Source organism: Pyxidicoccus trucidator (assembly GCF_010894435.1).
In the GTDB taxonomy this organism is placed as follows: domain Bacteria; phylum Myxococcota; class Myxococcia; order Myxococcales; family Myxococcaceae; genus Myxococcus; species Myxococcus trucidator.
In genome coordinates this window covers 743,067-800,737 of sequence record NZ_JAAIXZ010000002.1, presented here as the reverse complement: position 1 = coordinate 800,737, position 57,671 = coordinate 743,067, and the positions used below count along the sequence as shown (strand labels likewise).

48 protein-coding genes (2 of these 48 cut by a window edge) are annotated in these 57,671 nt (G+C 70.3%); 22 read left to right on the top strand and 26 right to left on the bottom strand.

What is annotated here, in order from left to right; all coding sequences use genetic code 11:
• The 17 genes from agmC to mraZ form a co-directional block, all read right to left on the bottom strand.
• Positions 1–3,416, bottom strand: the 5' end (the start) of a protein-coding gene (gene agmC, locus G4D85_RS09810) for an adventurous gliding motility protein AgmC (RefSeq protein WP_240359172.1). Its footprint begins 5,158 nt before the window's first position; the window shows 3,416 of its 8,574 coding nt (coding positions 1–3,416); the start codon lies at positions 3,414–3,416; its stop codon lies off the left edge, out of view.
• Between the two features lie 361 nt (positions 3,417–3,777).
• Positions 3,778–5,010 carry a cell division protein FtsA gene (gene ftsA / locus G4D85_RS09805; RefSeq protein WP_164010333.1) on the bottom strand — a complete coding sequence of 411 codons (1,233 nt, stop codon included), beginning with the start codon at positions 5,008–5,010 and terminating at the stop codon, positions 3,778–3,780.
• Between the two features lie 44 nt (positions 5,011–5,054).
• Positions 5,055–5,909, bottom strand: coding sequence for a cell division protein FtsQ/DivIB (locus G4D85_RS09800; RefSeq protein ID WP_164010331.1), 855 nt, complete (start codon positions 5,907–5,909; stop codon positions 5,055–5,057).
• Positions 5,910–6,069: 160 nt separating this feature from the next.
• Entirely contained in the window at positions 6,070–7,026 is a 957-nt protein-coding gene (locus G4D85_RS09795; RefSeq protein WP_164010330.1) for a D-alanine--D-alanine ligase, read from the bottom strand.
• Positions 7,023–7,958 (bottom strand): UDP-N-acetylmuramate dehydrogenase, encoded by a 936-nt coding sequence (gene murB / locus G4D85_RS09790; RefSeq protein ID WP_164010328.1) that lies wholly within the window; start codon positions 7,956–7,958, stop codon positions 7,023–7,025. The genes G4D85_RS09795 and murB overlap by 4 nt, the downstream gene beginning before the upstream one ends.
• A 7-nt stretch (positions 7,959–7,965) precedes the next feature.
• Positions 7,966–9,384, bottom strand: coding sequence for a UDP-N-acetylmuramate--L-alanine ligase (murC, locus tag G4D85_RS09785; RefSeq protein ID WP_164010326.1), 1,419 nt, complete (start codon positions 9,382–9,384; stop codon positions 7,966–7,968).
• Positions 9,381–10,541: an undecaprenyldiphospho-muramoylpentapeptide beta-N-acetylglucosaminyltransferase gene (murG, locus tag G4D85_RS09780; protein ID WP_164010317.1), complete on the bottom strand. Its 1,161-nt coding sequence runs from the start codon at positions 10,539–10,541 to the stop codon at positions 9,381–9,383. Before murG ends, murC begins: the two co-directional genes overlap by 4 nt.
• Positions 10,538–11,701, bottom strand: a complete 1,164-nt coding sequence (gene ftsW / locus G4D85_RS09775; protein ID WP_164010315.1) for a putative lipid II flippase FtsW — start codon at positions 11,699–11,701, stop codon at positions 10,538–10,540. Before ftsW ends, murG begins: the two co-directional genes overlap by 4 nt.
• A 5-nt stretch (positions 11,702–11,706) precedes the next feature.
• On the bottom strand, positions 11,707–13,104 hold the full coding sequence (gene murD / locus G4D85_RS09770) for a UDP-N-acetylmuramoyl-L-alanine--D-glutamate ligase (protein WP_164010313.1): 1,398 nt from the start codon (positions 13,102–13,104) through the stop codon (positions 11,707–11,709).
• Between the two features lie 24 nt (positions 13,105–13,128).
• Positions 13,129–14,307 (bottom strand): phospho-N-acetylmuramoyl-pentapeptide-transferase, encoded by a 1,179-nt coding sequence (gene mraY, locus G4D85_RS09765; RefSeq protein ID WP_164010311.1) that lies wholly within the window; start codon positions 14,305–14,307, stop codon positions 13,129–13,131.
• The gene (locus G4D85_RS09760; RefSeq protein WP_164010309.1) at positions 14,307–15,707 is read right to left on the bottom strand and encodes a UDP-N-acetylmuramoyl-tripeptide--D-alanyl-D-alanine ligase; all 1,401 of its coding nucleotides are present in this window, start codon (positions 15,705–15,707) and stop codon (positions 14,307–14,309) included. The genes mraY and G4D85_RS09760 overlap by 1 nt, the downstream gene beginning before the upstream one ends.
• 54 nt (positions 15,708–15,761) lie before the next feature.
• Positions 15,762–17,285, bottom strand: a complete 1,524-nt coding sequence (locus G4D85_RS09755; protein ID WP_164010306.1) for a UDP-N-acetylmuramoyl-L-alanyl-D-glutamate--2,6-diaminopimelate ligase — start codon at positions 17,283–17,285, stop codon at positions 15,762–15,764.
• A gap of 51 nt (positions 17,286–17,336) precedes the next feature.
• Positions 17,337–19,358 (bottom strand): penicillin-binding protein, encoded by a 2,022-nt coding sequence (locus tag G4D85_RS09750; RefSeq protein WP_164010304.1) that lies wholly within the window; start codon positions 19,356–19,358, stop codon positions 17,337–17,339.
• The gene (gene ftsL / locus G4D85_RS09745; RefSeq protein ID WP_164010302.1) at positions 19,355–19,780 is read right to left on the bottom strand and encodes a cell division protein FtsL; all 426 of its coding nucleotides are present in this window, start codon (positions 19,778–19,780) and stop codon (positions 19,355–19,357) included. The genes G4D85_RS09750 and ftsL overlap by 4 nt, the downstream gene beginning before the upstream one ends.
• Positions 19,777–20,691, bottom strand: a complete 915-nt coding sequence (rsmH, locus tag G4D85_RS09740; RefSeq protein ID WP_164010300.1) for a 16S rRNA (cytosine(1402)-N(4))-methyltransferase RsmH — start codon at positions 20,689–20,691, stop codon at positions 19,777–19,779. Before rsmH ends, ftsL begins: the two co-directional genes overlap by 4 nt.
• Positions 20,692–20,697: 6 nt before the next feature.
• Positions 20,698–21,081, bottom strand: coding sequence for an STAS domain-containing protein (locus G4D85_RS09735; protein WP_164010298.1), 384 nt, complete (start codon positions 21,079–21,081; stop codon positions 20,698–20,700).
• 46 nt (positions 21,082–21,127) lie between these two features.
• Positions 21,128–21,580, bottom strand: a complete 453-nt coding sequence (gene mraZ, locus G4D85_RS09730) for a division/cell wall cluster transcriptional repressor MraZ (RefSeq protein ID WP_164010296.1) — start codon at positions 21,578–21,580, stop codon at positions 21,128–21,130.
• 333 nt (positions 21,581–21,913) lie between these two features.
• On the opposite strand from mraZ, the gene G4D85_RS09725 reads away from it, so the two are divergent.
• Positions 21,914–22,621 (top strand): PilZ domain-containing protein, encoded by a 708-nt coding sequence (locus G4D85_RS09725; protein ID WP_205525485.1) that lies wholly within the window; start codon positions 21,914–21,916, stop codon positions 22,619–22,621.
• A gap of 46 nt (positions 22,622–22,667) precedes the next feature.
• Here the strand turns inward: G4D85_RS09725 and G4D85_RS09720 are convergent, their stop codons facing one another.
• From G4D85_RS09720 to G4D85_RS09710, 3 genes are all read right to left on the bottom strand, one after another.
• Positions 22,668–24,473 (bottom strand): acyl-CoA dehydrogenase family protein, encoded by a 1,806-nt coding sequence (locus G4D85_RS09720; RefSeq protein ID WP_164010294.1) that lies wholly within the window; start codon positions 24,471–24,473, stop codon positions 22,668–22,670.
• A 145-nt stretch (positions 24,474–24,618) separates the two neighbouring features.
• Positions 24,619–25,509, bottom strand: coding sequence for a type VI immunity family protein (locus tag G4D85_RS09715; protein WP_164010292.1), 891 nt, complete (start codon positions 25,507–25,509; stop codon positions 24,619–24,621).
• A gap of 11 nt (positions 25,510–25,520) precedes the next feature.
• The gene (locus G4D85_RS09710) at positions 25,521–26,123 is read right to left on the bottom strand and encodes a hypothetical protein (protein ID WP_164010290.1); all 603 of its coding nucleotides are present in this window, start codon (positions 26,121–26,123) and stop codon (positions 25,521–25,523) included.
• Between the two features lie 345 nt (positions 26,124–26,468).
• On the opposite strand from G4D85_RS09710, the gene G4D85_RS09705 reads away from it, so the two are divergent.
• Positions 26,469–27,839 carry a hypothetical protein gene (locus G4D85_RS09705; protein ID WP_164010289.1) on the top strand — a complete coding sequence of 457 codons (1,371 nt, stop codon included), beginning with the start codon at positions 26,469–26,471 and terminating at the stop codon, positions 27,837–27,839.
• A gap of 12 nt (positions 27,840–27,851) precedes the next feature.
• Here the strand turns inward: G4D85_RS09705 and G4D85_RS09700 are convergent, their stop codons facing one another.
• Together G4D85_RS09700 and G4D85_RS50220 are read right to left on the bottom strand one after the other, a co-directional pair.
• Positions 27,852–28,679, bottom strand: a complete 828-nt coding sequence (locus tag G4D85_RS09700) for a hypothetical protein (RefSeq protein WP_240359171.1) — start codon at positions 28,677–28,679, stop codon at positions 27,852–27,854.
• Between the two features lie 152 nt (positions 28,680–28,831).
• Complete coding sequence (locus tag G4D85_RS50220) at positions 28,832–29,848, bottom strand: phosphatase domain-containing protein (RefSeq protein ID WP_275900275.1); 1,017 nt, start codon at positions 29,846–29,848, stop codon at positions 28,832–28,834.
• Positions 29,849–29,964: 116 nt separating this feature from the next.
• Here G4D85_RS50220 and G4D85_RS09690 point away from each other — a divergent pair, with 116 nt between their 5' ends.
• The 7 genes from G4D85_RS09690 (at position 29,965) to G4D85_RS09660 (ending at position 38,071) form a co-directional block, all read left to right on the top strand.
• Positions 29,965–32,352, top strand: a complete 2,388-nt coding sequence (locus G4D85_RS09690) for a serine/threonine-protein kinase (protein WP_164010283.1) — start codon at positions 29,965–29,967, stop codon at positions 32,350–32,352.
• Positions 32,353–32,440: 88 nt separating this feature from the next.
• The gene (locus G4D85_RS09685) at positions 32,441–32,653 is read left to right on the top strand and encodes a hypothetical protein (protein WP_164010281.1); all 213 of its coding nucleotides are present in this window, start codon (positions 32,441–32,443) and stop codon (positions 32,651–32,653) included.
• Positions 32,654–32,726: 73 nt separating this feature from the next.
• A complete protein-coding gene (locus G4D85_RS09680) occupies positions 32,727–33,692 on the top strand; it encodes a CarD family transcriptional regulator (RefSeq protein WP_164010279.1) in 966 nt (321 codons plus the stop codon).
• An 87-nt stretch (positions 33,693–33,779) separates the two neighbouring features.
• The gene (locus G4D85_RS09675; RefSeq protein ID WP_164010278.1) at positions 33,780–34,292 is read left to right on the top strand and encodes a zinc metalloprotease; all 513 of its coding nucleotides are present in this window, start codon (positions 33,780–33,782) and stop codon (positions 34,290–34,292) included.
• Complete coding sequence (locus G4D85_RS09670) at positions 34,279–35,229, top strand: hypothetical protein (protein WP_164010276.1); 951 nt, start codon at positions 34,279–34,281, stop codon at positions 35,227–35,229. Before G4D85_RS09675 ends, G4D85_RS09670 begins: the two co-directional genes overlap by 14 nt.
• Positions 35,226–37,073 carry an ArnT family glycosyltransferase gene (locus tag G4D85_RS09665; RefSeq protein WP_164010274.1) on the top strand — a complete coding sequence of 616 codons (1,848 nt, stop codon included), beginning with the start codon at positions 35,226–35,228 and terminating at the stop codon, positions 37,071–37,073. The genes G4D85_RS09670 and G4D85_RS09665 overlap by 4 nt, the downstream gene beginning before the upstream one ends.
• Before the next feature lie 17 nt (positions 37,074–37,090).
• Entirely contained in the window at positions 37,091–38,071 is a 981-nt protein-coding gene (locus G4D85_RS09660) for a phosphodiester glycosidase family protein (protein WP_164010272.1), read from the top strand.
• 356 nt (positions 38,072–38,427) lie between these two features.
• On the opposite strand, the gene G4D85_RS09655 is transcribed toward G4D85_RS09660, so the two are convergent.
• Entirely contained in the window at positions 38,428–39,093 is a 666-nt protein-coding gene (locus G4D85_RS09655; protein WP_164010270.1) for a DUF2239 family protein, read from the bottom strand.
• A gap of 382 nt (positions 39,094–39,475) precedes the next feature.
• Between G4D85_RS09655 and G4D85_RS09650 the strand changes: the two genes are divergently transcribed.
• The 4 genes from G4D85_RS09650 (at position 39,476) to G4D85_RS09635 (ending at position 43,516) form a co-directional block, all read left to right on the top strand.
• Entirely contained in the window at positions 39,476–40,636 is a 1,161-nt protein-coding gene (locus tag G4D85_RS09650) for a winged helix DNA-binding domain-containing protein (protein WP_240359170.1), read from the top strand.
• 128 nt (positions 40,637–40,764) lie between these two features.
• Positions 40,765–41,280 (top strand): ankyrin repeat domain-containing protein, encoded by a 516-nt coding sequence (locus tag G4D85_RS09645; RefSeq protein WP_164010266.1) that lies wholly within the window; start codon positions 40,765–40,767, stop codon positions 41,278–41,280.
• Between the two features lie 97 nt (positions 41,281–41,377).
• The gene (locus G4D85_RS09640) at positions 41,378–42,256 is read left to right on the top strand and encodes a hypothetical protein (RefSeq protein ID WP_164010264.1); all 879 of its coding nucleotides are present in this window, start codon (positions 41,378–41,380) and stop codon (positions 42,254–42,256) included.
• A 666-nt stretch (positions 42,257–42,922) separates the two neighbouring features.
• A complete protein-coding gene (locus G4D85_RS09635) occupies positions 42,923–43,516 on the top strand; it encodes a hypothetical protein (protein WP_205525484.1) in 594 nt (197 codons plus the stop codon).
• A 55-nt stretch (positions 43,517–43,571) separates the two neighbouring features.
• On the opposite strand, the gene G4D85_RS09630 is transcribed toward G4D85_RS09635, so the two are convergent.
• Positions 43,572–44,756 carry an iron-containing alcohol dehydrogenase gene (locus G4D85_RS09630; RefSeq protein ID WP_164010260.1) on the bottom strand — a complete coding sequence of 395 codons (1,185 nt, stop codon included), beginning with the start codon at positions 44,754–44,756 and terminating at the stop codon, positions 43,572–43,574.
• 23 nt (positions 44,757–44,779) lie between these two features.
• Positions 44,780–46,246: a glutamine synthetase family protein gene (locus tag G4D85_RS09625; RefSeq protein ID WP_164010258.1), complete on the bottom strand. Its 1,467-nt coding sequence runs from the start codon at positions 46,244–46,246 to the stop codon at positions 44,780–44,782.
• A 193-nt stretch (positions 46,247–46,439) separates the two neighbouring features.
• On the opposite strand from G4D85_RS09625, the gene G4D85_RS09620 reads away from it, so the two are divergent.
• From G4D85_RS09620 to G4D85_RS09600, 5 genes are all read left to right on the top strand, one after another.
• Positions 46,440–47,195, top strand: coding sequence for a glutamine amidotransferase (locus tag G4D85_RS09620; protein ID WP_164010256.1), 756 nt, complete (start codon positions 46,440–46,442; stop codon positions 47,193–47,195).
• An 18-nt stretch (positions 47,196–47,213) separates the two neighbouring features.
• Positions 47,214–47,726, top strand: a complete 513-nt coding sequence (locus G4D85_RS09615) for a hypothetical protein (RefSeq protein WP_240359169.1) — start codon at positions 47,214–47,216, stop codon at positions 47,724–47,726.
• Positions 47,727–47,827: 101 nt separating this feature from the next.
• Positions 47,828–48,625, top strand: a complete 798-nt coding sequence (locus G4D85_RS09610) for an esterase/lipase family protein (RefSeq protein WP_164010254.1) — start codon at positions 47,828–47,830, stop codon at positions 48,623–48,625.
• 15 nt (positions 48,626–48,640) lie between these two features.
• Positions 48,641–49,099 (top strand): hypothetical protein, encoded by a 459-nt coding sequence (locus G4D85_RS09605; protein WP_164010252.1) that lies wholly within the window; start codon positions 48,641–48,643, stop codon positions 49,097–49,099.
• 147 nt (positions 49,100–49,246) lie between these two features.
• Entirely contained in the window at positions 49,247–50,473 is a 1,227-nt protein-coding gene (locus G4D85_RS09600) for an AI-2E family transporter (protein WP_164010251.1), read from the top strand.
• Positions 50,474–50,930: 457 nt separating this feature from the next.
• Here the strand turns inward: G4D85_RS09600 and rho are convergent, their stop codons facing one another.
• Positions 50,931–52,556 (bottom strand): transcription termination factor Rho, encoded by a 1,626-nt coding sequence (rho, locus tag G4D85_RS09595; protein ID WP_205525483.1) that lies wholly within the window; start codon positions 52,554–52,556, stop codon positions 50,931–50,933.
• A gap of 644 nt (positions 52,557–53,200) precedes the next feature.
• Here rho and ligA point away from each other — a divergent pair.
• The 4 genes from ligA to G4D85_RS09575 form a co-directional block, all read left to right on the top strand.
• Positions 53,201–55,225 (top strand): NAD-dependent DNA ligase LigA, encoded by a 2,025-nt coding sequence (gene ligA, locus G4D85_RS09590; protein ID WP_164010249.1) that lies wholly within the window; start codon positions 53,201–53,203, stop codon positions 55,223–55,225.
• 12 nt (positions 55,226–55,237) lie between these two features.
• Positions 55,238–55,525, top strand: coding sequence for an acylphosphatase (locus G4D85_RS09585; protein WP_164010247.1), 288 nt, complete (start codon positions 55,238–55,240; stop codon positions 55,523–55,525).
• On the top strand, positions 55,522–55,965 hold the full coding sequence (locus G4D85_RS09580; protein WP_164010245.1) for a DUF3052 family protein: 444 nt from the start codon (positions 55,522–55,524) through the stop codon (positions 55,963–55,965). Before G4D85_RS09585 ends, G4D85_RS09580 begins: the two co-directional genes overlap by 4 nt.
• Before the next feature lie 549 nt (positions 55,966–56,514).
• Positions 56,515–57,671, top strand: partial view of an Rne/Rng family ribonuclease gene (locus G4D85_RS09575; protein WP_164010243.1) — the 5' portion only. 1,678 nt of this gene lie beyond the right edge of the window; 1,157 of the gene's 2,835 nt are visible here — the first part of the coding sequence; its start codon is at positions 56,515–56,517; the stop codon falls past the right edge of the window.

Here is a 57,671-nt window from a genome sequence, read left to right as displayed (position 1 = left end):
AGCGTGTGGTTGCCATTCGCCAGGCCCGTGAAGGTGCGCGGGTCGGTGCAGGCCACGAAGGCCGCGCCGTCCAGCGAGCACTGGTACGTCACCGGGCTCTCGTTCGAGGAGAAGTCGAACGTCGCGGTGGTGCTGTTCGTCAGCGCGGGCGGGCCACTGACAATCGTCGTGTCCGGCACCGTCGTGTCCACCGTCCAGGCGTGGGTGGCCGGGGTCGGGTCCACGTTGCCCGCCGCGTCACGCGCGCGCACCGCCAGGGTGTGGTTGCCGTTCGCCAGGCCGCTGAAGGTCACCGGGTCCGTGCAGGCCACGAAGGCCGCGCCATCCAGCGAGCACTCGTACGTCACCGGGCTCTCGTTGGAGGAGAAGTCGAACGTCGCCGTCGTGGCGCTCGTCACCGCCGCGGGGCCGCTCACGATGGTGGTGTCCGGAGCGGAGGTGTCCACCGTCCAGGAGCGGGTGGCGGGCGTCGGGTCCACGTTGCCCGCGGCATCCACCGCGCGCACCGACAGGGTGTGGTTGCCGTTCGCCAGGCCGGTGAAGGTCACCGGGTCCGTGCAGGCCGCAAAGGCCGCGCCGTCCAGCGAGCACTGGTACGTCACCGGGCTGTCGGGCGAGCTGAAGTCGAACGTCGCGCTGGTGGAGGTCGTCGTCCCCGAGGGGCCGGCATCGATGTTGGTGTCCGGAGGCACCGTGTCGACCGTCCACGTATAGACGGCCGGCGTCGGGTCCACGTTACCGGCCGCATCCACCGCGCGGACCTGGAGCGTGTGGCTGCCGTTCGTCAGGCCCGTGAAGGACGCCGGGTCCGTGCACGCGGTGAACAGCACCGCGCCGTCCAGGCGGCACTCGTAGGTGACGGGGCTCTCGTTCGAGCTGAAGTCGAAGTTGGCCACCGCCGAGTTCGACACGGCGGGCGGCGTGCTGGTGAACGTGGTGTCCGGAGCAACGGTGTCCACCGTCCAGGAGCGGGTGGCGGGCGTCGGGTCCACGTTGCCGGCGGCGTCACGGGCGCGCACGGCCAGCGTGTGGTTGCCCTGCGCCAGGCCGGTGAAGGTCACCGGGTCCGCGCAGGCCACGAAGGCCGCGCCGTCCAGCGAGCACTCGTACGTCACCGGGCTCTCATTGGAGGTGAAGTCGAAGGTGGCCGTCGTGGAGACAGTCACCCCGGACGGGCCGCTCACGATGGTGGTGTCCGGCAGGGCGGTGTCGACGGTCCAGGCATAGGTGGCCGGCGTCGGGTCCACGTTGCCCGCGGCATCCACCGCGCGAACCGCCAGGGTGTGGTTGCCGTTCGCCAGCCCCGTGAAGGTGCGCGGGTCGGCACAGGCCACGAAGGCCGCGCCGTCCAGCGAGCACTCGAAGGTGGCGGCCGCGTCATTGGAGCTGAAGTCGAAGGTGGCCGTCGTGGCGTTCGTCACCACCGCCGGGCCACTGACAATCGTGGTGTCCGGAGCCGTGGTGTCCACCGTCCACGCGTAGGTCGCGGGCGTCGGGTCCACGTTGTTGGCCGCATCCACCGCGCGCACCGCCAGCGTGTGATTGCCCTGCGCCAGACCGGTGAAGGTGCGCGGGTTGGTGCAGGCCACGAAGGCCGCGCCGTCCAGCGAGCACTGATACGTCACCGGGCTCTCGTTGGAGCTGAAGTTGAAGGTGGCCGTCGTGGCGTTCGTCACCGCCGCCGGGCCGCTCACAATCGTCGTGTCCGGCGGAGTGGTGTCCGTGGCCACCGTGAAGGTGTTGGTGTTGCTGCGGACGCTCGACACGCCCTGCACCTCGGCGATGGCGCTGACGGTGTGGGCACCTGCAGTCAGGTTGGTCGTCGGCGTGAACGTGAAGTTGCCCACCGCGTCGGCCGTCACGCGGGCCACCTCGACCCCGTCGATGTAGATGACCACCGTCGAGTTCGCCGGGGCCGTGCCGGTGATGGGCGGGCGAACACCCGTCGTGGAACCGTTGGCCGGCGTCACCACCACCGGAGCGGCGAGGGACGCAGGGAACGCGCCGGGCAGCACGGTGACCACACCTGGGTTGCCCGGGCGAGCACCATAGTTGATGCCATCCGGAGCACCGGCCGAGGGCTGGGTGCCCGCCGCGCCGCCTGTGACGACGGGAGTACAGCCGACCGCCGCCCCCTGCACCAGGATACGGCCACCGCCACCACCACCGCCCGTCCCGTGAGGTGTCGCGAAGGTGGTGCTACCACCATTGCCACCGCGAGCACTGACGGTATTCGCGCTGCAGGTCAGGTTGCCCGTGAAGCGCATGTAGAGGGTACCGCCCGCGCCACCACCGCCGGCCGCGTCGTTGCCTAAGCCTCGCGCGTTCTCACCCGCCACGCCGTCCGCGGTCACCGCACCAGCGCCCGCCAGCGACGCGGCGCGCATGAACACGATGCCACCACCGACATTGCCCGCGCCTCCCTCGTCGTCGTTGCTATGGCCAGCACCACCGCCACCGCCGAAGAGGCCACGTGACACGGCGTCATAGTTCATCTGCACACCGCCACGCCCGCCCACGTCCCGTGACGCCGGCAGGTCACCACTCCAGGTACGTCCGCCCTGGCCACCCGCACCCGCGCCGCCACCACCACCACCGCCCGAGTTGTGGCAGATGCCGCCACCACCGCCATTGGCGATGTTGCCGTAGCCCGTCGTGCCGGCCACAGGAGGGAACGGATCGATTTCCGGCTGGTAGGCGCCGGGCACCACGCCTTCGCCCTTCATGGCACCGGCCGGCCACACAGCGTCGACGCCGGTACACCCATCCCCCTCACCGTTGAGGAAGATACCGCCGCGGAAGCCCCGGCCCGTGGCGGAGATGGTGCCCTGGTTGTTCACGGCCCCCGTCGCCAGGAAGGCCAGCACACCGCCCGAGGTCCCATCCCAGGGCCCGGCGACGAGGCTGGCGCCAGCGTTGATGGTCACCGTCGTGTATTCGCGGACCAACACCGCCTGCGCACCAGTGGCCAGGAACGGCACCGTGAGCGGCTGGGTGAAGTTGAGCCGGGTGGCAGTCAGGGACTGGATGCGCGCCAGCTGCCAGCGGCCCATCGTGTTGCCCGACACGTCGATGGGCGTCTGGCTGCCCGACGCGGGCCTCGGGGTGAGGCCGGTGCTCTGAATCACCATCACCAGGTTGCCCACCGCGAAGCCCGTCGTGGACGTCACCGTGACGAAGCTCTGCCCTGCCGGCACCGCCGCGGACACCCGCGTGTAGGTGTTGATGACGGTGTTGGCGGCATTGACGGTCAGCGGAGTGGTACCGGTGCCAAGGCCGAAGGAGTCCGGCTCGGCGTGGGCGGCGGGAGCCACCAGCGCGACGCACAGGAGCGCCAGCAGGCTAGCGGCAGGCAGGCGAGCGCGGATGCGCCGCGCCAGTACCAGCGGAGTGGGGGTGTGGGTGTTGTCGTTCATGTGGGCAGGGCCGCGCGAGGTGGGATGGGGTCCCGGCGGCAATGGCCGCACATAGCAATCTCGAAGCCATCCCCCGTCCACTTCCCGACCCTCACAGTTCCGAGGGCTTCCAGGACCCACCACCCCTCTCGCCCAGAGGGCAATCCGAATCACGGATCCAGATTCCGGAAACCGGACAGCTTGGCGCCCCAATAACGCGCCCCGTCACGTCGGCTTCTGACGCGTCAGCGCCGCACGCGTGAGGGAGCGTGACGCGTCCACGCCGGACGCGCCCAGGCATGACGCGCCAGGCCAGAACGCAAGAAGGGGCCCCCCTTCCGGAGAGCCCCTTCGCGTGTGGCGGGCGAGGTGCGTCAGCCCGTCAGAAGATTTCCTCGAGCCACTCGCGCATGCGGCCCTTCACCTTCTTGTACACGTTCTCCTCGCGGATGCGGAACATGCGCCGGTCCAGGTGCTTGGCACCGTAGACGACCAGGCCCACGCCCGTGGCGTACATGGGGCTCTTCACCACGTCCACCAGCCCGCCGATGCCGCGCGGCATGCCCCGGCGCACCGGCAGCCCCAGCACTTCCTCGGCCAGCTCCGGCATGCCCGCGAGCAGCGTGGAGCCGCCCGTAATCACCACGCCCGAGGCCAGCAGGTCCTCGTAGCCGCACTTCTGGATTTCGCGGTGCACGAGCTGGAAGATCTCCTCCACGCGCGGCTCCAGGATTTCGCAGAGAATCTGCCGCCCCAGGACGCGCGGCTGCCGGCCGCCCACGCTGGGCACCTCAATCGTGTCGTCCTTGTTGATGAGGGACGCCAGCGCGCAGCCGTACTTCTGCTTGATGCGCTCGGCCTCGTGCGCGGGCGTGCGCAGGCCGATGGCGATGTCGCTGGTGAGGTTGTTGCCGCCCAGCGCAATCACCGCTGTGTGGACGATGGAGCCGCCGGAGAAGATGGCGATGTCCGTGGTGCCGCCGCCGATGTCGACGAGGCACACGCCCAGCTCCTTCTCGTCCTCGCCCAGCACCGCCTCGGCGCTCGCCAGCGGCTGGAGGACGATGTCGGAGACATTCAGCCCCGTGCGGTTGGCGCACTTGACGATGTTCTGCGCGCTCGAGACGGCCCCGGTGACGATGTGCACCTTGGCCTCCAGGCGCACGCCCGCCATGCCCAGCGGCTCCTTGATGCCGCCCTGGTCGTCGATGATGAACTCCTGCGGCAGGACGTGGATGACCTCCCGGTCCAGGGGGATGGCCACCGCCTTCGCCGCGTCGATGACACGGGCGATGTCCGCGTCGCGGACCTCCTTGTCCTTCACCGCGACGATGCCCTGGGAGTTGAAGCCCTTGATGTGGCCACCGGCGATGCCCGTGTAGACGTGGGAGATTTCGGCTCCCGCCATCAGCTCGGCCTCTTCCACCGCGCGGCGGATGGAGGACACCGTGGCCTCGATGTTGACCACCACGCCCTTGCGCAGCCCCTTCGACGGGTGCGTACCAATGCCGATGATGTCAATCCCGCTGTCGGTCAGCTCCCCGACGATGGCGCAGATCTTCGTCGTGCCGATGTCGAGGCCGACGATGATCTCCCCCGACTTCTGCTTCGCCATGACAACCCTCCCAGGCCCCCCACTCTCGTGAAAGGGGCATCCGCTTACCGCGTCGAGACCCCGTTCCTCTCGGAGACAGGGCTCGAAAGCTTCACCGCCACCCAACCGGGTCGGGCACGGTTATCCAGGTGAATGATCTCCGCTGCAAGCCCTCTCGCACCCAGCTCTCGCCGGACGCGGGCCAGCCGCTGCAGCTTGACCTCGGAATCTCCTTGCCCCAGGCGCACTTCCTGGCCGGACGCCGTCACCAGCGCCAGGCCCTGCGCCTCCATGCGGACCTCGGACAGCCGCTCGGCCTTGTCGGGTGACAGCCGCGCATAGGCGCTCGCCACCTCCAGGGCCATGCGCAGGCGCTCGCGCGCCACCGCCGGGTCCGTCACGTACCCCTCCCTGTCCAACCCCGTGACGAGCGGCAAATCCAGCCCGTCCCCCGGCGTCACCCGCTTGAAGGGCTCGCCCTCCTCGTCCAGGACGTACAGCTCGCTCAGCACCGCCAGGGCCACCGGCACGTGCTCGGTCACCTCCACCGACACGCGGTTGGGGAAGCGCCGCGTCACCTCGACTGTCTTCACCCAGGGGTGCTGCGACATGGTGCGCTCCAGGGCGCCCACGTCCAGGGTCCACAGGTTCTGCCCCTTCGTCAGGACGGCCAGCCGCAGCAACTCCACGCGAGAGGCGCGCTGGAGGCCGGAGAAGGACACCGCCGCCAGGTCGAAGCGGGGCGACGTCAGCGCCCAGCGCCGCAATTCCACCCCACCCCACACCAGCAGGCCCGTGGCCAGCGTCAGCGCGAGCACCTTCAGGACGCCCGGCCCGTGCGAGCGCACGGCGCCCTTCACCGCCTCCTTCTGCTGGGCGGTGTCCTGACGGCGGCGATTTCGCGTTCTGCCAAAGGCCATGGGTCGGGGACGGTCGCACGCATGCTGCGCGCGGATGGATCTCCACGCCAGTTTTTGGCTACAGCCACGTCGCTGTAGCGCTGGCGCTCGGGTGATGGACCAGGGGGCTTCCGGAAGTTTTCGACGGGGCCAGACGCGAAGTTGCGTCCGGCCCCTGACTTCAGGCCTTGAGGGAGGCGCCCAGCAGGAGGCGCTCGCAGAGGGCCGGGAAGTCGATGCCCCGTCCGGCGGCAATCTTCGGCAGGAGGCTGGAGGCCGTCATGCCAGGCAGGGTGTTGATCTCCAGCAGGAACACTTCGCCTCCCTCGGTGAGGATGACGTCGGACCGGGAGCCCCCGCTGCAGCCGAGGGCCTTGTGCGCGGCCAGACTCACCTCGTTCACCCGGGCATACTGATCCGGAGGCAGGGGTGCGGGGAAGAGGTACTGCGTGCCGGAGTCCGCCTTGTACTTGGCGTCGTAGTCGTAGAACTCATGCGCCGCGCGCACCTCGATGACGCCGAGGGCCTCATCGTCCAGCACGCCACCCTGCACTTCGCGTCCCTTGACGAACTGCTCCACCAGCAGGGTGCCTGCGTACTTCGCGGCGTCCTGCACCGCGGCGTCATAGTCCGCGCGCGCCTTGACGATGTGCACCCCCACGCTGCTGCCCTCGCGGCTGGGCTTCACCACCACCGGGAAGGGGAAGCCCAGCGAGTCCGCCGCCGCCAGCGCCGACGCCGCGTCGTGGAAGGCGCGGTACGCGGGGGTGGGGATGCCGTGGGTGACGAAGACCTGCTTGGCGTACACCTTGTCCATGCCCAGCGCGGAGGCCAGCACGCCGCTGCCGGTGTAGGGGATGAACATGGACTCCAGCAGCCCCTGGAGGCACCCGTCCTCGCCGTAGCGCCCGTGCACCGCGAGCCACGCCACGTCCACCTTCTCCGCCACCAGGCGCGCGGGCAGGTCCCTGCCCACGTCCACGTCCACCACCGTGTAGCCCAGCGAGCGCAGCGCGCCGGCCACCGCCGCGCCGGTGTTCAGGGACACCGCGCGCTCCGAGGACAGGCCGCCGTACAACACGCCCACGCGCTTCGTCTTGAGCTCGTCCTTCGTGAAGGCGCCGCGATTCGGGGTCATGGCAGGAACTCTCCCAAGCGCTTGACTTCGGGTTTCATGTCGACGCCGGTCTCCTCGCGCACCCGCTGCTGCATGAGGGTGACGAGGCCCAGTACGTCGCGGGCGGTGGCTCCGCCCAGGTTGACTATCCAATTGGCGTGCAGGGTGGACACCTGCGCGCGGCCCAGCGTATGGCCCTTGAGGCCCACGACTTCAATCAATCGCCCGGCATGGTCGCCCGGCGGGTTGGTGAAGACACTGCCGAAGTTGGGCTGGCTCAGCGGCTGCGTGCGCTTGCGGTACCCCAGGTCCGCGTCCATGGCGGCCTTGGACGCCACCACGTCCCCCTTGCGCAGGAGGAAGCGCACCCGCGTGACGACGCCGCCCGGCGGCAGCTCGGAGTGGCGATAGGCGTGCGGCACCTGCGCCTTCGTGAGCCACCCCACCCCGTCCGCCGTGGCCACCTCCACCGCTTCAATCGCCCGGAAGGCCTCGCCGTTCTTGGTGCCGGCGTTCATCGCCACCGCACCGCCCAGCGTGCCGGGAATGCCGGCGAGGAACTCCGCGCCCACCAGCCCATTCGTCCGCATCAGGTTGACGAGGCGGACGATGGCCGCGCCACAGCCCAGCGTGAGGCGCCCCTCCTCGGGGCCCACGTCGGCCACCTCGGGGAACAGGTCCCCCGGGAGCTTCAGGGTGAGGCCCGGCACGCCGCCATCGCCCACCAGCGTGTTCGCGCCGCCACCGAGGACGGAGAAGGGCACGCCCTCCTCGCGCGCCAGCCGCAGCAGCGCCACCACCGCGTCGGGCGAGCGCGGGCGCACCAGGGCCTCCGCGGCGCCGCCCACCCGGACGCTGGTGAGCGGAGCCAGGGGCTCGCCCGCCTTCAGCTCGCAGTCGGGCAGCCGCTCCACGCGGGCCACCAGCGCCGTCCTCACGCCCGCTTCCACCATGGCGGCCTCAGCCCTTCGACAGCGGAGAGGTGCCCAGCAGGGAGAGCAGGTCCGGCCCCACCTGGGTGATGTCGCCCGCGCCCAGCGTGAGCACCAGGTCGCCCTCGCGCAGCCGGGGCAGCAGCGCCGCCGGCAGGTCCAGGCGTTTCTCCACGAAGGTGACGTCGCGGTGGCCGTGCGCGCGGATGGCCTCCGCCAGCGCGTCGCCCGTGGCGCCCGGAATCCTCTCCTCGCCCGCCGCGTACACGCTGGTGACGAAGAGCACGTCCGAGTCGTTGAAGGCGGTGGTGAACTCCTTCATCAAGTCGTGGGTGCGCGTGTAGCGGTGCGGCTGGAAGGCCACCACCAGGCGCCGGCCGAAGGCCCGCCGGGCGCCGGCCAGCGTGGCGAGGACTTCGGTGGGGTGGTGCCCGTAGTCGTCCACCACGGTGATGCCCTGCGCCTCACCGCGCACGGTGAAGCGCCGCTGCACGCCGCCGAACTCGGCCAGCGCGCCGCGCACCGTCTCCAGGGGGATGTCCATCTCCTCCGCCACGGCGATGACGGCCAGCGCGTTGAAGGCGTTGTGCGCGCCCACCATGCGCACGCGGAACTCGCCCAGCGGCTCGTCCCGGCGGAAGGCCTGGAAGGTGGTGGTGAAGCCGTCCAACTGGATGTTCTCCAGCCGGTAGTCCGCCATGTGCGAGCTGCCGTAGGTGACGAAGCGCTTCTCGATTCGCGGCAGCAGCGCCTGGACGTTGGGGTTGTCCAGGCAGAGGACGTTGAGGCCGTAGAAGGGCACCCGGTTGCAGAACTCCACGAAGGCCGTCTGGAGGTGCTCCAGCGTGCCGTAGTGGTCCATGTGCTCCGGGTCGATGTTGGTGACGATGGCGATGGACGGGTGCAGCTTGAGGAAGCTGCCGTCGCTCTCGTCCGCCTCCACCACCATCAGCTCGCTCTTGCCCAGCTTGGCGTTGGAGTCGAGCACGTTCACCTTGCCGCCCACCACCGCCGTGGGGTCCAGCCCCGCCGCGCTCAGCACGGTGGCCACCATGGACGTCGTCGTCGTCTTCCCATGGCTGCCCGCCACCGCGACGGCGTACTTCAGGCGCATCAACTCCGCGAGCATCTCCGCGCGGGGGATGACGGGAATCTTCCGCTGGCGCGCGGTGACGACCTCCGGGTTGTCCTTGCGCACCGCGGAGGAGATGACCACCACGTCCGCCTGGACGAGGTTCTGCGCGCGGTGGCCCTCGAAGAAGGTGGCGCCCATGCGCGTCAGGCGCCGGGTGATGTCGCTCTCCTTCAAGTCGCTGCCGGACACGCGGTAGCCCAGGTTGAGGAGCACCTCGGCGATGCCGCTCATGCCGATGCCGCCGATGCCCACGAAGTGCACCTGCGCGGCATGGCGCGTCTTGAAGAGGCTGGGCGGCTTGTTCTTCGTCACGACTCGCTCCTCGGCAGCTTCTTCTTCGGCTCGGCCTTCGACTCGCTGGGAGCGCGCTCCCGGCCATTCGGGCCCCACGCCTGCACCATCAGGTCCACGCAGACGTCCGCCAGCTCCTTGGCTGCCTCCGGGCGGCCCAGCAGCGCGGCCTTCTTCTCCATGCTCTTGAGCTTCGCGGGCTCGCTCTTCAGCATGCGGAGGGTCTCCGCCAGCTTCGCCCCGGTGAGCTCCGACTCGCGGAACATCAGCGCCGCCCCCGCGTCCACCAGCGCCTTCGCGTTGACCGCCTGGTGGTCATCCGTGGCGTGCGGGAAGGGCACGAGGATGCTGGCCTTCTTGCACACCGTCAGCTCCGCCAGCGTGGTGGCGCCGGCGCGACAGACGACCAGGTCCGCCTTCGCGTACGCGTTCGACATGTCGTCGATGAACTCCACCACGTCCGCCTGGAAGCCCTTCTCCGCGTAGCCCTTGCGCACCTGCTCCAGGTCGTTCTTCCCCGTCTGGTGGACGAAGTGCAGCCCGTCCTTCAAGTCACCGAGGGAGTCCAGCGCTTCAATCATCCGCTGGTTGATGCCGCGCGCGCCCAGGCTGCCGCCGAAGACGAGCAGGGAGAACTTCTCGTGCGCCACGTGGCTGCGCAGGTAGTTGTCCATCAGCTTGCGGCGGATGGGGTTGCCGATGAGCTGCACCTTCTTCTCCGGGAAGAACTGGCGCGCGCCCTCGAAGGCGGTGAAGACGACGCGGACCACCTTGCCCAGCAGCTTGTTGGTGAGGCCCGGCAGCGCGTTCTGCTCCTGGATGGCGGTGGGGATGCCCATCAGCCACGCGGCCAGCACCACCGGCCCGCTGGCGTAGCCGCCCACGCCCACCACCACGTCCGGCTTCTGCCGGGCGAGGATGCGGAACGACTCGATGAAGGCCAGCGGCAGCGCGAACAGCGCCTTGAGGAAGGCGATGGGGCTCTTGCCCTTGAGGCCCTGCACCTTCACCAGCTCCAGCGGGTAGCCCTCCTTCGGCACCACGCGCGCCTCCAGGCCCCGCTCGGTGCCCACGAAGACCACCTGGTTGCCGTGGTGGCGCGTCGTCACCTCCTCGGCCAGGGCGATGCCCGGAAAGAGGTGGCCACCGGTGCCGCCGCCCGCGATGAGGACCTTCACGCCGTCACCTCCCGCATGTCCGTACCCGTCCGCGTGGGACGCGTGGCCGGCTGGGCATTCGCGCTCAGCGACAGCAGCACCCCCGCCGAGCCCATCATCACCACCAGCGACGTGCCGCCGTACGAGACGAACGGCAGCGTCAGTCCCTTGGTCGGCAGCAGCCCCATGGCCACGCACATATTCACAGTCGCCTGGAAGGCGATGATGGAGGTGATGCCCAGCCCCAGGTAGGTGCCGAACGTCTCCCCCGCAGCCAGGCTGGCGCGCACCCCGCGCCACAGCACCACCCCGTACAGCGCCACCAGCAGCCCCACGCCCACCAGCCCTGTCTCCTCACCGAGGATGGAGAAGATGAAGTCCGTATGCGCCTCCGGCAGGAAGAAGAGCTTCTGCCGCCCGTCCCCCAGCCCCAGGCCCGACACGCCGCCCGAGCCGATGGACATCAGCGACTCGGCGACCTGGTAGCCGATGTCGTGCCGGTGCGCCCACGGGTCCAGGAAGGCGAGGATGCGCTTCATGCGGTACGGGCTGGAGGCGACGGCCACGTACGCCATGGGCAGCGCCATCAGAATCAGGCCCACCAGGTAGCTCAGCTTCGCGCCGGCCGCGAAGAGCAGCACGAAGAGCATGAACACCAGCAGCACGCTGCTGCCGAAGTCCGGCTGGAGCATGCACAGGCCCACCAGCAGCCCGCACAGCGCCAGGTGCGGCACGAAGCCCACGGAGAAGCTGGCCACCTTCTCGCGCTTCTTCGCCAGCGAGTAGGACAGGTAGACAACCCACGCGAACTTCGCCAGCTCCGCCGGCTGCAGGCCGAAGCCCGGCAGGCGAATCCACCGCCGCGCGCCGCCCGCCGTGCTGCCGATGCCGGGAATGGCCACCAGCACCAGCAGGACGATGGCGATGAGCAGCAGCGGGTACGCCCACCGTGCGAGCTTGCGCCAGCCCACCTTCATGGCCACGGCCATGGCGACGAGCCCCATGCCGGCCGCGGTGAGCTGCCGCTTGAGGAAGTACAGGCTGTCACCCAGCTTGTCCTGCGCCAGCACCGCGCTGGCCGAGTACACCATCACCAGGCCGATGGTGACGAGGCCGAACACGGCGCACAGGAGCAGCGGGTCGAACCGCACGGAGGCCGTCGCCGGAGGAGGGGTCTTCATGTCCGTCACAGCGCACCGACGAGGCGTTTGAAGGTGTCGCCCCGGTCCTCGAAGCTCTTGAACTGGTCATACGACGCGCACGCGGGCGACAGCAGCACCGTGTCCCCCGCCCTCGCCAGCTCGCGCGCCTTCTTCACCGCCGCGTCCAGCGTGCCGCACGCATGCACCGGCGCCTGTCCCGCGTAGGCCCGCGCGAGCACGTCCGCGTCATTGCCGATGGTGAGCACGCCCTTCACCTTGCCGCGCCCCTCGTCCACCATGGGCGCATACGGCGCGCCCTTGCCCTTGCCGCCGGCAATCAGCCACAGGTCGCCCTTGAAGGACCGCAGCGCCACCAGCACCGAGTCCACGTTGGTGGCCTTGGAGTCGTTCACCCACTCCACGCCGTCCAGCACGCGCACGCTCTCCATGCGGTGCGGCAGGCCCGGGTAGCTGTCCAGCCCCGCCTGCACGCCGTCGGAGGCCACGCCGCCCAGCCGCGCCAGCAGCGCCGCCGCCATGGCGTTCTGCGCGTTGTGCGCGCCGCGCAGCGCGCGGTTGGTCAGCCGGTAGCGCTCGCCCAGGAAGTCCAGCCGGAAGCCGCCCTCCTCCGCGACGGCCAGGCCCGCCAGCTTCGGCGCGTCCGCCACGGGCTTCCCGGTGGTGCTGAAGCCGTACACGGGCACCTTCGCCGCGCGCGCCAGCCCCAGCACGTCCGCGTCGTCCGCGTTCACCACCGCGAAGTCGGTGCCCTGCGGGTGCTGGCCCGGCTGGGCCCCGCCCAGCTGGTGCTGGAAGATTCGCGCCTTGGCCGCGCCGTAGTCCGCGTGCGTGGCGTACCGGTCCAGGTGGTCCGGCGTGAGGTTGAGGATGGCGGCGCCCCGGGCCCGCAGCGTGCGGATGCCCTCGAGCTGGAAGCTGGACAGCTCCACCACCAGCGCGTCCCAGTCCCCCGGGGACAGCGCGGCCTCGGAGAAGGGCCGGCCCAGGTTGCCGCCCACGAAGGTGCGCTTGCCGCCGCGCAGGAACAGCTCGCCGGTGAGCGCCGTGGTGGTGCTCTTCCCGTTGGTGCCCGTGATTCCGAACAGCGGCACCTCGGTGAGGCAGCGCCAGGCCAGCTCCACCTCGCCCCACACCGCCACGCCGGCCGCGCGCGCGGCCTCGATTTCCGGCAGCGCCAGCGGCACGCCCGGGCTCACGACGACCAGGTCCTGCGACGCGAGCAGCCCCGGAGGCGTGGGGCCGGTGACGAGCGCCGCGCCCAGGGCCTTCACCTCGCGGCCCACCTCACCCAGGGCCTCCTCGGCGCGCGCGTCCAGCGCCGTCACCCGGGCGCCCTGCTGGCAGAGGAGGCGCAGGGCCGCCACGCCGCTCTTCGCCAGCCCGTACACCAGCACCTTCTGACCGGACAGCGCCAACGACATGGCCGTGCCCCCTTGACCGCGGCTTCAGCGGAGCTTGAGCGATAGGAGCGCCACGCCACCACACAGGATGGAGACGATCCAGAAACGGACGATGATCTTCGGCTCGGCCAGCCCCTTCAGCTCGAAGTGGTGGTGCACCGGCGCCATCTTGAAGACGCGCTTGCCCGTCATCTTGAAGGAGGCCACCTGGATCATCACGCTCAGCGCCTCCGCGAAGAAGATGCCGTGGATGATGGCGGACACCACCTCGTTCTTGGACAGCACCGCCAGCCCGCCCAGCGCGCCACCCAGCGCCAGCGAGCCGATGTCGCCCATGAAGACGGAGGCCGGGTACGTGTTGAACCAGAGGAAGGAGATGCCCGCGCCGACAATCGCCGCGCAGAACACGGCCATCTCCGCGCCGCCCGGCACCTGGAGGATGCCCAGGTACTGGTACAGCGGCGTCGCCACCAGCCGCGGCACCCCGTTCACCAGCTCCGAGTCCGCGATGCTCAGCGTGGTGCCCGCCACGTAGCAGAGCACCGCGAAGGTGATGGCCGAGACGATGGTGGGCACAATCGCCAGGCCGTCCAGGCCGTCCGTGAGATTCACCGCGTTGGACGTCCCGACGATGACGAGCCACGCGAAGACGACGTAGAACCAGCCCAGGTCCGGGTTGAACCAGCGCGTGGGGATGAAGGGCAGCGTCAGCTTCGTGTTGATGAGCAGCGTGGGCCCGAAGGAGCCATCCGGCTGCGTCCACGTGGTGAGCAGGCCGAACACCGCCACCAGGAAGAAGAAGGTCTGCAGCACCATCTTCTTGCGCCCGGCCAGGCCCTTGGAGTTGCGCTTGGACAGCTTCAGCCAGTCGTCCAGGAAGCCGATGAAGCCGTAGCCGAAGGTGAGCAGCAGCATCACCCACACCACGCGGCTCTTCAGGTCCGCGAACAGCAGGGTGCCGGCGGCGATGCAGATGAGGATGAGCGCGCCACCCATGGTGGGCGTGCCCTTCTTCTTCTGGTGCGTGTCCGGCGTGTCCTCGCGCACGTTGCTCTGCCCATGCTGCTTCAGCCGCAGCCGGGCGATGAGCCGGGGGCCGACGAGCATGCCGAGCACGAGCGCGAAGACGCCCGCGGCGATGATGCGGAAGGTGGGGTAGCGCAGGAAGTTGAGGACGCGCCCCGCCTCGGAGGACTGGATGAGCTCGTAGAGCAGATACAGCACTAGTGGTTTCCTCCAGGAGTGGCCGTGCCCGTCAGGGCCGCCACCACCCGCTCCAGCCGCATGCCGCGGCTGGCCTTCACCAGCACCACGTCACCGGGACGCAGCTGGGGCGACAGCCAGGCCACCAGCGGCTCCACCTCGGTGAAGTGAGCGGCGGAATTGCCCATGGATGCGGCCTCCCACCCCTTGACGGAGCGGGGACCGAAGAAGGCCGCCAGCTTCGCGTGGCCGGGAACCCGCCCACCCAGGCGCGAGTGCTCCTCCAGCTCGCCCGGGCCCAATTCCAACATGTCCCCCAGCACCACCACGGGACGGCCGCCAGCGGGCACCAGCGTGCCCAGCGTCTCCAGCGCCGCGTCCATGGAAGCCGGGTTGGCGTTGTAGCAGTCGTCAATCACCGTGACGCCGCCCTTGCCGTCCAGCACGTTGAGCCGCCGCGAGTACGGTCGCGCCGTCTCCAGGCCCCGCACGCACTCCTCCGGCGAGTAGCCCAGCGCCAGCGCCAGCGCGAAGGCCGCCGTGGCGTTCTGCGCGTTGTGCGGGCCGATGAAGTGCAGCCGCACCGGCCAGTCCCGGCCCGAGTACCGCACCGTGGCCACCATGCCCTCGCGGCCCAGCGTCTCCACGCCCGTCAGCCGCACGTCCGCGCCCTCGGCGCGGCCGAACGTCAGCCGCTTCGCCCTGCTGCGCGCGGCCTGCTTCAGGATGAGGGCGTCATCGACGTTCACCACCACGGTGGTGTCGGGCCCCATCTCCCGGAACAGCTCTCCTTCCGCCTCCGCCACCCCCTCGATGCTGCCCAGTCCTTCCATGTGCTCGGGCTGCACCACGGTGATGACGCCAGCGTCCGGCCGCACCACGCGGGTGAGTCGCTCAATCTCACCGGGGCGGTTCATCCCCACCTCGATGACGGCCGCCACGTGCTGGGGCTCCAGCCGGAACAGCGTCAGCGGGACGCCCACCTCGTTGTTGAGGTTGCCCTCCGTCTTCAGCGCAGGCCCGCGCGTGGCGAGGATGGCGCCCACCATTTCCTTGGTGGTCGTCTTCCCGTTGGAGCCGCCCACCGCGCAGAGGGGAATGCGGAAGCGCTGACGGTGGTGGCGGCCCAGGGCCCCCAGCGCCATCAGCGTGTCCTCCACCTCGTAGAGGGGGAAGCCCTCCGGCAGCACGGGCAGGGGACGCCCGCGCCCCACCACCGCGCCCGCCGCTCCACCCTTCGCCGCGGCGTCCACGAAGGCGTGGGCGTCGAAGCGCTCCCCGACGAGCGCCACGAAGAGGCACCCCGGGGCAAGGGCCCGCGTGTCCGTGCAGACCTCGGCGAAGGCCGCCGGGGCCGGGCCGCCGCGCCGGGTCGCCCCGGTCGCCTGCACCACCTCATCATCGTTGAATCGAGCGGGCATAGGGTGTGGGTGGAGCCCGCGCGGCCGGGCCGGGCCGCGCGGGTGTGGGCTCTCTCAGCCCGGGGTCCGGTTGGCCAGCGCCTTCGCCGCCACCTGGCGGTCGTCGAAGTTGTGCTTCTCCGTGCCCACCTGCTGGTACGTCTCGTGGCCCTTGCCGGCGATGAGGACGACGTCGTCCGCGGTCGCCATGCTGATGGCCAGCTCAATCGCGGCGCGACGGTCCGCGTCCACGAGGTAGCCCTTCTCACCGGACTTCGCCTTGCCCGCGGAGATGCGGCGCAGGCCGGCCTTCTCCAGGCCCGGCGTCACCTCGGAGATGATGTCGTCCGGGTTCTCGGTGCGGGGGTTGTCGCTGGTGATGATGGCCAGGTCCGCGGCCTCGGCCGCCACCGCGCCCATCAGCGGACGCTTGCCCTTGTCCCGCTCCCCGCCGCAGCCGAAGACGGTGATGACGCGGCCCTTGGCCAGCGCACGCGAGGCCTCCAGCGCGCGCTTGAGCGCGTCGTCGGTGTGCGCGTAGTCCACCAGCACCGCCGGCGCCCCGCCGGGGCCGTAGTTCTCCACGCGCTCCATGCGGCCGGCCACCGGCGTCATGCGCTCGATGCCCTCCTGCACGTCGCGCCGGGCGAAGCCAGCGCCCAGGCCGATGCCCGCCGCCAGGAGGATGTTCTCCAGGTTGTGGGGCCCCAGCAGCTTGCTCTTGATGGGGATGTCCCCCGCCGGCGTCTTCAGCGTGCCCTTGATGCCCTGGAGCGTGAAGGTGACATCCGCGGCGGAGACCTCCCCGTTGCCCAGGCGGCTGAACTTCCACGCCATGCGCTTCTGGCCGCGCAGCTCGTTGTAGATGCGGCTGGCGTAGGTGTCGTCACCATTCACCACGGCCACACCGGTGGCGGACAGGTTCTCGGCGAACAGCTTCCGCTTCGACTGGAAGTAGTCCTCCATGTCCTTGTGGTAGTCGAGGTGGTCCCGGCTCAGGTTGGAGAAGCCGGCCGCCTTGAAGGTGAGCCCGTGCACGCGCTCCTGCGCGAGCGCATGGCTGGACACCTCCATGATGACCGTCTCCACGCCCGCGTCGACCATCTCCCGGAAGATGCGGTGCAGCTCCAGCGGGTCCGGGGTGGTGTTGGAGGTCTCCACCGTCTTGCCGGAGAACTTGTAGCCCAGCGTGCCGATGACACCGGTGGACGCATAGGCCGCCGTGCTCATCGCCTCCAGCAGGTAGCTCGCCGTCGTCTTCCCGTTCGTCCCGGTGACGCCCAGCAGCGTGAGCTGGTCGGCGGGACGGCCGTAGAAGTTCGCGGCGATGAGGGCCAGGGCCTTGCGCGCATTGCCCACCTTGAAGAAGGGCACCTGCGAGGAGGGTACCGGCTTCTCGGAAACCACTGCCACCGCGCCACGGGACACGGCCTCGCCGATGAACTGGGCTCCATCCTCCTTCGTGCCAGGAATGGCAACGAAGAGGTCCCCAGCCTTCACGCGCCGCGAGTCCTGCGTCACACCGGTGACGTCAACCGCGGAACGGCCGCCCGAGGTCTGCTCGGCACCACATCCTGCGAGGACATCCGTCAGCTTCATCTCTTCCCCTTCACACGTGTTGCAAACACGGGGCCTGGAGCGAGCGCGGCCTCATTGCCGCGTCGCGAGCTCCAGCGTCACCCGGGCCCCCTTCTCCACCAGAGAACCGGCGGCGGGGGTTTGAGAAACCACACGTCCACTGCCCATTACCTGGGGCTCCAGCGCCGCGGCGAGCAGCTTCACCACGGCCTCTCGTCCTACCTGCCCCTGAACGTCCGGCACACGCACCGTGCCGGGCTCAGGGGTCTCCGTCACCGCCTCCGCCAGCGCCGGACGAGCGGGCACGGCGGCCTTCACGGCCACCGGCTTCGCTGCGCCAGACGCGGGGGACACGGCGGCCACGGCCACCTCGGGTGCCACCGTCCGGGACGGGGGCACGGCCAGGTGGGCCATGGCGGCGGTCGCAATTTCCTTGAAAGCAGGGGCAGCCACGTTCCCCCCGTATACGTCCGTCTTCGGTTCGTCCACTACGACAAGAATCACGGCACGCGGAGACTCGGCCGGCACCACGCCAGCAAAGGAGGCAATCCGCTTGTCCGAGTACCCTCGCGCCACCGGGTCCGCCTTCTGGGCGGTGCCCGTCTTGCCCGCCACCCGGTACTCCTCCATGGCGGCCTTGGGCGCGGTCCCTCCCTTGATCACCACGCTTTCGAGCATGCCCACCACCTGCCGGGCCACTTTGGAAGAAACCACCCGGCGAAGCTCCGTGGGGCGGTTTTCCAGCAGGACTACCCCATCCGGGTCCACCACCTTCGACACGAGGTAGGGCCGCATCAGCACGCCATCGTTCGCCAGCGCACCATAGGCGGACGCAATCTGCACCACGGTGGCCGTCATTCCCTGACCGAAGGACTGGGTGGCCAGCGTCACCTCCGCCTTCGGGAAGGGGATGACGCCACGCCCTTCGCCCGGCAACGCCAGCCCGGTGCGCTCGGCGAAGCCGAAGGCGTGGTACCCCGCTACCATCTTTTCCCGCCCCATCGCCTGGGCAATCTTCGCCATGCAGATGTTGGAGGACACCTGGAGGATGCCCTGGGGGGATAGCCAGCCGTAGGAATGGGTGTCGTTGATGGTGTGGCGGCCCACCGGCCAGGCGCCATTCTCACAGAAGAAGACGCTGTCGGGGGTAATCGACTTCTGCTCCAGCGCGGCGGCCACCACGAAGGGCTTCATGGTGGAGCCGGGCTCAATCGTGTCCAGCGCGGCGCGGTTGCGCATGGTGTTGCGCGTGCTGGACTCGGGGGTGTTGGGGTTGAAGCGCGGGTGGTTGGCCACGGCCAGCAGCTCCCCCGTCCTCGGGTCCATCACCACCGCCATGCCGGCCACGGCCTTCGAGTCCTCCACCGCCTTGGCCAGCGCCTTCTCCGTCACGTACTGGAGGTGGCGGTCGATGGTCAGGGTGACGGCGGCGCCCTGGCGCTCCAGCGGGTCCAACGCGCCCTGCACCAGCAGCTTGCGGCCCTTGGCGTCGCGGAAGCCGGACATGCGCGAGTTCTGCCCGGACAGCTCGTCCTCGAAGGCCAGCTCCAGGCCCTCGAGGCCGCGCCCGTCCATGCCCACCATGCCCACCACGTGCGCGCCCAGCTCGCGCTGCGGGTAGAAGCGCTTGGGCTCCTTGGTGAAGCCGAAGCCCGGCAGCCCCAGGGCCTTCACCGCGGCCACCTCCTGGGGCTTCGCCTGCCGCTTCACCCACGCGAAGCGCTTCGCCCGCGTCAGCCGGGCGGCCATCTCGTCCGCGTCCACCTTCAGCGCCTTCGCCAGCGCGCGCGCGGCGTCGCGCACGTCCGGGAGCATGGAGGGGTCCACCCAGATGGAGTCCACCTCCACGCTCTGGGCCAGCGGCGTGCCGCGCCGGTCGAAGATGTCGCCCCGGCGGGCGGGAATCTCAATCTGGCGGACGTACTGGTCCTGCGCCAGGCCGCGCAGCTTCTCCTGCTCGAAGACCTGGAGCTGCACCGCACGACCGAAGGCGACGCCCAGCAGCGTGAGGAAGAGGCCGAACAGCAGCCGCACCCTCAGATTCAGCCACTTCGCGTTGGCCTCGGGAGGCCGCGTCGCCTTGAAGTCCCTCACCGCACCGCCCCCGCCGCGTCACGCCCCGCCACGCGCGCGCCGGGCTGCTCGGCCCCGCGCGCGTCCGCCCGGGCCTTCTCACGGACGGCCTTGTCCGCGGCCAGCGACACCACCGCGCCGCCCTTGGGCATGGCCATGCCGAGCTGCTCGCGCGCCACGCGCTCCAGCCGCGCCGGGGCCTTGAGGGTGGCCAGCTCCAGCTTCAGCCTGTCGTTCTCCCGCGTGAGGGTGCGGCTCTCCGCCTCCGCCCGCGACAGGCGGTAGCCCATGTCCACCACCAGCACGCGGCTGGTGACGTGGAGGATGCCCACGCCGGTGAAGAGGGCGAAGAGGAGGACGGCCGGCAAGAGGTGCAGCAGCACGCCCGTCACGGAGACCGAGCCACGCATCGAAGAAGCAGTCCTGGACGTCGCCTTGCTCATCGGAGTTTCTCCACCACGCGCAGGTGCGCGCTGCGAGAGCGGGGGTTGGCCTCCACCTCTTCGTCCGAGGCGGCCACGGCCTTCCTCGTCACCAGGGCGAAGGCACCCGAGTAGCCACAGGCGCACACCGGCAGGCCCGGCGGGCAGGTGCACCGGCCCACCAGGTCCCGGAACGCCTCCTTCACCTTCCGGTCCTCCAGGGAGTGGAAGGCGATGATGGCGGCGCGGCCGCCCACCTTGAGGAGCCCGGGGATGGCGGCGAGCAGCGCGTCCAGCGCCTCCAGCTCTCCGTTGACCGCCATGCGCAGCGCCTGGAAGGTGCGGGTGGCCACGTGGATGCGGTTGGGCCACGCCTTGCGCGGCACCGCCCGCTTCACGGCCTCGGCGGCCTCCAGCGTGCGCGTGGGCAGCGAGCGCTTCAGCTCGCGGGCGATGGGGCGCGCGAAGGGCTCCTCGCCGTACTCCTTGAGGATGTGGGCCAGCTCCCGCTCATCCATGGAGGCGATGAGCTCCGCGGCGGTGGGGCCGTCCGCGCCCATGCGCATGTCCAGCGGGCCCTCCTTCATGAAGGAGAAGCCACGCTCGGCCACGTCGAGCTGCGGGGAGGAGACGCCCAGGTCCACCAGCACCCCGTCCACCGGGAGCACGTCCGAGGCCACGCGGAGCAGGTCCGCGAAGTTGCCCTCGCGGGGCTGGAAGCGCGGGTTGTTGCCCACGCGCGAGGTGGCCGCGGCGAGCGCCACCGGGTCGCGGTCCACGCCCACCACGGTGGCGCCCCGGGCCAGGAGCGCCTCCGTGTGGCCACCGCCGCCCAGTGTGCCGTCGATGATCACCGTCCCCACTCCCGGTTGGAGCAAGTCCACTGCTTCCCGCAGGAGGACCGTCTGGTGCTGGAAGTCCAAGGCCTCCACGCGCCGTCAGACGAACGGGGCCCGCGCGAGCGCGAAGGCCGCCCGGGCGTCGTTCATGTGCGGGTAGATTTCGAAGGAGTCGTGCGCGCCGGCCGCCCGGAAGATGGCGGCCAGGTACGGCGACAGGCCGGACAGCTTCAAGTCCCCACCGGTGCGGCGGAAGGCGTCCGCGCGGGCCATGAGCGGCTTGACGCCCCGGTAGTTCAGGTGCCCCACGTCGGCGAAGTCCAGCACCACCTGGCGCACGCCACGGTGCAGCTTCCGGGTGAGGTCGTCACAGAGCTGAAGCAGGTCCTGCTCGCTCAGCTCGCCCTCGAGCATGAGCGTCTCCACGCGCCCGGTGGCCACCGCCGCGCCCGCCCCTCGCCGCACCTCCAGAACCTGGTTCATACGCTTGCCACCCTCCCGGGACTCCTGCGTCCTGTCGACTTTCCGGCTACTGCTGGCGCAGCTCCGACAGCACCTTCATCACATCCGCGGAGGTCGCCTCCTGGCGGGCCTCCTCCTGCGCCTTCGCCCAGCCTTCGCGACTCCACAGCTCGATGACCTTCACCATGCCCGCCCACACCACGTCCTTCTCCAGCCCGGCGTAGGAGCGCAGCGTGGGGGGGATGAGGAGGCGCCCCAGCTTGTCCAGCGGGCACTCCTGCGCGCTGGCCACGTACAGGCGCATCAGCGTCTTCACCCCCGGCTCCATCGGGTTGCGCCGGGCCAGGGAAGCCTCCAGCGCCTCCCACTCCCGCACCGGGTAGGCATGGAGGCACCTGTCGAGCGCGGTGGTGATGATGAGTCGCTCGTCATAGGCGCCCACCAGCGTTTCCCGGAGCTTCGCCGGGAGGCTCGTCCGCCCCTTCGCGTCGATCTGGTGCTCATAGACGCCTCGGAACACGCGGGACGATCCACCTTTTCAACCCGCTACGGGATTGACCTCCACTCCTTGCCACTCCTTGCCACTACCGGCCGGCATACATACGCGTCCCCCTGGGGGGGGTCAAGAAACCGCAACAGGTTGAAACACCGGTTCGTTGACGCCCGACATCCGGGCCGGGGCTTCCGGCCGTGGAAGCGCGTCGCCCCTGCAGGGCGTCACCCCGCTGGCGGACACTCCTTGCAAGGCCCGCCACACCTGGAAGGTCCGGTACTTGCCGCGCCGCGGCGCCCTACCCAGGGAGATGGGGTGAACTTGAGTTCCACCGGAAGACAGGCGCAGAGTGTCAGTTGCGTGAATACGAATGTGCGACTGAAGGTGGCCTACAAGACCCCGCAGTCCTTGGTGGGGGAGTACACGCGCAGCGTCGGGATGGGGGGCGTCACGCTGGAGACGCGCCGCAGCCTTCCGCTGGGTACTCGCTTCACCTTCGAGCTGCACGCGGGGGGCGTTCCCAGGCCCGTGGAAGTGCTGGGCGAGGTGGTGCAGGTGGAGCCGCGCGAGGCGCAGCGCTACCTGCTCACCGTGCGCTACGGCGTGAGCCAGGACCGCACCGCGCTGGATGCCATGCTCCAGCGCATCTTCTCCGTCCAGGAGCAGGAAGGGCTGCGCCGCTTCCCGCGGCTGCCGCTGCACCTGCGCGCGATGGAGGCGGCGCCCATGTCCCCCACCTTCCTGGTGCGGGACATCTCCCGGGGGGGCGTGGGGCTGGAGGTGCAGGCCCCGGCGCTGCCCCGCAAGGTGCAGGTGGGCGCGCCCTTCCTCCTGGAGATGGACCTCCAGGGGGGGCCGCTGATGCTGCACGGCGAGGTGGTGTGGACCTCGTCGGTGCCGAAGAAGCACTCGGAGACGGTGACGCCGGGCTTCGGCGCCACCTTCGGGCGGCTCCGCCCGGAGATGCAGCAACGCCTGGATGCCCTGCTGGCCCTGGCGTCGCTGCCCCCCGCGCCGTGGAAGGCCCGGGTGAGCTTCGGCATGGACGCGGTGGCGCGGATGCCGTGAGGGCCCGGGGCTCCGCCTGCTCGCGGAGCCCCCTCCCCTCGCGCCGCTACTCCGCGCTGAGCGGGTAGCCGCCCGCGGACTCCAGCGCCGCCACCACCGTCTCGCGCAGCTCCGCGGGGTTGTACGGCGTGAAGACGTCCAGCGTGGCCAGGCGCTTCAGCTCCGTGTCCAGCGCGTCCCCCTGGAGCGTGGCGCACAGCGCGCGGCGCGTCCTGTCGAAGGCGCGGGGGACGGCGTCCAGCGCGTACAGCCGGGTCAGCGCCACGCGCACCGGGTCCAGCTTCCCCTGGCTCGCGGCCTGGCGCGTGCGCGTCACCATGGAGTCCAGGGCGAAGGCGTCCATCACCACGTCCGACAGCGCGGCGAGCACCTCCTGGTGCTTCTCCAGGTCCGTGCCGAACGTCTCCGCGGCGATGCGCAGGCCGTGCAGGGCGAGGCGCTTGGCGGACTCGGCGGCCACCTCCTGAGGGGCCAGCGCGTCCTCGCCGCGCGCGCGGGGCCGCTCGCCGCGGGACAGCTCCTCCGCCACGTTGCCGGCCACGGCGAACAGCGGCAGGTCGCCCTTCACCGCGCGCTTGAGCAGCATGCCGACGATGAGCATGCGGTTGATTTCGTTGGTGCCCTCGAAGATGCGGTTGATGCGCGCGTCGCGGTACGCGCGCTCCACCGGGTACTCCTCGATGTAGCCGGCGCCGCCGTGGAGCTGCACGGCGTCGTCCACGAGGCTGCCGAGCGACTCGGAGCCATGCACCTTCATGATGGAGGACTCAATCGCGTACTCCTCCACGGCGGCGAGCAGGTGCGCCTCGTAGTCCGGGGCCGACTTGTCCCGTCCGGCGAGGCGCGCGTCGACGAGGCCCGCGGTGCGGTACGTCATGCTCTCCACCGCGTGGATGAGCGCGGCCATGCGGGCCAGCTTCTCGCGCGACAGGGGGAACTGGACGATGGGGGTGCCGAACTGCTTGCGCTCCTGCGTGAAGCGCAGCGCGTTGTGGAGCTGGAGCTTCATGCCCCCCAGCACGCCCGCGCCCAGCTTGAGGCGGCCGTAGTTGAGGATGTTGAAGGCAATCTTGTGGCCCTTGCCGACCTCGCCGAGCTGGTTCTCCACCGGCACGCGCGCGTCCTCGAAGTAGAGGGGACACGTGGACGAGCCGCGGATGCCCATCTTGTGCTCCTCCGGGCCCACGGTGAGGCCGGGGGTGTCCTTCTCCACGATGAAGCCGGTGAACTTGTCGCCGTCCACCTTGGCGAAGACGATGAACACGTCCGCGAAGGCCGCGTTGGTGATGTAGAGCTTGGAGCCGTTGAGAATCCAGTGCTTGCCGTCCGGCGAGCGCACCGCCTTCGTCTTCGCGCCCAGCGCGTCGCTGCCGCTGCCCTGCTCCGTGAGGGCGTAGGCGGCCACCCACTCGCCGGTGGCCAGCTTGGGGAGGTACTTCTGCTTCTGGGCGGCGTTGCCGAACCAGACGATGGGCAGCGTGCCGATGCCGGTGTGGGCGCCGAACGTCACGGACCAGGCGCCGTTGAGGCTCATCGCCTCGGCGAGCAGCAGGGACGTGGTCTTGTCGAGCCCGGTGCCGCCGTAGGCCTCGGGGATGTCCACGCTCAAGAGGCCCAGCTCACCGGCCTGGCTCAGGAGCTGGCGCAAAAGGGCGTTGTCCTTGGCTTCGATGCGCTCGGCGTTGGGGAGCACCTGCTCGCGGGAGAACTGGAGGGCCGTCTTGAAGAAGAGGCGCTGGTCCTCGGCGAAGGTCTCCGGGGTGCCGATGCGGGTGGCGCCAACCTCCTGGAAGAGGAACGCGCCGCCGGTGGGAATCTCCTTCGATGGGGCGGGCTCGAGTACGGCGACCATCAACGACCTCCAGGTTCACGGAGGGAGCGTCCCTCCGCCAGGCGGGCAGGCTCCCGCCGGGGGCAATCTAGGGTGTGGCGCAGCAGGGAGGTAGTAGCAACCGCGCCCGCCGACTTCATTCGAATGCCGGCGCCCGGTGGTCAGCTCAGTCCAGGAAGCGGCGCTCCCAGCGGCGCATGTCTTCTGGAGTCATCCGGCCGAGCGGCCTGCTGTTCCGGTAGAGGTGGGGCTCGAGGAGCCGTGCGAGCGCACGGTGCATGGGGAGCGTCTCGCCCGCTTCCACGTCACCGGGGTTGGGTGCGTCGCCCAGGGTGATGAGGGCGCGGTCGCCGCTGAGCTCCTGGATGGAGATGCCGGGCAGGGTCAGGTGCTCGCGCAGGCCGGAGATGCCCCCAAGCTTCCCGAGCACGGGGGGGCCGAGGAAATTCATCCAGTGGACGCCGTCGACGTGGGTGTCCATGTCGAGCTTGGGGCCCTCCCAGGACATATGCAGTCCTCGGTACCGTTTCCAGACAGCGTTGACGGCCTCTCCAACCGGATGTTCTTCGCAGAAGCCCAGGTCCACGAACCCCGAGTTGAAGGGGAGCACGCTGGCCACCTCGCACGCCAGCTCACGAACGTGGTCTGGACCTTGTTCTTCCAGATATTCCGTGGGCAGCCGCAGGAACAAGCCACATGCATCATGCTGCCGCTCTGGCCACGGGAGCGGGATTCCCAAACCTCGATAATCCACATAGAGCCCGCTCGCGCCTTCAGGGGTTCCGGCGAACCGGGGACAGAAGTTCTCATCCGGTCCCAGCATCTCTCGCCGGATGCCCTCCCACTGCTTGTCGTCGAGTGGATGCGTTTGAGCATCGTGGTCGATGTACCAATCGAGCGTGACAGGACGTATTCGCTCACGAAACACCTCGATTGCACGCACAACATCCGGCGCAATCCGCTTGTGAGCCTCCTTCATATAGAAACACATGATCAAGGCGTCACTCGCGGCATCGGCGTGAAACGTATTCGAGTATCGAAACCTCGGGTATTTCATGCGGTGCACCCTCACTCCTCGCGCAGACCCACGATACGTTTTGGAGAGACAAGCATGGGCTCCGTCCGCAGTGCCTCGGAGTAGAGCTCACCTTGGGTCCGTCCCACCCAGCGACCACTCTTGTAGGTTTCCCAGCGAGCCCCATTGCTCTCCGGGCAGGGAAACTTCATGTCATACACACGGATGATGACGCCGTTCGCATCCATGATGACGAGGTCCGGCACGATGGTCCCTTCCAGCCCCTGCCGTGACACCCTCCGCTCCACCTCCGGGGCAAGGAACTCCCACTTCCCGGTCCAGTCGTCGAGCCGGAACCGCGGCTGGAACAGGTAGCGTTCCGGAATCAGCTTCTTCAGTTCAGCTGCCAGGCACCGCTGAGCCTCATCATGTTTGCGCAGTCCCAGGTACATGGCCCACGTCTGCCCCGCCCGCTTGCTCTCAGTGCATTGCTCCCGGCTCGGACTCTCGCCGTCGAAGTAGTGGTCGTTGACCTCCCGCTCGGCCCTGCGCACGCACTTCCAGCTGGCCTCCTCGACCTCCGCGAGCAGATCCGTGGCCAGTTCCACGCCCCGGCGCTCCGCGGAGTTGATGACCGGCTGCAGCGCGACGGCCACGGCCGTGCCACCAGCCGCGGCTCGCGCCGCGTTACGCTTCACCGCATTCGACACACCTGATTCGCCAGGGCTCGGCGTCCCCGTGCACTTCTCCCACTGCCCCGGGCTCTTCTTGAGGCAGCACTCCACCGTGAGGTCTCGAGGGCCACACTGGAGGTCCGCTTCATCCAGCGCGGACTCCGCCAGACACCCACCCTGGAACACAACCAGGAGCAGCGACCACCGAGCGGCCACATGTCTCGCGCCTGGGCTCACCGGGTTGAGGGTAGCATCACGGCGTGAAACGCCCGGGCCCGAAGAAGCCCTCGTCCACATCACTTGAATCGCGAGAGCGATGAGGCCCCAGTGAGCAACACCCCCATCCCCAACGAACGGGTGACGCCGGAGGTTGAGCCTTCGTCAGGTCCGCGGCGACATCAGACCCGCCGCCAGCTCCTGCTGTGGACCCTGGGGCTCACTCCCATCCTGGCCGGTGGTGGCCTCACCGCCTTCCGGTGGAAGCGCAAGGCGGAGGACGAGGCCCGGGCCGCGCCACTCACCCAGGCCGCGGCCTACTCCCTGTTCGCGAACCATCCCGAAGCGGGGGTCCACATCGAGGAGGCCCTGCGCGAGTCGAGCACCTACGCGCCGGCCCTGCTGCTGCGCGCCTGCGCCGAGTTGGAAGCCGGCAACGAAGCCGCGGCCCGGAGCACCCTCGCGCATCCCTCCCTGCGCGACACTCCCGAGGCGAAGCTGCTGCTCGAACTCGCCGCGCGACGCCCGGGTTCGCCAGACTGGCGACATGCCTTCTTCGACACCTGGAAGGCGCTCGGGCATCCCGACTTCGGGAAGAGCGCCCTGCTCCCCAGCCCGGTGGAGCCGGACACCCTGCTCGCCGAGCCGGAAGCAAGCTACGCGCAGGCCGACGAGGCCCAGCGCTTCGCCCTGGCGGTGCTCGCGCTGGACTTCTGCGAGGGCAGGTGCGTCTTCGACCTCGAGGAGCAGCTCACGAAGACCTCCTCGGTGCCCTTGCTCGTGAGCCTTCACGAGCAACTCGGCGGCGGGGCGAGCCCGAACCGCCGGGAGCTCCTGCTGCCGCCCGTGCTCGACCGGCTCCGGGAGCTCGCCGGCCCCTCGCCGCGGAGCCTCCAGCTCGCGCTGTTGCTCTTCTTTCAAGCGCTGGCTGAGCGGCCCTCCTCGGCCCTCTTCAACCGGGGCGACCTGGCCTCGCTCGAGAAGCTCCTCTCGATTCCGGAGTGGAAGCCGATCTCCAACGAGCAGCTCTTTCAACAGCTGCGCGCCCGGTTCGATGGCCTGCTCGCCGCCCCCGGACATCATGCGTGGCGGCTGGTCCTCCTGGCACAGGGGCCGTCACTGGGCTTGACGCTCCTGGAACGCGCGCACGCCAGCAAGGACCAGCTGACCGATGACGAGCAGCGGTGGATGGGACGGCTGCTCTGGGAGTTCGGCGCGCGCATCCGAAAGGAGCGCTCCCACCTGGAGCTGGACCTGGGCATCCGGCTCCAGATGGCCGGCTCCGAGCTGTCGAGGTACGTCCCGGACAAGGAGGAGTCCGTCGACCGCTGGGTGGAGCTGGGCTTCTGGGAGAAGGCCGTGGAGCGCGCGGGCTGCTACCGCTGGCCCCTGCCCTCGTTGCAGGAAGAGTTCTACGCGGCCCGGGCACGCGACGAAGAGGCGTGGATGACGGCCTTCGCGGGCGTGGGCGCGCTGCCCTGACGCAAACGCGCCTCAGCCTCCATCCTTCGCCCCGCGCGGCGTGGGGAAGATGAGGCACAGCGTCTCGAAGAGCGGCTCGCCGGGCGCGCTGTACGTGGCGCCGAGCGCCCTCGCCGCCTGCGCCACCTCGGTGCCGAACGAGGGCACGAGGCAGATGTCCTCGGACGTCTTGAAGCGCCCCTTCAGCAGGCCGAGCCCCCGGCGCAGCGTGGCGAGGTCCTGCCGCCCGCCTCGCACCGGCACCGAGGGGCCATTCGCATCGGGCCCGGGCAGCTTGCCGACGCTGGTGGTCAGCTCGAAGCCATCCGAGCGCTGGATGATGCGCAGCTTGCCGGGCGCCACCTCCGCGAGCCACGCGCGGAAGCCCTCCTCGTCGCGCAGCACCACCCGATAGGCCACCGGCGCATCCGGGTGCTTCAGCCACACCTCCTTCGCCGAGTCCCGCAGCACCACCAGCAGCTCCGACGCCTGCACCAGGTACGTGTCTGCGTCCGGCACCAGCAGCACCTCGCGGCCCTTCACCCGCTCGGCCAGGCGCGCGGCGTCGGCGGGGCGCACGGACTCGAAGGACTCCTGCCCCAGCCGCACCTGCTCACCGGCCAGGTCCAGCCGGAGCGCCTCCTCCGGCAGCGGCTCGCCATACACCGGCGCGGCCTCCACCGCGGGCGCCACATCCTCCGGCACCGAGGCCCCCGCATCCGCGGTACGCGCCCCGCCTCCCGCCGCGAGCGACGGCAGTGGCTCCGGCTTCAAGGACTGAAGGGGCTCGGCGGGCTTCTCCTCGCGGCAGCCCGCGACTGGCGTGACGAGCAGCGCGGCGGCGAGGACGCGGGAAGTCAACGGAGCCCGCATTCCAACAAGGGCCACGACCCACGGCGCGGCGGCGAGGACACGGGCGAACCGCGAGGCCCGCGCCCCGACAGGAGCCACGCTGCACGGAGCCGCGAGCCCACGGGCACACGCAGCCCCCCGCTGTCCACCGCGCCCGCTCCTCACGGAGGCGTCTGCTTCACGGTGGCGGCGGGCAGGACGGCGGGCACGGGCGCGCTCTTCGGAAAGGCAGCAGCCACGCAGGCAGCATCCGCCAGCCCGGCGCTCGCGGCATGCACGGCCGCGGCACCCGACTCCTTGAAGAGGACCATGTCCTTGAAGCGGCTCGCCTCCTCGGTGCGCCCGGCGTCGCGGATGTAGATGGCCTTCACCCGCCCGGGGAACTCGTCGCGAATCTGCGCGTACACCTCCGGGTCCTTCTCTCCCGAGTCCCCCACCAGCACCACCGGCTGGGAGAATTGCTGGAGCAGGCGGCGGATGGCGGGCTGCTTGTACCCGGACAGCGTCGTCGGACCGATGTCCCGCAGGTACAGCCCGAAGCCCGTCGGGAAGCCATGGCGGTCCAGGAACTTCCGGATGCGCGGCAGGTACTGGACGGGCGAGCCACTCACCAGCGCGAAGGCCGGCGCCGTCGGCTGCTTCATGCACCCGTAGAACGCCGCCATGCCCGGCACCACCGCCTGCGTATCCGAGTCCTTCAGCAGCGCCGACTCCACCAGCTTCACCGGGCTCGTCACGTTCGTCACCGCCACGGTGTCGTCGAAGTCGGACACCACCAGCAGCGGAGCGGAGTCCGGGATGACTTCCACCGGCGCCGTCGCCGCCGCGCCCTCCACCTTCGCCTCCGCCTGCGCCGTCCCTGTCGGGAAGCGCTGGCCCTCGGGCGGCAGCAGGTTCACCTCGAAGTTGCCGTCGTGCCCGCTCTTCACCGTGGCCACCACGCCCTGGAAGGACACCTCCACCCGGGCCCCTTCCCAGTTGGTCGCTGTCAGCCTCCGGACGTTGCGGGAGAGTGCCGTGCTGCCCCCCGAAGGTGCCTCTTTCAACACCCGGCCCTGGAGGAGTACCCCCTCCGGCCGACCCAGCGCGGGCGCCAGCAGCACCGAAGGCGCCGCCAGCGCAGGGGTCGATGTGGTGAGGAGTAGGACCAGCCCTAAAGGGCAAGCGAACGATTTCAACGGAATTTTCCTGTCATAGTGTTGAACATACCCCATGATAGCGTGCCGCGACTCCGTGGCGGCAGTGTGGAGGGCAGGTGCTACGGCCCGGTAGGCCCGAAGGAGCCGGAACGAACGTGCAGCAGCCTTCCGATGGGCTCCATTTCGGCAAGTACAAGCTGCTCGAGCGCATCGCGACGGGCGGGATGGCGGAGATCTACCGCGCCCGGATGACCGCCGCGGCGGGCGTCACCAAGCCCGTGGTCATCAAGAAAATCCTCCCCGGCTACGCGGGCAACACCGCCTTCGTGTCCATGTTCGTCAATGAGGCGCGCATCGCCGCAGGGCTGAGCCACGGCAACATCGCGCAGGTCTTCGACTTCGGCGAGGTGGACGGGCAGTACTTCATCGCCATGGAGTTCGTGGACGGCCACCCGCTGTCGCGCGTGCTGCGGCGCGCGCGGGAGAAGGGGCTGTACACCCTGCCGCAGCCGCTGGCGCTGCTCATCGCCGTGGAGGTGCTGGAGGGGCTGGCCTACGCGCACACCCGCCTGGACGACCGCGGGCGGCCGCTCCACATCGTCCACCGCGACGTCAGCCCGCAGAACGTGCTCCTCGGCTACGAGGGCCAGGTGAAGCTGGTGGACTTCGGCATCGCCAAGGCCCGCCTGGCCGGCCGCGCCGAGGCGGAAGAGGGCGAGGTCATGGGCAAGTACGCCTACTTCGCTCCGGAGCAGGCCCGCGGCCGGGAGCTGGACGCGCGCACGGACGTCTTCGCGGCGGGCGTCATCCTCTATGAGATGCTCTGCGGCCGGCTGCCCTTCGAGGGGAAGCTGGCGGACGTGCTGCGCAAGGTCGCCCTGGGCGACTTCCCGCGCCCGAGAGACCTCAACCCCGACCTCCCTCCCGCGCTGGAGCGCATCCTCCTCACGGCCCTGGCGGTGGAGCGCGAGCAGCGCTACCCCACCGCCGAGGCCTTCGCCGAGGCCCTCAACCGCCACCTGCGCACGGCCGCACCGGACGTCTCCCCCCGGGCCCGGGCCCACTTCATGGGCTACCTCTTCGAAGCGGAGCTCGTGGAGGACGGCCGCCCGGTGCTCCTGCCCCGCGAGTTCCTGGCACAGCTGACCCGGTGGACGCAGGGCCCGTCCGAGCGCCGCATCCCCCGCGAGCCCGGCCACCTCCGCGAGGCAACGCCGCTGCCCGCCCCGTCCCCGCTCATCTCGGTCCGGCGCGAGCGCACCACGCAGCCCATCCCGGTGGTGGCTCCCTCCTCCGAGTCCTCCGCCCAGGAGGCGCGGGAGGACACCGGCCCCACCACCCAGCCCATTCCCCTGCCGCCCGCTCCCGGCGAGCCGCCGGTGACGGCGAAGGAGGAGCCGCGGGCGTCCGTCCCGCCCTGGGGCATCGGCCTGCCGCGCAAGGTGGTGGTGGGCGCCCCGGTGGCGGTGGTCCTCCTCGCGCTGGTGGCCATGGTGGCCATGGGCAACGCCGGCACCTTCTCCGTGGAGCTGAGCTCCACGCCGCCGGGCGCCACCATCCGGGTGGATGGCCGTCCCCTGCCCTCGCGCACTCCCGCGCTCATCACCCACCTGCCCGCGGACGCCGAGCACCTGCTGGAGGTGCACGTGACGGGCATGGTGCCGTGGAGCCAGACGGTGCGCGCCGAGCGGGGCACCACCCTGGCCGTCCATGCCCGGCTCCGCCCGAGGCTGGGCCCCGGCGCCTCGCCTTCGGGCGCGCTCGCGTCGAAGCCCCTCCGGGCCCCGCCTCCGCAAGAGGCCACCATGCCCGCCGGGCGCCTCACCCTGTCCGCCGTGGGCCATGCCTTCCGCGTCCCCTTCCTGTCCGCGGCGGAGGTGAAGCTGGACCCGACGCTGACCTACGCCGTGCGCGTGGAGGGCCGCCTGTCCACGGGGGGCCCCGCGACGGTGGAGCAGGCCGGCTACTTCCTGGAGGGCACCGACCGGCTCCCCGCGCACGAGTCCTTCGGCCTGGTGGGGCCCGAGGAGCGGCTCGTCCGCAACGCCTCGCTCCTCTATGTCTTCCTGCTGGATGCTCGGAAGGAGGACAACCACGGCTCCCTCCAGGTGCGGGTGCGCGAGCGCAACAGCGGCGCCGTCACCAGCGTGCGGCTGGACGCGCGCGCGCACGCCGTGAAGCTGTCCCGCGCGGACCGCTTCGTGCTTCGCCAGCTGGACCCGGACACCACCTATGAAGTGGTGGTGCGCGACAGCCCCGAGCCCGCCCGCACACGGGGCTTCGACGGAGGGCCGGTGGGGCGGGTGCTCGGCCTGTACGGCAGGGGCGACGGCCCTGAGTCCTCCTCGGGGGTGCTGGAGCTGCTGGAGGTGGGGCAGCCCGTGCGCCTGCGGGGGGCCTCCTGGCTGCAGCTCGCCTTCCCGGATGACCACCTGTCCGACAACACGGGCACCCTGCTCCTGGAAGTCTCCCCCGTGCTACCGCCTGGCGGCCCGCCTCCTGCCCGGGCTCCGGAGCGGCTGTTCGACGCGCCCGCGCACTAGGGACGCGCTACAGCCGTGCAGCGACCTGTTGCCGAAAAATTGATCATCCGGGCCCGCCCCCTACCCTGGGCGCCCTGGAGGCATCACCATGAAGAAGCTGGTGGCAGTGTTCGTGTTCGGGGTGGCGCTGGTGGGGACGGTGGGAGTGTCCGCGCGCGTGGATGCGCAGCCCGGGGTGGAGGCGCTGGAGCCGACGGAGGCCCAGGTGGAGGCGGCGCTGGATGCACGACAGAAGGAAGTGCTGGGCACCCTCCTGGAGGCCCAGGGGACGGACGCACGGACCGCGGCACTTCACCGGTAAACTCGTAGCGTCCGGCGCGGCTCGGTGCTAAGCCCGGGCCTCCGCTGACGTTTACCTCGCCCGTGAGGGGGACATGCCTGAAGGGTCCGCGTCATTCCAGCTCGCGGTCGGCGACCGGGTCGTCTATCCGAACCAGGGGGTCTGCCGCGTTTCCTCCATCGACGTGAAGGAGGTGGCCGGTCAGAAGCTCACCTTCGTCACGATGCGGCGCGAAGAAGACGGCGCCGTCGTCATGGTTCCACAAGGCAAGGTGGTCTCCATCGGCGTGCGCAAGGTCGCCACCGCCGAGGACGTGGAGAGCATCTACGAGTTCCTGCGCTCGGACAGCGACAAGGCCGACCTGGACTGGAAGCAGCGCGCTCGCACCAACCTGGACCGGATGACCCAGGGCGGCATCCTGGGACTGGCCGAGGTGGTGAAGGGCCTCCAGGTCCTCAGCGAGCTGCGCCCGCTGCCAACCAAGGAGCGTGAGCTTTACGACAACGCCCGGCACCTGCTCGTCATGGAGGTGGCCGCCGCGCTGGGCACCGCCGAGGTCAACGCCGAGGACTCCATCGACATCGTCCTCTTCCCGCCCGGCCGCGAGCGCCCCAAGCGCACCGCCGCCGAGTTCGCGCGCGAGGACGAGGACCTGGGCCTCGACGGCGACCTGCTGGGGCTGGAAGGCGACCTGGACCTGCCGCCGGACGAGGAAGCGCCCGCCGAGCCCGCCGAGGAGGAGTCCTCCGAGGAGGGTGAGGAGGAGGGCGAGGCCGCCGAAGGCTCCGAGGAGGCTGCTCCCAAGAAGCGCGGCCGTCCGCCGAAGGCCAAGACAGAGGCCGCCGAGGGGGGCGAAGCGCCTGCTCCCAAGAAGCGCGGCCGTCCGCCCAAGCCCAAGCCGGAGGCCACGGCCGCCGCCGAGGGCGGCGAGGCCCCCGCGCCCAAGAAGCGCGGCCGTCCGCCCAAGCCCAAGCCGCCCGAGGCGGAGGCAGCCGCTCCCGCCGCGCCGAAGAAGCGGGGCCGCCCGCCCAAGGCGAAGCCCACCGAGGGCGAGGACTGAAGACGCAGTGGAACGACGGGCCTTCCAGGGCGGGTGCGCAGGGTCGCCCCGCCCATCCCGAAGGCCCTCCCGCCGAGGTGACGCACCGTGATTCGCGTCTGGACGCTGGACTCCTTCGACGACAAGCAGCTCGCGAAGTTCAACCGCACGCTCTACACGGCGTTCGGCGTGGGCAGCGAGCACTCCGGCACGGCCGAGCTGCCACCGGGCATGCCCGAGCCGCTGGAGGCGGAGAAGGTGCTGGAGCAGGTGAAGGGCATCCGTTCCTACAAGGACGACAAGGTGCTGCTGCTCACCACGCGCAAGCTGAAGGAGCGCGAGCTGCCCAGCGGCGTGGCTCCGACGCCGGGCTTCGCGCGGCATGGCAAGGACCGCGCAATCCTCAGCATCGCCCCCTACAAGGACCTCGAGACTGGCTTCAAGCCCGTGGCCCGCCACGCGCTCCACCAGCTGGGCCACCTGTGGGAGCTGCACCACTGCCTGGACCCGCGGTGCTCGATGTACCCGCCCTGGACGCCGTCCTTCCCCCAGGGCGAGGCCATCTTCTGCACCTTCTGCCGGGAAAAGAGCGAGCAGAAGATTCGCCTTGCGAAGTCCTAGCTTCTTGCGCGCGCTGCCCCTCCTGGAGCTGGGGGGCCTGCTGCTCGTCGCGCTCCTGAGCCTGCTCTTCCACCTGCGCCTTCCGGGCCGCCTTCCCTCGGAAGGCGACTACCGCGCCGTGGCGGAGCGCCTCAAGGCCGAGGCCCGCCCCGGAGACGCGGTGCTCCTCTTTCCCTGGTGGACGGAGCGCGCCCGCCTCTTCGTCCCGCCCGAAGTGCCGGTGTACGGCTACCTGGGCTCGGACAAGGACGACCTGGCCGCGCACCCGCGCATCTGGGTGCTGGGACAGCCGGAGCTGCCACGCTCGGACGAGGACGCCTTCCTCGCGGCCTTCCAGCCCGAGCGCCGCGCGGTGGGCTCGCCCGTGCGCGAGGGTCCGCTGTCGCTGACGCTCTATGAGAATGGGCGCCACCGTCCCCGCCGCTTCTCGGCCACGGACGCGTACGCACGGGCCCGCGTGTACCTGGAGTCACCGGACGGCACGCGCCGCGACTGCCCCTTCGATGGGAAGGCGCACCGCTGCCCTGGCGCCAACTACCTCTACGTAGCGCCGGAGTGGCACGAAATCCTCTACGAGCCGCGCCGCTGTTTATGGATGCATGCACCGGGCGGGAAGCAGCGCCTGGTGGCGGAGTTCGACGGCATCCCCGGCGGGCTCGGCCTGCGGCTGGAGGGCGGCATCATCTGGGAGCACGCGCACCCGAGGGACGCGCGGCTCACCACGACGCTGCTGGGCGTGGACGACGCACGGAGCGGCGCGCGGCTGCTGGAGGTGGCGGTGCCGCCGGGCCTGGAGGGCGTACAGAAGGCCGAGGTGCGGCTGCCCGAGGGCGAGGCGCGCACGGTGAAGGTCTGGGTGCAGTCCGACAACGCGGACCGGCGGCAGGTGTGCCTGGACGTGCTGGCGGTGGAGCCCGCGGCGGGGGTGCGGGGATGATGGGCCGCGCTCCCACGCGGGACGAGAAGTGGCTGGCCTGGCTGCTGTGGGTGCTGGCCTTCGCCGTGCTGCTGGTGACGGAGTCGGCGGTGGGCTTCACGCGCGACGAGAGCGTCTACTTCGCGGCGGCGGAGGGCTACGCGGACTGGTTCCGGCAGCTCTTCCAGTCGCCGTCACGGGCGCTGACGGACGCGGCCATCGTCCGCGCGTGGGACTACAACCACGAGCACCCGGTGCTGCTGAAGACGCTGTTCGGGCTGAGCCACCTGCTCTTCCACGACACGCTGGGGTGGATGCGCTCGGCCACGGCGTTCCGGCTTCCGGCGTTCGCCTTCGCCGCGCTGGTGCCGGCGCTGAGCTTCCTCTTCGGCAGCGCGCTGTACGGGCGCACCGCGGGGCTGTTCGCCGCGCTCGCCTTCATGCTGGTGCCGCGGCAGTACTTCAACGGCGAGCTGGCGTGCTTCGACGTGCCGGTGGCGGCGCTGTGGCTGCTCGTCGTGTACTGCTTCTGGCGCGCGCTGGAGGACGTGAAGTGGGGGCTGTGGTGCGGCGTGGCCTTCGGCCTGGCGCTTGCCACCAAGCACAACGCGCTCTTCCTCCCCTTCGTGCTGACGCCCTTCGCATTGTGGCGTGCGTGGACGGCGAGCGCGGGCAAGCCCGAGGCACGCACGTGGCTGCTCCGCTTCGTGGGCCTGTTCGCGGCGGTGGCCGTGTTCTACGGGCTGCTGGTGCTGTCGCTGGGCGGGGGCGAGGGCTTCCAGCGGAAGTTCCTGCTCCTCAGCCCCCACACGCTCCTCTTCGTCGGGCTGGCGACCATCGGCACGTGGGTGCTGAAGGGCGTGCGGAAGGTGGACGCGCCGGTGACGCGAGCGCTGATGCCGGTGCTGGCCATGGCCGTGCTGGGGCCCGTCATCTTCTATCTCCACTGGCCGTACCTCTGGCACGAGCCGGTGGAGCGCACGGCGTGGTACCTGGCCTTCCACGCGAAGCACAACCACTACGCCTGGTTCTACCTGGGGACGCTGCTGCGCGAGCCTCCCTTCCCGCTGAGCTACGTGGTGATGAAGACGGCGCTGACGGTGCCCACCAGCCTCTTCGCACCCATGGTGACGGGGCTGCTGGCGCTGGCGGCGCGCGCGGTGCTGGGGCTCTTCGCGCGGACGCGCGCCTGGGTGGAGCGGCCGGTGACGCTGGCCGAGGCGCTGGTCGGCGTGAATGCGGTGACGTCCATCCTCATCATCAGCCACCCGCAGGTGCCGCACTTCGGCGGGGTGAAGCACTGGTTCCCGTCCATGGTGTTCCTCGGAATCCTCGCGGGCGCGGCGGTGACGCGCGGCTGCGCGGCGCTGTGGGAGCGGCTGAAGGCGAAGCGGCCCTCGCTGCCCTTCGCGGCGGTAACGGCGCCGGTGTTCGCGGTGCTGCTGGCTCCGGCGCTGGTGTACTCGGTGCGGGTGTTCCCCTACGGGACGGCGGCGTACTCGGAGCTGGCGGGCGGACTGCCGGGCGCGGCCACGCTGGGGATGCAGCGGCAGTTCTGGTCCAGCCACGTGACGGGCGTGCTGCCGTGGATCAACGCGCACGCGAAGCCGGGGGCCCGGCTGTTCCTGCACGAGGTGCACCACGGCTCGTTCCGCGACTACCAGCGCAACGGCATGCTGCGGAACGACTTGCGCCAGGTGGGCAGCCCCTCCGACGCGGACATCGTCGCGTACCAGTACCACCAGGAGTTCCGCGAGCACGAGTTCCTCACGTGGCAGTCCTTCGGCACGCGCACGCCGGTGACGGGCCTGTACCTGGACGAGACGCCGCAGGTCATCGTCTACGTGCGGCCCGAGGGGCGCTAGCCCGCGACGCGTAGCGCATGGGCCCCCTCATCCTGACAGGCGCCTGCGTCCTCCTGGCCGTGGGCCTCTGGGTGATGCGCCGCTGGCGGGTCCGCCGCTGGCTTCGGTGGACGTGTGGCTGGGTGCTGGTGGTCCCGGCCCTCGCCGGCTGCGTCGGCGGTGGGTACTGGACGTGGTTCACCTGGCGCGGCCCTCCGGAGCCCGCGCACGAGGTGTGGTTCGAGGGCGTGGAGTACACGCGCGAGGTGCGGCGCGCTCCGCGAGCCATGGTGGCGCACGTCGTCCGGATTGATTTGGAGGCGCCGGGCATCGACCTCGTCGTGACTCCGGCCGAGCCGTCGCCAGCAGGAGACGTGCGGGCCGACACGGTGAGCGGGTTCGCGGCACGGCACGGGGTGCAGGTCGCCATCAACACCAGCTTCTTCTTCCCCTTCCACGCCAACCACCCGCTGAACTACGGGCCCCGCGTGGGTGAGCCGGTGCACGTCGTGGGGCCGGCGGCCTCGCATGGCGTGCGCCATGGCAAGCCGTCGAAGGGCACCGTCACCCTGTACCTGTCACGTGAGCGGAGCGCACGCTTCGAGTCCCCGGCCGGTGAGGTGTGGCACGCCTTCTCCGGGCTCGGCTACCTCGTCCGTGACGGGGCGCCGGCTCCGCGCGAGGCCTCGCCCATCGCGGAGGCCCCCTACCCGCGCACCGCCATCGGCGTCGATGCCACCGGGCGCTACCTGCTGCTGGTGGTGGTGGACGGCAAGCAGCGCCGCTACAGCCAGGGCGCCACGCTCGCGGAGGTGACGGACCTGCTGCTGAAGCACGGCGCGCACGCCGCAATCCAACTGGATGGTGGCGGCTCCTCCACGCTCGTGCGGAGCGAGGCGCCAGGGCGCGTCCAGCGCATCAACTCGACGAGCAACTTCCGCATGCCGTGGTGGGAGCGCCCCGTGGCCAACCACCTCGGCATCATCGCCCGGCCATCCAGTGTCCCCGCGGGGCGGTGAAGCTGGAACCCAACAACGCTCCGCCCGGAGGTGGCCTCGCCCCGGCCATCCCATGGCCCCTCGGGGCGCGGTGAAGTTGGAGATCAACGGCGCTCCGTCCGACCGCCCGAGGGCTCACGGAACCCCTGGCTTCACGACGGGTCGCCCTCCACGGCGGGGCCTACGCGGCGCGGAGGCGGCGGGTTGCTTCCTGGCCGGGCGCTGACGGCGGGAGTCCTTCCCCCTGGCCTCATCGGCCACGACGGTGAGTTGCCTCGTCCTGACGGGACGGCGCGCCCAGGTGAGGGGGACTGCCATGAAGTACAGCAGGAAGATTTCCACGACGGATTCCCTGGGCGCGCGTGAGTGGCGGAGGTTCAAGACTGCTTGCTGGAGGGACGTGTCACCGCGGCCTCGTCGCGAAAGGCGACGGTCACCAGTCTTCGGACGTGGGTCCGGATGTCGTCGGGCCACGGCTGGGTGAGCTGCTCGAAGCGCTCCGCGTGCCAGGCGTAGAAGGCGCGCGAGGCCTCCTCGAAGCCCGGTAGGTCCCCGGCCACGGCGAGCATGAAGCGGCCGGCTGCTTCCTGCGAACGGCGAGCCCGCTCGCGACCCGTCCCGTCACGCCGGGCTTCCTCGACAAGCTTGCGCAACGCCGCGGACGCGCCACCTGGCTGCGCGTTGAGCCACTCCCAGTGGCGCGGCAGGAGTGAGACCTCGCGGGAGACGACGCCCAGCTTCGGCCGGCCCGGCCCGCTCCTCCTGGGGCCCTCCGCATCCTCCCCAGCGGTCGCCGCCCGCGCGCGCCGCTCGTCGAGCCCACGCAGCACGTCCTCTCGAGTCCCCCGCAGGTCCGGGTGCACCGGAAGGCCCGTCGCGTCCTCGTAGATGACCACCGGGGCCAGCTCGCCGCCGTCGACCCAGGCCTTCACCTTCAGCGAGACCTCCTCCAACCCGCCCGAGGCGATGCAGCGAGGCCCCGCGATGGCCGTGTACCGCCCTGCTTCCGCCTGCCCATCCCCTGACTGTCTGTCGTCGGCCACGTGCACTCCCTATCCAGTGCGCTCGTTATTACCCGGGTAATATTCGGCCGTCAATATCACCCGGGTAAAATCTACGCAGCGCCCCAGAGGGGCCATGACGCGGGGCCCAGGCCCGCTTCCTCTCGGGCGCGGATAACTGACACAAGGCTGTCATCGCCAAGGCCCAGGGTAGCGCCAGCACCGTCGCTGACGACAGCGCTCCCCCCAGGGGCGCACCCACCGAAGTCCGGACCGAGGCCGAATGCTCTCCTTCTTCTTTCCGCTCCTGCCCATTGGCCTCCCCGTCGCCACTTCTTCCAGGGCCGCCAGCGCGGCTCATGCCATGGCCACCACGGAAGGAGCGGCGGCACGGCCGGTGGCTCCCCGGCCCAGGACGATGACCATGCCCACCCGAAAGTCAGCGGTCGGAGTCACCCGTCGAGGAGGAAGCCGTCCGGCCCGGGTGCTCAGCCAGCGCACCCTCAACCGCGCCCTGCTGGAGCGACAGCTGCTGCTGCGCCGCTCGAAGCTGTCCGCGCGCGAAGCCATCGAGCACCTCGTGGGCATGCAGGCCCAGGCGCCGTTCGCGCCCTATTACGGCCTGTGGACGCGGCTGCAGGGCTTCCGCCAGGAGGAGCTGTCCACGCTGCTCATCGACAAGCAGGTGGTGCGCATCATCGTGATGCGCGGGACGCTCCACCTGGTCACCGGACGTGACGCGCTCATGCTGCGCCCCCTGGTGCAGCCCATGCTGGAGCGTGCCCTGAAGACGGGCAGCGACCATGGCCGCAAGCTGGTGGGCATGGACCTGGAGGCGCTCGTGGCGGCGGGGCGCTCCCTCGTGGAAGCCCGGCCCCTGACGTACACGGAGCTCGGCGCCTCGCTGGCGGAGCGCTGGCCGGACCGCGATGCCACGGCCCTCGCGCAGGCCCTCCGCCTGTTGGCGCCGCTGGTGCAGGTGCCACCTCGCGGCATCTGGGGCTCCAGCGGACAGGCCCGCTGCACCACGGCCGAGTCCTGGCTGGGCCAGCCCCTCGACTCCAAGGCCTCGGTGGATGCGCTGGTGCTGCGCTACCTCGCCGCCTTCGGTCCGGCCAGCGTCATGGACGTGCAGGCGTGGTCGGGGCTCACCCGACTGGGCGAGGTGGTGGAGCGGCTCCGGCCGGGCCTGCGGACCTTCCGCGACGAGGAGGGCCGCGAGCTGTTCGACCTGCCCGACGCGCCGAGGCCCGACCCGGAGACTCCCGCGCCGGTGCGCTTCCTGCCCGAGTTCGACAACCTGACCCTGTCCCACGCCGACCGCACCCGCGTCATCTCCGAAGAGGACCGCAAGCGCATCGCCACCAAGAACGGCATGGTGCCCGGGGCCCTGCTCGTGGATGGCTTCTTCCAGGGGACCTGGAAGCTCCAGCAGGCCCGAGGCACCGCCACCCTGGCCATCGAGCCCTTCAGGCGGCTGTCCACCCAGGAGCGCGCCGACGTCATGGCCGAAGGTGAGCGGCTCCTCACCTTCGCCGCTGCCGAGGGCGCGCGTCGGGACATCCAGCTCATCCGTCCGGGATGAACACCCCGGGCCGGGCAAGGGTGGCTCCCCGGCCCCGGGTCCTGCTGGAGTGCGCATCCCGCCTCGGAAACCTTCTTGCTCCCGACGGCGGGCGTGCACATCCCCGCTGTTCCCGCAGGAGCCCGCCCATGCCCCTTCCTTCCGATGGCATCGACCCCCGAGCACTCGCGGCCGCCCGCGAGGCGTTCTCCTTCGCCCGTCAGGGCAACGCGGACACGCTCCGCCAGATGCTCGACGCGGGGCTGCCGGTGAACCTCACCAACGAGGAGGGAAACACGCTCCTGATGCTCGCCGCCTACTCGGGACAGGCCGAGGTGGCGCAGCTGCTGCTCTCGCGCGGCGCGGATGCCACCCGCGCCAACGACAAGGGACAGACTCCGCTGGCCGGCGCCGCCTTCAAGGGGGACGTGCGCATGGTGACACTGCTGCTCGACGGAGGTGCCCCGGTGGATGGAAGCGGGCCCGACGGGCGCACCGCGCTGATATACGCGGCGATGTTCGACCGACTCGAGGTGCTGGAGGTGCTGCTCTCGCGCGGCGCGGACCCCATGCGCCAGGACGCCAGCGGCAACACCGCGCTGATTGCGGCGGTGATGATGGGCGCACCGCGCACCGCTGCCCGGCTCGACGCACTCGCGAAGTAGGCCTGGCACGGAGCGCTTTGAGCATCAGCGTGCCCTCCGTGCCGAGGCAGCACTGACCCGATTGACATCCGGGGTCTCCTTCGCATTCCATGAGAACATGCGAAACCATCTTTCCTTGATTTGCACCTTTGCCCTGGCCTCCGCCGCGTGCGGGGGCGAGGCCCCACTCGAAGGCACGGCGGCCGGCGAGGGCCTCTCCACGCAGGAGCAGGCCGCGTACTCGGGCGTGAATGGCACCTACTGCATCGCCAGCCCCTACAACTGCAAGCTGCAGGACCCGGGCGGCAACCGCGTCCCCACCAACGACCCGGCCGACGACAACTGGGGCCTGTCCACGGGCGTGTCCATCCGCGACGGCAACGGCACCATCATGGGCACCAACACGCGGACGAGCTCGGCGTTCAACTACGGGCAGACGCGCACCTTCGGCGGCGTGCTGCACGCCTTCGCGGTGTCGACCTCCAACTCCAGCGCGGGCTGGCTGCCGACGTCGGCCATCCTCGGCCGGACGTCCTTCGAGCAGAAGGTCGGCCATGTCTCCGCGCTGGGCGCGGGCCTGGCGAAGCTGGGCTGCTACTCCGTGCGCAACTCGCACGACACCACCCTGGAGTTCAAGAAGGTGGTCTACGACAGCGACGCCACCCACGAGCGCGCGGGCGACTACCTGCCGCTGCCGCGTGCCAATGGCCTGCGCTCGGTCAACCTCATCTTCAACGTGCCGGGCTTCGCCCTGGGCGGCCCCGCGGTGGACCACTTCCCCGCGGGCACGAAGTTCCAGCGCCTGGACGTGCCCACCGACGGCGGCGCGCCGTCCATCGACATCCCGCTCTGGGTGCAGGACAGCGCCGGCCGCTACCGCCAGCAGTCGGGGACGATGAAGTTCATCTACGGCTACGTCATCGCCGCCGTCACCGGCACCAAGCGCAACGGCTGGATGGCCTACGACTCGCTCCAGGTCAGCTCCGGCTGCCCGTGAGCCCCTGAAGCAGCGGCCCCGTCCGAGCGACCCCGGGCGGGGCCTCGCCCCGACAACACGTCGGGCGCGCTTCCCTGACTCCCTCCTGGAATGGACACCGCTCCGGGGACACGATGGAGCGCATGCGCCCTTCCCTGCTGCTGTGCTCCCTCCTGCTGTCTCTCGGCTGTGCTCGCTCCGTAGAGCCCGTGAGCCGCCCGGACGACGCGGCATCTCCAGAGAGCGGCAGCACGACGGTGGCCGCTCCCGCGCCTACCCCTCCGCGTGACGCGGAGCGCCAGGACGCCGGCCCCCCACCACCTCCGACCGCATCAAAGGACCGTCCGGAGCAGTCACAGTCGGCGGAGTGTCGGAGCGACGACGACTGCACCATCACCCTGGTGCCCGAGGGCGAGTGCTGTGCGCGGCTGTGCTCGGGGCGCGCGGTGCCGGCGAGGGAGGCGCAGTCCATCGACGCGCGCGTGAGTGCCTGCGAGGAGCGCGGCAAGCCCTGCATCATTCCTCCGTGCGCGCCGCCGAGGACCCGGCCGGTCGCGGTGTGCACTGGCGGGCGTTGTGGCCTGCGGGAAGTCCCAAGAGAGCTGCCATGACTTCCCTCCAGTCCCATGCTCCGAAGTACGCTGTGCTCGCAGATGGTGGTTCTTCCACGCCCCTCGGGAGGGACACATGAAGCGGTGGAGTGCGGTGCTGGCAGTGGTAGCGCTGTGTGCGGGCTGTGATGACAAGAAGTCGTCGGACCGGCCCACGCGCGCGCAGTTGCGGAAGACAGGTGCGGCCACGGTGGAGGTCGTCCCGTCGGAGGGACAGCTCCCCTACTGCATGCTCTACACGGTGTCCGAGAAAGGCGTCATCCGGCAGCTCACGCTGACACGGGAGAATCGCTCCATCCGGTGCGACCCGAACAAGCCCATTGCCAACACGAGCTTCCGCATCCCCGCCCAGGAGGGGAAGGTGCGGATGTACATCTTCTTCTCCGACGACCGCATCCCCGCGGGCCCGGTGGCGCAGCAGCTCTACGACTTGCGCGGCCAGGAGCGCATCAACGCCATGGACCTGCGCCTGCCCGGCCGCGTGTTCGTGGAGACGTTGGAGTTCAGCCCCGAGGAGTCCGCTCCGCCCGTGACGGGCGCGGTGGTGGGCTCGCACGGCGAGGTGGACGCCGGCATCGACGGCACCGAGAACGGCAACGGCACAGGAGCCCCGGTGCTTCCGGACGGCGGCACCGTGGGAACGCCGGGCGCCTCGGACGAAGCGCCCTGAAGCGACTCCGGGGGAGGCGGAGTGCCTCCCCCGGTGCCCGGTGCGAAGCCCTACGTCAGAACGCCTCGCGGGCCATGGCCAGCAGGTCGGCCTCGGTCACCTTGCGCGGGTTGCTCAGGTGCGAGGCGTCCTGAAAGGCCTTGTCGGCAATCTTCGGCAGGTCCTTCTCCTGCACGCCCGCGTCACGCAACCGCGCGGGGATGCCGACGGCCGCGTTGAGCCGGCGCACCCGGTCGATGGCATTGCTCGCGAGCACCTCCTCGCGCGCGTTGGACGTGTCACCCATGGCCACCGCCACCCGGGCCAGCCGCGCCGTGCACACCGCGCGGTTGAACTCCATCACCACGGGCAGGACGATGGCGTTGGACAGGCCGTGGTGCACACCGGAGACGGGCGTGAGCGCGTGCGCCAACGCGTGGCAGGCGCCCAGTCCCTTCTGGAAGGCCATGGCGCCCTCCATGGCCGCCACCATCATGTCCGTGCGCGCGGCCAGGTTGCTGCCCTCGCGCACCGCCGTCACCAGCGAGCGCCCCACGCGGTGGATGCCGTCGATGGCCACCGCGTCCGCCAGCGGGTGGAAGCCGTTGGCCAGGTACGCCTCCAGGCAGTGCGTGAAGGCATCCATGCCCGTGGCCGCGGTGACGCCGGGCGGAAGTCCCAGCGTCAGCTCCGGGTCGCAGATGGCGGCGCGCGGCAGCAGGTGCGGGCTGAAGATGACCGTCTTGCGGCCCGTGTCCTCCAGCGTCACCACGCCCGAGCGGCCCACCTCCGAGCCCGTGCCCGCGGTGGTCGGAATGGCGATGAGCGGCGGCAAATCGTCACGCACGTACTGGTCGCCGCCCTTCGCGTCGTCGTAGCGGCTGAGCGGCGGCTCGTGCGTGGTGAGCAACTGCACCAGCTTGCCCGCGTCCAGCGCGCTGCCTCCGCCCAGGGCGACGATGCCGTCACAGCCGCCCTTGCGGTAGGCCTCCAGGCCGGCGAAGACGTCGCGCTCGGTGGGGTTGGGCTCCACGCGGTCGAAGACGGCGCACTCCAGCCCGGCGCCCTTCAGCACCTCCAGCACGCGCGAGGCCAGCCCCGCCTTCACCACGCCCGCGTCGGTGACGAGCAGCGGGCGCGCCATCTTCAGCCGCTGCGCCTGGGCGGGGAGCCGCTGCAGGGCCCCCGCGCCGAAGACGATGCGCGTGGGCCACGCCATTTCCGTGACGCGCGGCTCGGTGGGGATGTCGAACGGCTTCATGACTGCTTCCTCCGTCGTGCTCATCAGATGAGCTCCAGGTAGCGCTCCAGCTCCCAGTTGGTGACGGCGCGCTCGTACTGGCGCACCTCCCACTCGCGCGTGCGCACGAAGTGGTCCACGAAGCCCTCGCCCAGCAGCTCCCGGGCGCGCTCGCTGTTCTTCAGCAGCGCCACCGCGTCCCTCAGGTTGCGAGGCAGGGGCCGGGCGTCGGCCTCCGTGTACGCATTGGCGTTGCAGGCCGCGGGCGGCTCCACCTTGTTGCGGATGCCCCACAGGCCCGCGGCCAGGCTCACCGCCATGCCGATGTACGCGTTCATGTCCGCGGCGAGCTGCCGGTACTCAATCCGCATCGCCTTGGAGTTCTCACCGATGACGCGGATGGCGGTGGTGCGGTTCTCCAGGCCCCAGGTCGCGGTGGTGGGCGCCCACGTGTTCTCCACGCTGCGCTTGTAGCTGTTGATGGTGGGCCAGTAGAGCGCCGTCAGCTCCGGCATCAGCTCGAGCTGCCCGCCGATGTAGTGCCGCATCAGGCGGCTCATGCGGTGGGGCGCGTCCTCGTCGTGGAAGAGGTTGCGCTCGCCCTTGAGGTCCCACAGCGACTGGTGCACGTGCCCCGAGCACCCCGGCAGCTTCGCATTCACCTTCGCCATGAAGCAGGCGGTGAGGCCGTGGCGGGCGCAGATCTCCTTCACCACCGTCTTGAAGAGCACGGCCTTGTCCGCCGACTTCTCGATGTCGTCATAACGGATGGCGGCCTCGAAGACGCCCGGGCCCGTCTCCGTGTGGAAGCCCTCGATGTCGAGCCCGAAGCCGTTGCACCCGTCGATGAGCGCGTGCACCAGCGGCGCGTTCTGCGAGGTGCGCAGCCACGAGTAGCCGAACATGCCCGGCGTCAGCGGCGTCAGCTCCTGGAAGCCCTTCTCCTTCAGGGTGTGGGGCTGCTCCTTGAAGATGTAGAACTCGTACTCGGCGCCAAAGCGCGGCAGGTAGCCCAGCTCGCGCGCCTGCGTCGAAATCTTCTGGAGCAGCTGGCGCGGGCTGGCCTCGAAGGGCGAGCCGTCCGGGTTGACGAAGTCCAGCAGGAAGGCCGCCGTGTCAGGCTCCCAGGGAATGATGCGCCCGGTGGTGGTGTCTACCTTCGCGTGCGCGTCCGGGTAGCCAGTGTGCCAGCCTGTCACGCGGGTGTTGTCCAGCAGCTCGTCGCCGAGGTCCCATCCGAAGACGACGTCACAGAAGCCCAGTCCGCTCTTGGCGGCGCTGAGGAACTTGTCCAGGGAGATGTACTTGCCGCGCCAGATACCATCGATGTCGATGGCACCCACCTTCACCTTCTTCACGCCCTTCTCGTCCAGCCAGCGGCGCAGGGTGTCCGTCCCGCTGGAGTCGCGAGGGGCGCTGCTCCGGGCGGAGCTATCCCGCTCCTTGGTGGTGCGCGCTCTCCGGGCCATGGCTGGATGCGTGAGGACCTTCGCCTTGGGACGCGTGGGCATGGGTTCCTTCCTTCTTAACCACCGTGGTCGGCGGCCTCGTCGAGCAGACTGCCGATGTGCAACTTGAGAGCGCGAAGCCGGGGAGTGAGCGAGCAAGCGTCGGTCATCGGGAGGCCTCGCGTCACACAGGCGTCCCACCCCTACTGCTCAGGAGCGGACACGCGTGGCACGAGACGTTAGGAACGAGGCACGGATGCGGCAACCTGCGACAGTGAAGAACGTCCTCTTGCTGAAAGCGGGCGACGCGGCCCCCGCCGTGCGCCTCTCGGTGGGCGATTACGAGCGGTGGTTCCTGCAAACCATCGGACTGTCCGGCTACCGCTTCGACATCCTCCATGCGCACCGGAACGCTCCCCTGCCACCCAGCGCGGACGGGTACGACGCGGTGATGATGACGGGCTCGCCGCTGTCGGTGACGCAGCTGGAGCCGTGGATGGAGCGCGCCGCGGACTTCATGGTGGAGGCGGGCGAGCGGGGCACCCCGGTGCTCGGCGTGTGCTTCGGCCAGCAGCTGCTCGCGCATGCGTATGGCGGCCGGGTGGAGCGCAATCCCCAGGGCCGGGAGACAGGCACCGTGGAGGTGACGCTCACCGAGGAGGGGCGGAAGGACTCCCTCTTCGACGGCCTGCCCGAGCGCTTCGCCGTCCACGCCACCCACGAGGACATCGTCACCCGGCTCCCCGAGGGCACGCGCGTGCTGGCCGGCAACGCCAACACAGCCGCGCAGGCGCTGGCCTTCCGGCCCAACGTGCGGGGCGTGCAGTTCCACCCCGAGGCGACCACGGACGCCATCCGCGCCATCATCCTGGCGCGGCAGGAGGGGCTGGACCGGGACGCCGTCGCGCAAGGCGCCGCCCCGGGGGAGCGGGTGCCCCAGCTGCTCGCGAGCCTCGCTCCCACTCCCTCCGGCCGGCAAATCCTGCTGAACTTCCTGGAGCGCTTCACCTGACTTGCACCGAGGCTCGACTTGCCGCGTCCCACACCGCTGACTGGCCTCCTCGTCGTCTGTGTCCTCTTCACCGCCGCCTGCTCGGGAGGGGACCTGTGCGCGCAGGCCCCGCGCTGCGACGACTCGGAGGCCCTCAACTGTGAGACCGCCTGCGCCGTGGGCCCCTGTTCCACCGGGCCCACCGTGCAGGACTGCGGCGAGGGCGCCACCTGCACCGTCGTTCCGGGCAACCGGACCGACTCCCGGTTCTATGGCTCGCGCGCGGTGTGCGCGCTGGAGCGGACGGCCTGCAACCCCGCGGACGCGCCTCCGCCGGTGTGCGAGGGCGACCGCCTCGTCACCGGCTGCAGCGCCTACCTGCGGAACATCCGCGTCCCCTGCTCTCAGGCGGGCCTGTACTTCACCCGGGTGCCAGCATGCTGCCTGGGCGGCACGGGGGACGGCGGCATGGACGCGGGAACCCGGGACGCGGGGACGGGAGATGGTGGGATTCCCGACGCTGGCACCCCTGGAGCCGACGCCGGACGTTGAGCAGCGCGCGTTGCCCGCGCCGACGCGGCGGACAGGCCGGCAGGCGCAGGGCACGCTCCCTATCGTGCTCACATGCAGCGCTCCGGGCGCTCAAGTGAGACATGAACCCTCTCGTCCTGCGTTATCGCCGTTGGAAACGCCAGCTTCGGGACCTCGCGGGTTACGTCCACCTGGACCCGAACGCCAACCGCATCGTCCGGAAGACGAACTTCACGGACTGCCAGAAGCCGGTGCTGCTGCTGTACGGCTTCTTCAGCACCCGGCGCGTCTTCGAGGTGCTGGAGCACCGGCTGAGGCGCGACGGCTACTGCGTCTGGTCCATCCACCTCGGTGGGGCGATGGACCGCTTCAACACCTACGGCATCGACGTGCTGGCCCGGAAGGTGCGCGAGAAGGTGGAGCGCATGTACACGCGCTTCCCCGGCATGGGGCCGCTCACCATCATCGGCCACTCGAAGGGCGGCCTCATCGGCAGCTACTACGTGAAGCGGCTGGGCGGGGACCAGCGGGTGCGCAGCCTGATAACCCTGGGCACGCCGCACCGGGGCTCGCGGCTGGCGTACCTGGGCTGCGCGACGCTGGGCTGGTTCAGCCGCAGCATGTGGCAGCTCACGCCCGTGTCGCCCTTCCTCAAGGAGCTCCGGACGGGGGCCTTCCCGTGCGGCGTGCGCCTGGTGTCCCTCTACTCGCGCGATGACGGGGTGACGCCCTGGCCTTCCGCCATGGTGGACATGGAGGGACAGGCCAACGTCTTCAACCTTGAGGTGCCCGGCGTGGGGCACGGCGAGCTGCTCACCCGGCGGGCGGTGTACGAGGTCATCCGCCGCGAGCTCGCCCTGGGCTATGGCGAGCCGGCACCCGTGCTGCGCATGCTGCCGCAGCCCGCCTCCGCCTCTTGAGGTAGAGAAGAAGGCATGCCCTCGCGCTGGGACCACCTCTTCGACCTCAAGCCCGTCACCCTGCTGGACCACCTCATGGAGGAGGTGGCGAAGCTGCTGGCCAAGGACCTCCAGCAGTGGCCTCCGCCAGTGGAGGAGCTGGACCTGGACACCGGCGGAAGCTTCGCGCCCCTCTTCACCGAGCCCCACCCGCGACCGGCGCCGGCCGTGTACACGGAGGCGCTGCGGCTGACGCGGTGGGAGCTGGGACACGAGGCGGACGCGTACGACGAGTACATGCGCAACAAGCGCTACCTGGAGCGTGGCCTGGGGCCGGACGACCGGATGCCGCTGCTGTTCCTCAGCCGCTGGCTCACCGAGCAGATGACGGGCCTGGGCGAGGCCACCGAGGGCCGCGTCAAGCGCAAGCACATGCGCGAGTGCCTGGACAGGCTGGAGGCGAAGCTGAGGCCCGTGGTGACGCCCCAGGCCTGAAGGCCCGCCCGGGCTCCCTGCCTGCCTGCTTCCCGGCCGGCCCGGCTGTAGAGCTACAGGGATTCCGCACCGACACCCGCGTCACGGGAGGCCACCGGGGAGCGCCTGCACTTGTCAGGGGGGAGGCACTGCCGTAAGCCCGTTCCCATGTTGCATCCCCTGGATTCCTCCAGCGCGTCCCCCGCTCCCACGAATGACCGCCGCAAGCGACTGCTCATCCTCGCGGGGCTCTGGCTCGCTGTCGTGGCGGCACTGGTCACCTTCCGCTCGGTGGTGATGCCGTTCGCCGGCGCGGCGCTCATCGCCTACCTCGTGCAGCCGCTCGTCGCGCGCATCACCCGCTTGAAGGTGGCGGGCCGGCTCGTGCCGCGCTGGGTGGCCATCCTCCTCATCTACGCCGGCTTCTTCGTGGGCGTGTACCTCTTCTTCGTCGCGCTGGTGCCCCAGCTCTACCGGGAGTTGGCCCGCGTCAGCCGGGACGCGATGGCCTTCGCGAACACGCTCACCCCGGAGCACGTGCAGGAGCTGGCCCAGCGCGCCGAGACGTGGCTCAGCAACCGGGGCATCCCCGTGGCCCTCTCCACGCGCGCGCTCGAGGGCGCCGACGCCGCGGCCGGCTCGGGACAGTTCAGCCTCGCGCTCGATTTGGAGCAGCTGCTGGGCGACTCGGTGAAGCGCGTCTCGTCGCTGGTGCAGGAGAACCTGGGTGACATCGTCAACGTGTCGCGCAGCATCGTCGCCGGAGTGGCCGCCGGCGTCTTCATGCTGTTCTTCGTGCTGATGGTGGGCGCGTTCTTCTCCATCGACGCGCAGGCCATCCGTCACTACTTCGGGACGCTGATTCCGCCCGAGCTCGCCAGCGACGCGCGCCAGCTCGTCCAGCGCATCGACCGCTCCCTGTCCGGCGTGGTGCGCGGCCAGGTCACCATCTGCATCGTCAACGGCGCGCTCACCTTCGTGGGGCTGCTGCTGTTCGGCGTGAAGTTCGCGTTCCTGCTGGCCACCATCGCCACGCTCTTCAGCCTCATCCCCATCTTCGGCACCATCCTCAGCTCGGTGCCCATCGTCCTCATCGCGCTCGCGGACGACTTCCGCAAGGCGCTGGCGATTCTCGCGTGGATTGTCGGCATCCACGCGCTGGAGGCGTACTTCCTCAACCCGAAAATCATGGGCCAGGCGGCGCACCTCCACCCCGTCATCGTCGCCTTCTCCCTCATCGCCGGGGAGCGGCTCTTCGGGCTGATGGGCGCCCTCTTCGCCGTGCCCGTCGCCTCCATCCTCGTGGCGTGCTTCGACTACGCACGCCTCAAGGCCCAGCCGGCGGCGGCCGTGGCCGCGGTGGACTCGCAAGCGGCGCGGCCTCCCGCGGCGTGAGCATCGAAAACCCGGCAGGGACAAAGGGAGCGGCGCCAGAGAGATACGCTCCGGCGCACGCAATCGTCGCGGACGAGACAGACACGGCACGCCCGCCGGGGCTCACCCCTCACGGGTCCGCAGTGCAGGCGGCGGAGCAGCGCGATTGGCGGCACGTCGGGATGCAGCGGCCACACTCAATGGAGTTCGCCGGGCAGCCCCCGGTGCACGAGACGCCGCCACAGCTCGGGCCGTCCTCCGCATGCGTCACGGCGGTGCCCAGGCCGCAGCAGGCGTCGGCCACGCAATCGTCATCCGTGTAACAGGTGCGATTGGATAGCACCGGTGGAGGGTCACCCACCGGTGGGTCCAAGGTGCCAAGGTCGCACCCTGCCAGGCCTCCGAGTGTCATCCCCACGACAAGGGTGAGCAGGCGGACGAGCAGGGGGCGGCGCATGGCGCTCCTTTTCCCGGTGGCTTACCGGTTCATCGAGCCGAGGAAGTCGGCGTTCGACGGCGTCGGACGCATGTGCTTGAGCACAAATTCCATCGCATCAATCGGCGTGAACGGGTGCAGCACCTGGCGCAGGGCGGTGATGCGGACCAGGTCGCCCGGAGTGAGCAGCAGCTCCTCCTTGCGCGTGCCGGACTTGTTGATGTCCAGCGTCGGAAAGATGCGCTTCTCCATCAGCTTCCGGTCCAGGACGATTTCGGAGTTACCGGTGCCCTTGAACTCCTCGAAGATGACCTCGTCCATGCGGCTGCCGGTGTCGATGAGCGCGGTGCCGATGATGGTGAGCGAGCCGCCCTCCTCGATGTTGCGCGCGGCGCCAAAGAAGCGCTTCGGCTTGTGGAGCGCGTTGGCGTCCACGCCGCCGGACAGAATCTTGCCGGACGCGGGCACCACCGTGTTGTAGGCGCGCGCCAGACGCGTAATCGAGTCCAGGAGGATGCAGACGTCGTACTTCTGCTCGACGAGGCGCTTGGCCTTGTCGATGACCATCTCCGCCACCTGCACATGGCGCGTGGCGGGCTCGTCGAACGTCGAGGACACCACCTCGCCGCGCACGCTGCGCTCCATGTCCGTCACTTCCTCCGGGCGCTCGTCCACGAGCAGCACGATGAGGTAGACGTCCGGGTGGTTGCGGCTGATGGCGTGCGCGATGTTCTGCAGCAGCACCGTCTTGCCGGCCTTCGGCGGCGCGACGATGAGGCAGCGCTGGCCCAGGCCGATGGGGCAGAACATGTCGATGATGCGCGTGGTCATCTCCGACGACTCATGCTCCAGCTTGAGCTTGCGCGTCGGATAGAGCGGCGTGAGGTTGTCGAACAGGATGCGCTCGCGCGCCGCGTCCGACATCGGGTCCGCGAAGTTGACCTTGTCCACCTTCTGGAGCGCGAAGAAGCGCTCGCCCTCGCGGGGCTGGCGGATGGGGCCCGTCACCGTGTCGCCGGGCCGCAGGTTGAAGCGGCGCACCTGCGACGGGGACACGTAGAGGTCGTCCGGGCTGGGCTGGTAGTCGCTGTCCGCGCTGCGCAGGAAGCCGAAGCCGTCGCTCAAGAGCTCCAGCACGCCCTCCGCATGGACCTCGAAGCGCTTGTCGGCGATGCCGCCCAGCAGCGCGAAGATGAGGTCCTGCTTCTTCAGCCCCTGGTAGCCCTCGATGCCCACGTCGTGGGCCATCTTCGCCAGGTCGGTAATCTTCATCCGCTTCAGGTCATTCAGCTTGATGACCTGCATCGGCGCGCCGTCGCGGGTGACTTCCGTGAAGGCGGGGGCCTCCGGGGCCTCCGGAGGGGGCGGCAGGGTGGCGGCCGGCTGCTCCTCGTCGCCACCGGAGATGCGCGCTTCCTGGATGTCGTCGTCGCGGACGGGCCGGGAAATGGGGGTGAGGACCGGGCGGGGCGGCTCGGGGGCCACCTCGGGCTCCGCGACCTCGTCGTCGTCGCGTCGGGCGCGGCGGGTCCGGGTGGGCTTCTCCGTGTCGTCCCGGTCCACCGTCTTCGCCGCGGCGCGCTTGCGACGGGGCTTCTCCGCGTCCGCCTCGACGGCGACCACGTCAGGTGCGGCGACTTTTTCTCTCGAAGTTCGGGCTTTACGCATGGCTGTAACGCTTGGGGGAGCGGAGCGACCGAGGAGTCAGACGGGGGGTATGCCGGGGAAATGTCCGCGCGGCCCTCGGAAGCACCTTCCAGGAGGACGGCTCCGCCGGAATCCCTGCACGGGACTGCGCGGGCGAGAGCCTGTTGGTTGGGAGAGACGGCGCCGGGAAACACCTGCGCCATGAACCGCCGGGGGACGTTATTGACCCCCTCCGGACCTGTCAAGGCATCCTTGCTGTCCGGGGTCCCGCCTCTTCCTGATGGCCAACAGGGGAGCGGGGCCGGCCCATTTCCGCGGACGTCCTGGCGTCCTGGCGGGTTCCGGCCTCCGAATCAAGGACGCCGCGGGTTGCCGTGTGGAGCCCCCGCGTCCGGATGCAACACCCCGGCCCCGCCTCCCCTTCCCCACCCCACCCCCTCCATCACCGGGGGCCGGCCCCCGCCCCCTCCCCAGGAAGTGGGCCCCCGGCCCGCGCCGCCCCGGGGCGGGGCCGTGGGCGGAACGGAACGTCCCTTCCGCGAGGTGCCCTACCCCCAAGGTGGTGGGCCCGGGCCCGCTTCAACGCATCCGCGGAAGGACGTCACGCCATGTCGGTCAGGCGCTCTAGATTGCGCGACCGAGATTCAAGGCAAGGACCGCACACCGTGGACGACTTCCAGAAAGCCGAAGCCCGAGCCCGCGAGCTCCGCCATGAGCTGGCACACCACAACTACCGCTACTACGTGCTCGACTCGCCGGAGATCAGCGACGCGGGATACGACAAGCTGATGCGCGAGCTGCAGGGGCTGGAGGAGAAGCACCCCTCGCTGCAGACGCCGGACTCGCCCACCCAGCGCGTGGGCGGCGCGGCCGTCGACGAGTTCGGGGAGGTGGTCCACCGCGTCCCCATGCTCTCGCTGGCCAACATCTTCGACGACGAGGGCCTCCAGGAGTTCGACGAGCGCATCCGCAAGCTCCTCGGGCTGCCTGGCGTCACCTACGTGTGCGAGCCCAAGCTGGACGGGCTCGCCATCTCCCTGCGCTTCGAGAAGGGCGTCTTCGTCCAGGGCGCCACGCGCGGCGACGGCACCACCGGCGAGGACGTCACGTCCAACCTGCGCACCATCCGCAGCCTGCCCATGGAGCTGCTCCCGCAGGACGGCGTGAAGGTGCCCGGGCTGCTGGAGGTGCGCGGCGAGGTGTTCATCCGCAAGGCGGACTTCCAGAAGCTCAACGAGAAGCGCGAGGAGGAGGGCGAGCCGCTCTTCGCCAACCCGCGCAACGCCGCCGCGGGCAGCCTCCGTCAGCTGGACCCGAAGGAGACGGCCGCGCGCCCGCTGTCCGTCTACCTGTACGAGTGCGTCCCCGGCGACGGCGTGCCGGACTTCAAGTCGCACATCGAGAAGCTGGAGTACCTCAAGACGCTCGGCCTGCCCATCAACCGCTACGTCCGCGCCGAGGGCATCGACGGCGTACGAAAGGCGCATGACGACTCGCTCAAGGGCCGCCACGGGCTGCCCTTCGAGGTTGACGGCATGGTGGTGAAGGTGGACGACGAGGACCAGCGCCGGCGCCTGGGCCAGGTCTCCAAGAGTCCCCGCTGGGCGGTGGCCTACAAGTTCCCTCCAGAGGAGGAGTCCACCCTGGTGGAGGACATCGGCATCCAGGTGGGCCGCACCGGCGCGCTCACCCCGGTGGCGCACCTGAAGCCGGTGAAGGTGGGCGGCGTCATGGTGGGACGCGCCACGCTGCACAACGAGGACGAGCTGCGCCGCAAGGACGTGCGCAAGGGCGACACCGTCTTCGTGCGCCGCGCCGGCGACGTGATTCCGGAAATCGTCTCCGTGGTGCCGTCGAAGCGCCCCCAGGACTCCAAGCCCTTCGAGTTCCCCAAGCACTGCCCGGTGTGCGGCGCGGTGGCGGTGAAGGACGAGGACGGGGCCATCATCCGCTGCACCGGCGCCTCGTGCCCCGCGCAGCTGGTGGAGAAGGTCCGCCACTTCGCCAGCCGCATCGCCATGGACATTGAAGGACTGGGCGACAAGCTGGCCGCGCAACTGGTGACCACGGGGACGGTGAAGACCTTCGCCGACCTGTACGCGCTCACCCGGGAGAAGCTGCTGACGCTGGAGCGCATGGGGGACAAGAGCGCCGACAACCTGCTGGCTTCAGTGGAGGGCTCCAAGCAGACCACCCAGCGCCGCTTCCTCTACTCGCTGGGCATCCGCCACGTGGGCGACGCCACGGCCAAGGCGCTGGCCGAGGCCTTCCCGGACGTGCGCATGCTCTTCACCGCCAGCCTGGACGACATCACCCGGGTGAAGGACGTGGGCCCCGTCATGGCCCAGGTCATCCACGCCTTCTTCCAGGAGCCGCAGAACCGCGAGGCCGTGGAGGCCCTGCTGCGGGCGGGCGTCTCCCCCGCTCCTCCCCAGGTCGCCACCGGGGGCCCCTTCGTGGGCAAGACGGTGGTGCTCACCGGGGCCATGACGGGCATGTCGCGGGAGCAGGCCAAGGAGGAGGTTGAACGGCGTGGTGGCAAGGTGGCGGGAAGTGTCTCGCGCAAGACCGATTTTCTCGTTGCCGGCGACGATGCCGGTAGCAAGCTGAAGAAGGCACAGGAACTCGGGGTAAGAATCCTGGACGAGCAGGCGTTCCTGCAGTTGTTGCAGGCCAACGCCAGAGGGTGAGGCTTCAGGTCCATGAGTGGCACGCGGCGGGTAACGCTGCGAATCCAGGGCAAGGTGCAGGGCGTCTTCTTCCGGGAGAGCGCCCGCACCGAAGCCGTGCGCCTGGGGCTCACCGGGTGGGTGCGCAACCGCTCCGACGGCGCCGTGGAGGCCGTGGTGGAGGGAGCGCCCGCAGTGCTGGAAGAATTCATCCGCTGGTGTCAGCGCGGTCCAACCCAGGCTAGGGTGTCGGGCGTGGAGCGTATGGACGGCGAAGCCACTGGCGAGTTCAGTCAATTCATCGTGGAGCGCACGTCATGACGCCCTACGCGCTGGCATCCCTGCCGGCCATGCTGGGCATCCGGGCCGGGTCCAAGGTCTCCGTCATCAACCCGCCGCGGGGCTTCGTGCAGAAGCTCAACCCGCTGCCGGATGGGGTGGAGTTCCTCATCACCGCGGTCACAGGCCTGGATGTCATCCTCTTCTTCACCTCGGACGCCCAGGAATTGGTGCAGCGCCTGCCCGCCCTGGCGCGCGCCATGGCCCTGACGGGCGGCATCTGGGTGTGCTGGCCCGGCGGCGAGGGCGTCAAGACGAGCCTCTCCGAGGACTTCGTCCGCCACGCGGCCCTCGACATCGGCCTGGTGGACAACAAAATCTGCACCATCGACGCCACCTGGACGGGCCTGAGACTCGTCCGCCGGCCTCGCGGGCGACTGGACAAGCCCGAGGGCCGCAAGCAGGTCCCCGCCCAGGCCTGAAGCCCGGCCGGACAGGTGCCTGCTTCTGCCAGACAGTGGATGGATGCCGTTTCTCGGCTTTACACAGCGGGCGGGGAGTGGAAAACTCCTCGTGTTTCTGGACGGTTGTGTGACGCTCCGCGTTGTCGGAGGTCAGGTCCGGTAGGGATTTTGACGGGTTGCGTCTCCGGTCTCATCCGGGCGCGCCGGCTGCACCGAGGCTCCAGTCGCCCCCCCAAGGTGGCCCACGACGGGCACCGACCGGGTGCGGATAGAAGAGCGGGCGGCACGCGCGTGGTGGAGGGGCTCGAACGCGTTTTGAAGACAAGGCCTCGCCCGGCACGGTGCCGGTCGCAATGCGGGGCGACATGAACTCGGAGGAGCAGGCGGTGGTCCCCTCGGTCCTCGACAGCATGACGCGAGCCGCACCCGGAACGTCCGGGCAGGCCCGCTACGCTGGAGGTCCGCCGGCGGCCGCCTCTCCCTTCGCAGCGTGCTCGGAGGCGCGGCGTCTTGCCGCCTCCCGTCCGGTGAGGTCCGCCCTACCGCGCGCGCGTGCAGGATTCATCCATGAGCAGCATCCTGGTCATCAACGCCGCGGGTCGCGAGACGCGCGTGGCGCTCGTAGAGGGCGGCCACATCGCGGAGTTCTACCTCGAGCGTAAGAAGGACAAGGGAGTCGTCGGAAACATCTACAAGGGTCGGGTCGTCCGGGTGCTCCCGGGCATGCAGGCCGCCTTCGTGGACATCGGCCTGGAGAAGGCCGCCTTCCTCTACGTCAGTGACGTCGTCTACGACCCCGACTTCGCGCGCGCCCAGTTCGAGCTGACCGAGGGCGAGCACGAGGACGCGCCGGAAGTCCCCACCGAGTCCGAGGCCGACGCGGCCGAGGCCGCCCACGTCCACCACCCCCTGGTGGAGGCCGAGGTGGAGGAGGTGGCCGGCGAGCCCGCCGCGCACCTCCCCGTGTCCGAGTCCCTGCCCCGCGACACCGTCATGGAGCTGGCCGCCAACGCGCCGGCCGTGAGCATTCCGGAGCGCACTCCCGCTCCGGTGGACGCCGAGGCCGAGGCGCCGGCCGCCGTGGAGGCCCCTGCGGCCAGCGCGGCTCCCGAGGTGGCGGTAGCTCCTTCCGAGGCGCCCGCCCCGGCGGCTCCAGTGACTGAGGCGGTGCAGACCGCCCCGATGACCGAGGCGCCCGCGCCCGTTGTTTCGGAGGGCTCCTCCGAGGCGGCCATCGCGGCCACCTCCGTGGAGTCGGCCGCATCGGCCCCTTCCGAGGAGAGCCTCACCGCCGCGGCGCTGGCCGTGGCGATGCTGCCGCCCGAGCCTCCGCCGGCCTCCGCCACCGCGCTGAGCGAAATCATCCCCCCGCCCGCTGGCGCCGAGTCCGCGCCGGCCCAGGCCGCGCGTCCCGCCGAGGTCTCCGGTGAGCGCCGCACGCCCCGCGAGGCGCGGGAGGCTCGCGAGCCCCGCGCCCGGGAGGGACGGGAGAAGGACCGCGAGAAGGACAAGGGCCGGCGCCCGCCGGAGGAGAAGCGCCGCGACAAGCGCGACGACGAGAAGGAGAAGCCCAAGCAGCGCCGGACGGACAAGATTGAAGACCTGCTGAAGGTGGGCCAGGAGGTCGTCGTCCAGATTTCCAAGGACCCCATCGGCACGAAGGGCGCGCGCCTCACCTCGCACATCTCCATCCCCGGCCGTCACCTGGTGTTCATGCCCACGGT

Coding starts and splice junctions, on each gene's coding strand:
- G4D85_RS09665 (WP_164010274.1), top strand. CDS start 35,226: ATGATGGGCCGCGCTCCCACGCGGGACGAGAAGTGGCTGGCCTGGCTG.
- G4D85_RS09715 (WP_164010292.1), bottom strand. CDS start 25,509: ATGAAATACCCGAGGTTTCGATACTCGAATACGTTTCACGCCGATGCC.
- G4D85_RS09630 (WP_164010260.1), bottom strand. CDS start 44,756: ATGAAGCCGTTCGACATCCCCACCGAGCCGCGCGTCACGGAAATGGCG.
- G4D85_RS09645 (WP_164010266.1), top strand. CDS start 40,765: ATGCCCCTTCCTTCCGATGGCATCGACCCCCGAGCACTCGCGGCCGCC.
- G4D85_RS09650 (WP_240359170.1), top strand. CDS start 39,476: ATGCCCACCCGAAAGTCAGCGGTCGGAGTCACCCGTCGAGGAGGAAGC.
- ftsW (WP_164010315.1), bottom strand. CDS start 11,701: ATGAAGACCCCTCCTCCGGCGACGGCCTCCGTGCGGTTCGACCCGCTG.
- G4D85_RS09620 (WP_164010256.1), top strand. CDS start 46,440: ATGCGGCAACCTGCGACAGTGAAGAACGTCCTCTTGCTGAAAGCGGGC.
- ftsL (WP_164010302.1), bottom strand. CDS start 19,780: ATGAGCAAGGCGACGTCCAGGACTGCTTCTTCGATGCGTGGCTCGGTC.
- G4D85_RS09800 (WP_164010331.1), bottom strand. CDS start 5,909: ATGGCCTTTGGCAGAACGCGAAATCGCCGCCGTCAGGACACCGCCCAG.
- G4D85_RS09605 (WP_164010252.1), top strand. CDS start 48,641: ATGCCCTCGCGCTGGGACCACCTCTTCGACCTCAAGCCCGTCACCCTG.
- G4D85_RS09625 (WP_164010258.1), bottom strand. CDS start 46,246: ATGCCCACGCGTCCCAAGGCGAAGGTCCTCACGCATCCAGCCATGGCC.
- G4D85_RS09795 (WP_164010330.1), bottom strand. CDS start 7,026: ATGACCCCGAATCGCGGCGCCTTCACGAAGGACGAGCTCAAGACGAAG.
- ftsA (WP_164010333.1), bottom strand. CDS start 5,010: ATGGCGAAGCAGAAGTCGGGGGAGATCATCGTCGGCCTCGACATCGGC.
- G4D85_RS09680 (WP_164010279.1), top strand. CDS start 32,727: ATGCCTGAAGGGTCCGCGTCATTCCAGCTCGCGGTCGGCGACCGGGTC.
- murD (WP_164010313.1), bottom strand. CDS start 13,104: ATGTCGTTGGCGCTGTCCGGTCAGAAGGTGCTGGTGTACGGGCTGGCG.
- G4D85_RS09720 (WP_164010294.1), bottom strand. CDS start 24,473: ATGGTCGCCGTACTCGAGCCCGCCCCATCGAAGGAGATTCCCACCGGC.
- murB (WP_164010328.1), bottom strand. CDS start 7,958: ATGGTGGAAGCGGGCGTGAGGACGGCGCTGGTGGCCCGCGTGGAGCGG.
- G4D85_RS09600 (WP_164010251.1), top strand. CDS start 49,247: ATGTTGCATCCCCTGGATTCCTCCAGCGCGTCCCCCGCTCCCACGAAT.
- G4D85_RS09660 (WP_164010272.1), top strand. CDS start 37,091: ATGGGCCCCCTCATCCTGACAGGCGCCTGCGTCCTCCTGGCCGTGGGC.
- G4D85_RS09635 (WP_205525484.1), top strand. CDS start 42,923: ATGAAGCGGTGGAGTGCGGTGCTGGCAGTGGTAGCGCTGTGTGCGGGC.
- G4D85_RS09640 (WP_164010264.1), top strand. CDS start 41,378: ATGCGAAACCATCTTTCCTTGATTTGCACCTTTGCCCTGGCCTCCGCC.
- G4D85_RS09760 (WP_164010309.1), bottom strand. CDS start 15,707: ATGCCCGCTCGATTCAACGATGATGAGGTGGTGCAGGCGACCGGGGCG.
- G4D85_RS09685 (WP_164010281.1), top strand. CDS start 32,441: ATGAAGAAGCTGGTGGCAGTGTTCGTGTTCGGGGTGGCGCTGGTGGGG.
- G4D85_RS09755 (WP_164010306.1), bottom strand. CDS start 17,285: ATGAAGCTGACGGATGTCCTCGCAGGATGTGGTGCCGAGCAGACCTCG.
- rho (WP_205525483.1), bottom strand. CDS start 52,556: ATGCGTAAAGCCCGAACTTCGAGAGAAAAAGTCGCCGCACCTGACGTG.
- G4D85_RS09610 (WP_164010254.1), top strand. CDS start 47,828: ATGAACCCTCTCGTCCTGCGTTATCGCCGTTGGAAACGCCAGCTTCGG.
- G4D85_RS09580 (WP_164010245.1), top strand. CDS start 55,522: ATGACGCCCTACGCGCTGGCATCCCTGCCGGCCATGCTGGGCATCCGG.
- G4D85_RS09735 (WP_164010298.1), bottom strand. CDS start 21,081: ATGAACCAGGTTCTGGAGGTGCGGCGAGGGGCGGGCGCGGCGGTGGCC.
- G4D85_RS09585 (WP_164010247.1), top strand. CDS start 55,238: ATGAGTGGCACGCGGCGGGTAACGCTGCGAATCCAGGGCAAGGTGCAG.